Origin of the sequence: Mycolicibacterium neoaurum ATCC 25795, assembly GCF_000691525.1 — a bacterium.
GTDB lineage: Bacteria > Actinomycetota > Actinomycetes > Mycobacteriales > Mycobacteriaceae > Mycobacterium > Mycobacterium neoaurum.
Map to the genome: position 1 here is coordinate 1 of NZ_JMDW01000004.1, position 57,105 is coordinate 57,105.

54 protein-coding genes and 1 pseudogene (1 of these 55 only partly in view) are annotated in these 57,105 nt (G+C 66.3%); 38 read left to right on the forward strand and 17 right to left on the reverse strand.

What is annotated here, in order from left to right:
* The 4 genes from IC40_RS26390 to sepIVA all read left to right on the forward strand — a co-directional run.
* A partial coding sequence (locus tag IC40_RS26390) for a biotin/lipoyl-containing protein (protein ID WP_036469350.1) occupies window positions 1-186 on the forward strand: 186 nt, incomplete at its 5' end.
* On the forward strand, window positions 183-734 hold the full coding sequence (rsmD, locus tag IC40_RS0104100; protein ID WP_030133489.1) for a 16S rRNA (guanine(966)-N(2))-methyltransferase RsmD: 552 nt from the start codon (window positions 183-185) through the stop codon (window positions 732-734). The genes IC40_RS26390 and rsmD, both read left to right, overlap by 4 nt.
* An 11-nt stretch (window positions 735-745) precedes the next feature.
* A complete protein-coding gene (coaD, locus tag IC40_RS0104105) occupies window positions 746-1,222 on the forward strand; it encodes a pantetheine-phosphate adenylyltransferase (RefSeq protein WP_030133490.1) in 477 nt (158 codons plus the stop codon).
* Window positions 1,223-1,311: 89 nt separating this feature from the next.
* Window positions 1,312-2,049 (forward strand): cell division protein SepIVA, encoded by a 738-nt coding sequence (sepIVA, locus tag IC40_RS0104110; RefSeq protein ID WP_030133491.1) that lies wholly within the window; start codon window positions 1,312-1,314, stop codon window positions 2,047-2,049.
* Between the two features lie 16 nt (window positions 2,050-2,065).
* Here the strand turns inward: sepIVA and IC40_RS0104115 are convergent, their stop codons facing one another.
* From IC40_RS0104115 to IC40_RS0104125, 3 genes are all read right to left on the reverse strand, one after another.
* On the reverse strand, window positions 2,066-3,280 hold the full coding sequence (locus tag IC40_RS0104115) for an SfnB family sulfur acquisition oxidoreductase (RefSeq protein ID WP_110783285.1): 1,215 nt from the start codon (window positions 3,278-3,280) through the stop codon (window positions 2,066-2,068).
* A 148-nt stretch (window positions 3,281-3,428) separates the two neighbouring features.
* Window positions 3,429-3,803 (reverse strand): cupin domain-containing protein, encoded by a 375-nt coding sequence (locus IC40_RS0104120; RefSeq protein WP_019514126.1) that lies wholly within the window; start codon window positions 3,801-3,803, stop codon window positions 3,429-3,431.
* A gap of 106 nt (window positions 3,804-3,909) precedes the next feature.
* Window positions 3,910-5,076 carry an LLM class flavin-dependent oxidoreductase gene (locus tag IC40_RS0104125; protein ID WP_030133493.1) on the reverse strand — a complete coding sequence of 389 codons (1,167 nt, stop codon included), beginning with the start codon at window positions 5,074-5,076 and terminating at the stop codon, window positions 3,910-3,912.
* Window positions 5,077-5,272: 196 nt separating this feature from the next.
* Between IC40_RS0104125 and IC40_RS0104130 the strand changes: the two genes are divergently transcribed.
* The 3 genes from IC40_RS0104130 to mutM are packed head-to-tail and all read left to right on the forward strand — an operon-like array spanning window position 5,273 to window position 7,386.
* Complete coding sequence (locus IC40_RS0104130) at window positions 5,273-5,827, forward strand: YceD family protein (protein ID WP_030133494.1); 555 nt, start codon at window positions 5,273-5,275, stop codon at window positions 5,825-5,827.
* Window positions 5,817-6,533, forward strand: coding sequence for a ribonuclease III (gene rnc / locus IC40_RS0104135; protein ID WP_030133495.1), 717 nt, complete (start codon window positions 5,817-5,819; stop codon window positions 6,531-6,533). The genes IC40_RS0104130 and rnc overlap by 11 nt, the downstream gene beginning before the upstream one ends.
* Window positions 6,517-7,386, forward strand: a complete 870-nt coding sequence (gene mutM / locus IC40_RS0104140; RefSeq protein ID WP_030133496.1) for a bifunctional DNA-formamidopyrimidine glycosylase/DNA-(apurinic or apyrimidinic site) lyase — start codon at window positions 6,517-6,519, stop codon at window positions 7,384-7,386. Before rnc ends, mutM begins: the two co-directional genes overlap by 17 nt.
* On the opposite strand, the gene IC40_RS0104145 is transcribed toward mutM, so the two are convergent.
* Window positions 7,373-8,002, reverse strand: a complete 630-nt coding sequence (locus tag IC40_RS0104145; protein WP_051644267.1) for an Rv0361 family membrane protein — start codon at window positions 8,000-8,002, stop codon at window positions 7,373-7,375. The two genes, mutM and IC40_RS0104145, sit on opposite strands and share 14 nt — an antisense overlap.
* Before the next feature lie 112 nt (window positions 8,003-8,114).
* On the opposite strand from IC40_RS0104145, the gene IC40_RS0104150 reads away from it, so the two are divergent.
* The 4 genes from IC40_RS0104150 to IC40_RS0104165 are packed head-to-tail and all read left to right on the forward strand — an operon-like array spanning window position 8,115 to window position 13,187.
* Window positions 8,115-8,531 carry an OsmC family protein gene (locus tag IC40_RS0104150; protein WP_019514132.1) on the forward strand — a complete coding sequence of 139 codons (417 nt, stop codon included), beginning with the start codon at window positions 8,115-8,117 and terminating at the stop codon, window positions 8,529-8,531.
* Entirely contained in the window at window positions 8,515-8,799 is a 285-nt protein-coding gene (locus IC40_RS0104155) for an acylphosphatase (protein ID WP_030133498.1), read from the forward strand. Before IC40_RS0104150 ends, IC40_RS0104155 begins: the two co-directional genes overlap by 17 nt.
* A 26-nt stretch (window positions 8,800-8,825) precedes the next feature.
* Window positions 8,826-12,413, forward strand: coding sequence for a chromosome segregation protein SMC (gene smc, locus IC40_RS0104160; RefSeq protein WP_030133499.1), 3,588 nt, complete (start codon window positions 8,826-8,828; stop codon window positions 12,411-12,413).
* Between the two features lie 60 nt (window positions 12,414-12,473).
* Window positions 12,474-13,187 carry a hypothetical protein gene (locus IC40_RS0104165; RefSeq protein ID WP_042509552.1) on the forward strand — a complete coding sequence of 238 codons (714 nt, stop codon included), beginning with the start codon at window positions 12,474-12,476 and terminating at the stop codon, window positions 13,185-13,187.
* Window positions 13,188-13,273: 86 nt separating this feature from the next.
* Here IC40_RS0104165 and IC40_RS0104170 read toward each other — a convergent pair whose 3' ends face one another.
* Window positions 13,274-14,212 (reverse strand): EspK C-terminal domain-containing protein, encoded by a 939-nt coding sequence (locus tag IC40_RS0104170; protein ID WP_030133501.1) that lies wholly within the window; start codon window positions 14,210-14,212, stop codon window positions 13,274-13,276.
* Between IC40_RS0104170 and IC40_RS28435 the strand changes: the two genes are divergently transcribed.
* The gene (locus IC40_RS28435) at window positions 14,211-14,339 is read left to right on the forward strand and encodes a hypothetical protein (protein ID WP_268817304.1); all 129 of its coding nucleotides are present in this window, start codon (window positions 14,211-14,213) and stop codon (window positions 14,337-14,339) included. The genes IC40_RS0104170 and IC40_RS28435 overlap by 2 nt on opposite strands.
* A 1,247-nt stretch (window positions 14,340-15,586) precedes the next feature.
* On the opposite strand, the gene IC40_RS27745 is transcribed toward IC40_RS28435, so the two are convergent.
* The 3 genes from IC40_RS27745 to IC40_RS28100 form a co-directional block, all read right to left on the reverse strand.
* Complete coding sequence (locus tag IC40_RS27745) at window positions 15,587-16,354, reverse strand: ESX-1 system-associated protein (protein WP_138158143.1); 768 nt, start codon at window positions 16,352-16,354, stop codon at window positions 15,587-15,589.
* A gap of 551 nt (window positions 16,355-16,905) precedes the next feature.
* On the reverse strand, window positions 16,906-17,517 hold the full coding sequence (locus tag IC40_RS28095) for a hypothetical protein (protein WP_157837296.1): 612 nt from the start codon (window positions 17,515-17,517) through the stop codon (window positions 16,906-16,908).
* 304 nt (window positions 17,518-17,821) lie between these two features.
* Entirely contained in the window at window positions 17,822-20,164 is a 2,343-nt protein-coding gene (locus IC40_RS28100) for a TPR repeat domain-containing protein (protein ID WP_191293489.1), read from the reverse strand.
* A gap of 187 nt (window positions 20,165-20,351) precedes the next feature.
* Between IC40_RS28100 and IC40_RS0104190 the strand changes: the two genes are divergently transcribed.
* Genes IC40_RS0104190 through IC40_RS0104200 form a run of 3 tightly spaced genes read left to right on the forward strand, consistent with a single transcriptional unit; the run spans window position 20,352 to window position 21,858 of the window.
* Window positions 20,352-21,011, forward strand: a complete 660-nt coding sequence (locus tag IC40_RS0104190; RefSeq protein WP_030133504.1) for a hypothetical protein — start codon at window positions 20,352-20,354, stop codon at window positions 21,009-21,011.
* Window positions 21,012-21,016: 5 nt separating this feature from the next.
* Window positions 21,017-21,589, forward strand: a complete 573-nt coding sequence (locus IC40_RS0104195; RefSeq protein ID WP_036469365.1) for a cytochrome c oxidase subunit 3 — start codon at window positions 21,017-21,019, stop codon at window positions 21,587-21,589.
* On the forward strand, window positions 21,589-21,858 hold the full coding sequence (locus IC40_RS0104200; RefSeq protein WP_030133506.1) for a cytochrome C oxidase subunit IV family protein: 270 nt from the start codon (window positions 21,589-21,591) through the stop codon (window positions 21,856-21,858). Before IC40_RS0104195 ends, IC40_RS0104200 begins: the two co-directional genes overlap by 1 nt.
* Here the strand turns inward: IC40_RS0104200 and fni are convergent.
* Window positions 21,855-22,853: a type 2 isopentenyl-diphosphate Delta-isomerase gene (gene fni, locus IC40_RS0104205; RefSeq protein WP_042509650.1), complete on the reverse strand. Its 999-nt coding sequence runs from the start codon at window positions 22,851-22,853 to the stop codon at window positions 21,855-21,857. The two genes, IC40_RS0104200 and fni, sit on opposite strands and share 4 nt — an antisense overlap.
* 110 nt (window positions 22,854-22,963) lie before the next feature.
* On the opposite strand from fni, the gene ftsY reads away from it, so the two are divergent.
* The 4 genes from ftsY to IC40_RS0104225 all read left to right on the forward strand — a co-directional run bounded on the left by ftsY (window position 22,964) and on the right by IC40_RS0104225 (window position 28,782).
* Entirely contained in the window at window positions 22,964-24,328 is a 1,365-nt protein-coding gene (gene ftsY, locus IC40_RS0104210) for a signal recognition particle-docking protein FtsY (RefSeq protein WP_030133508.1), read from the forward strand.
* Window positions 24,329-24,500: 172 nt separating this feature from the next.
* Window positions 24,501-25,850: an ammonium transporter gene (locus IC40_RS0104215; protein ID WP_019511303.1), complete on the forward strand. Its 1,350-nt coding sequence runs from the start codon at window positions 24,501-24,503 to the stop codon at window positions 25,848-25,850.
* 39 nt (window positions 25,851-25,889) lie between these two features.
* Complete coding sequence (locus IC40_RS0104220; protein ID WP_030133509.1) at window positions 25,890-26,228, forward strand: P-II family nitrogen regulator; 339 nt, start codon at window positions 25,890-25,892, stop codon at window positions 26,226-26,228.
* A gap of 73 nt (window positions 26,229-26,301) precedes the next feature.
* Window positions 26,302-28,782, forward strand: coding sequence for a [protein-PII] uridylyltransferase (locus IC40_RS0104225; protein WP_030133510.1), 2,481 nt, complete (start codon window positions 26,302-26,304; stop codon window positions 28,780-28,782).
* Here IC40_RS0104225 and IC40_RS0104230 read toward each other — a convergent pair.
* A complete protein-coding gene (locus IC40_RS0104230; RefSeq protein ID WP_042509553.1) occupies window positions 28,779-30,962 on the reverse strand; it encodes a molybdopterin-dependent oxidoreductase in 2,184 nt (727 codons plus the stop codon). The genes IC40_RS0104225 and IC40_RS0104230 overlap by 4 nt on opposite strands.
* Window positions 30,963-31,071: 109 nt before the next feature.
* On the opposite strand from IC40_RS0104230, the gene ffh reads away from it, so the two are divergent.
* The gene (ffh, locus tag IC40_RS0104235; RefSeq protein WP_030133512.1) at window positions 31,072-32,640 is read left to right on the forward strand and encodes a signal recognition particle protein; all 1,569 of its coding nucleotides are present in this window, start codon (window positions 31,072-31,074) and stop codon (window positions 32,638-32,640) included.
* A 3-nt stretch (window positions 32,641-32,643) separates the two neighbouring features.
* The gene (locus IC40_RS0104240; RefSeq protein WP_030133513.1) at window positions 32,644-33,711 is read left to right on the forward strand and encodes an amidohydrolase family protein; all 1,068 of its coding nucleotides are present in this window, start codon (window positions 32,644-32,646) and stop codon (window positions 33,709-33,711) included.
* Between the two features lie 22 nt (window positions 33,712-33,733).
* Here the strand turns inward: IC40_RS0104240 and IC40_RS0104245 are convergent, their stop codons facing one another.
* The 3 genes from IC40_RS0104245 to IC40_RS0104255 form a co-directional block, all read right to left on the reverse strand.
* Window positions 33,734-35,341 carry a diflavin oxidoreductase gene (locus IC40_RS0104245; RefSeq protein WP_030133514.1) on the reverse strand — a complete coding sequence of 536 codons (1,608 nt, stop codon included), beginning with the start codon at window positions 35,339-35,341 and terminating at the stop codon, window positions 33,734-33,736.
* Window positions 35,342-35,434: 93 nt separating this feature from the next.
* Window positions 35,435-36,250, reverse strand: a complete 816-nt coding sequence (locus IC40_RS0104250) for a D-alanyl-D-alanine carboxypeptidase family protein (protein ID WP_030133515.1) — start codon at window positions 36,248-36,250, stop codon at window positions 35,435-35,437.
* Between the two features lie 71 nt (window positions 36,251-36,321).
* Window positions 36,322-37,197 (reverse strand): D-alanyl-D-alanine carboxypeptidase family protein, encoded by an 876-nt coding sequence (locus tag IC40_RS0104255; RefSeq protein WP_030133516.1) that lies wholly within the window; start codon window positions 37,195-37,197, stop codon window positions 36,322-36,324.
* A 113-nt stretch (window positions 37,198-37,310) separates the two neighbouring features.
* Between IC40_RS0104255 and IC40_RS0104260 the strand changes: the two genes are divergently transcribed.
* The 9 genes from IC40_RS0104260 to IC40_RS0104300 all read left to right on the forward strand — a co-directional run bounded on the left by IC40_RS0104260 (window position 37,311) and on the right by IC40_RS0104300 (window position 46,592).
* Entirely contained in the window at window positions 37,311-39,113 is a 1,803-nt protein-coding gene (locus IC40_RS0104260) for an N-acetylglutaminylglutamine amidotransferase (RefSeq protein ID WP_030133517.1), read from the forward strand.
* Window positions 39,110-40,840: an N-acetylglutaminylglutamine synthetase gene (gene ngg, locus IC40_RS0104265; protein WP_030133518.1), complete on the forward strand. Its 1,731-nt coding sequence runs from the start codon at window positions 39,110-39,112 to the stop codon at window positions 40,838-40,840. Before IC40_RS0104260 ends, ngg begins: the two co-directional genes overlap by 4 nt.
* A 59-nt stretch (window positions 40,841-40,899) precedes the next feature.
* Window positions 40,900-42,141, forward strand: coding sequence for an osmoprotectant NAGGN system M42 family peptidase (locus tag IC40_RS0104270; protein WP_191293487.1), 1,242 nt, complete (start codon window positions 40,900-40,902; stop codon window positions 42,139-42,141).
* Window positions 42,142-42,160: 19 nt separating this feature from the next.
* The gene (locus tag IC40_RS0104275; RefSeq protein WP_030133520.1) at window positions 42,161-42,580 is read left to right on the forward strand and encodes a nuclear transport factor 2 family protein; all 420 of its coding nucleotides are present in this window, start codon (window positions 42,161-42,163) and stop codon (window positions 42,578-42,580) included.
* A gap of 236 nt (window positions 42,581-42,816) precedes the next feature.
* A complete protein-coding gene (rpsP, locus tag IC40_RS0104280; protein ID WP_030133521.1) occupies window positions 42,817-43,272 on the forward strand; it encodes a 30S ribosomal protein S16 in 456 nt (151 codons plus the stop codon).
* Complete coding sequence (locus tag IC40_RS0104285; RefSeq protein WP_003928628.1) at window positions 43,269-43,511, forward strand: RNA-binding protein; 243 nt, start codon at window positions 43,269-43,271, stop codon at window positions 43,509-43,511. Before rpsP ends, IC40_RS0104285 begins: the two co-directional genes overlap by 4 nt.
* Before the next feature lie 4 nt (window positions 43,512-43,515).
* The gene (gene rimM / locus IC40_RS0104290; protein WP_030133522.1) at window positions 43,516-44,037 is read left to right on the forward strand and encodes a ribosome maturation factor RimM; all 522 of its coding nucleotides are present in this window, start codon (window positions 43,516-43,518) and stop codon (window positions 44,035-44,037) included.
* A 1-nt stretch (window position 44,038) separates the two neighbouring features.
* On the forward strand, window positions 44,039-44,716 hold the full coding sequence (gene trmD, locus IC40_RS0104295) for a tRNA (guanosine(37)-N1)-methyltransferase TrmD (RefSeq protein ID WP_030133523.1): 678 nt from the start codon (window positions 44,039-44,041) through the stop codon (window positions 44,714-44,716).
* Between the two features lie 223 nt (window positions 44,717-44,939).
* A complete protein-coding gene (locus IC40_RS0104300) occupies window positions 44,940-46,592 on the forward strand; it encodes a hypothetical protein (RefSeq protein ID WP_138158141.1) in 1,653 nt (550 codons plus the stop codon).
* 87 nt (window positions 46,593-46,679) lie between these two features.
* Here the strand turns inward: IC40_RS0104300 and IC40_RS0104305 are convergent, their stop codons facing one another.
* Window positions 46,680-47,621, reverse strand: coding sequence for a serine hydrolase (locus IC40_RS0104305; RefSeq protein WP_036469366.1), 942 nt, complete (start codon window positions 47,619-47,621; stop codon window positions 46,680-46,682).
* Window positions 47,622-47,911: 290 nt separating this feature from the next.
* Between IC40_RS0104305 and rplS the strand changes: the two genes are divergently transcribed.
* From rplS to IC40_RS0104330, 5 genes are all read left to right on the forward strand, one after another.
* On the forward strand, window positions 47,912-48,253 hold the full coding sequence (gene rplS / locus IC40_RS0104310) for a 50S ribosomal protein L19 (protein WP_030133526.1): 342 nt from the start codon (window positions 47,912-47,914) through the stop codon (window positions 48,251-48,253).
* 73 nt (window positions 48,254-48,326) lie between these two features.
* Window positions 48,327-49,136: a signal peptidase I gene (gene lepB / locus IC40_RS0104315; protein ID WP_030133527.1), complete on the forward strand. Its 810-nt coding sequence runs from the start codon at window positions 48,327-48,329 to the stop codon at window positions 49,134-49,136.
* A gap of 11 nt (window positions 49,137-49,147) precedes the next feature.
* Window positions 49,148-49,882, forward strand: a complete 735-nt coding sequence (locus IC40_RS0104320) for a ribonuclease HII (protein ID WP_030133528.1) — start codon at window positions 49,148-49,150, stop codon at window positions 49,880-49,882.
* Window positions 49,879-50,184 (forward strand): DUF2469 domain-containing protein, encoded by a 306-nt coding sequence (locus IC40_RS0104325; protein ID WP_019511324.1) that lies wholly within the window; start codon window positions 49,879-49,881, stop codon window positions 50,182-50,184. The genes IC40_RS0104320 and IC40_RS0104325 overlap by 4 nt, the downstream gene beginning before the upstream one ends.
* 41 nt (window positions 50,185-50,225) lie before the next feature.
* Window positions 50,226-50,645 (forward strand): nitroreductase family deazaflavin-dependent oxidoreductase, encoded by a 420-nt coding sequence (locus IC40_RS0104330; RefSeq protein ID WP_030133529.1) that lies wholly within the window; start codon window positions 50,226-50,228, stop codon window positions 50,643-50,645.
* On the opposite strand, the gene IC40_RS0104335 is transcribed toward IC40_RS0104330, so the two are convergent.
* Entirely contained in the window at window positions 50,642-51,337 is a 696-nt protein-coding gene (locus IC40_RS0104335; RefSeq protein ID WP_030133530.1) for a dienelactone hydrolase family protein, read from the reverse strand. The genes IC40_RS0104330 and IC40_RS0104335 overlap by 4 nt on opposite strands.
* Window positions 51,338-51,370: 33 nt before the next feature.
* Here IC40_RS0104335 and IC40_RS0104340 point away from each other — a divergent pair, with 33 nt between their 5' ends.
* The 3 genes from IC40_RS0104340 to IC40_RS26400 are packed head-to-tail and all read left to right on the forward strand — an operon-like array spanning window position 51,371 to window position 54,045.
* Window positions 51,371-52,045: a hypothetical protein gene (locus tag IC40_RS0104340; RefSeq protein WP_138158140.1), complete on the forward strand. Its 675-nt coding sequence runs from the start codon at window positions 51,371-51,373 to the stop codon at window positions 52,043-52,045.
* A 12-nt stretch (window positions 52,046-52,057) separates the two neighbouring features.
* On the forward strand, window positions 52,058-53,254 hold the full coding sequence (locus IC40_RS0104345) for a CoA transferase (protein WP_030133532.1): 1,197 nt from the start codon (window positions 52,058-52,060) through the stop codon (window positions 53,252-53,254).
* Window positions 53,251-54,045, forward strand: coding sequence for an acyl-CoA thioesterase (locus IC40_RS26400; protein WP_036469356.1), 795 nt, complete (start codon window positions 53,251-53,253; stop codon window positions 54,043-54,045). Before IC40_RS0104345 ends, IC40_RS26400 begins: the two co-directional genes overlap by 4 nt.
* Here IC40_RS26400 and IC40_RS26405 read toward each other — a convergent pair.
* Both IC40_RS26405 and IC40_RS0104355 read right to left on the reverse strand, forming a co-directional pair.
* A pseudogene (locus IC40_RS26405) lies at window positions 53,985-56,444 on the reverse strand (AMP-binding protein); the annotation flags it as partial. The gene IC40_RS26400 and the pseudogene IC40_RS26405 overlap by 61 nt on opposite strands.
* Window positions 56,441-57,105, reverse strand: partial view of an ABC transporter ATP-binding protein gene (locus IC40_RS0104355; RefSeq protein ID WP_030133533.1) — the 3' portion only. The gene runs 388 nt beyond the window's last position; the window shows 665 of its 1,053 coding nt (coding positions 389-1,053); the start codon falls outside the window, past its right edge — the gene reads right to left on this strand; its stop codon occupies window positions 56,441-56,443. The pseudogene IC40_RS26405 and the gene IC40_RS0104355, both read right to left, overlap by 4 nt.

Here is a 57,105-nt window from a genome sequence, read left to right on the forward strand (position 1 = left end):
ACCGTGCAGGCCGGACAAACCATCGCCACCATCGAAGCCATGAAGATGGAGGCCTCCATCACCGCCCCCAAGGCCGGCACCGTCGCCCGCATCGCCGTCACCGGCACCGCCCAAGTCGAAGGCGGTGATCTGCTGGTGGTGGTGGGTTCGGCGGGTAAGGGCGAGGCGACCGGGGGTTCGAACTGACCCGGATCATTGCCGGAGCCTTCGGCGGGCGCCGAATCTCGGTGCCTGCCAGCGGGACTCGGCCGACCACCGACCGGGTGCGCGAATCGTTGTTCAGCGTGCTGACCACTCGGCTGGATTTTGACGGTATCGCGGTGCTGGACCTGTACGCGGGGTCCGGAGCCCTGGGCCTGGAGGCGCTGTCCCGCGGTGCGTCCTCGGCGCTGTTCGTCGAGTCGGATCGGCGGGCCGCTGCGGTGATCGAGGCGAACATCGACGCGCTCGGCGCCCACGGGGCCGCGGTGCGCCGTGCTCCGGTGGACAAGGTCGTCCAATCCAGCGGCCGGCCTGTCGATCTGGTGTTTGCCGACCCGCCCTACGAGGTGAGCACCGCCGCCGTCGAGAAGGTGTTGAGCGCCCTGCGCGCCAACGGCTGGGTGCGTGCCGGTGCCGTCGTGGTGATCGAACGGCCCGCCGGGGCGGCGGCACTGACCTGGCCGAGCGATTGGGAAGCCGATGACGAGCGTCGCTACGGAGACACCCGATTGGAGTTCGGCATCATCGCGTAGCGTCTCGGGTCATGAGTGGCGCCGTATGTCCTGGATCCTTCGACCCCGTCACCCTCGGCCACGTCGACATCTTCGAACGGGCAGCTGCCCAGTTCGACGAGGTCGTGGTGGCGGTGCTGGTCAACCCAAACAAGAAGGGGATGTTCACCGCGGCCGAGCGCATCGAGCTGATCGAGGCCTCGACGACGCACCTACCCAACCTGCGCGTCGAATCCGGGTCCGGACTGGTGGTCGATTTCGTCAAGGAGCGCGGACTGACGGCCATCGTCAAGGGACTGCGTTCGAGCACGGACTTCGAATACGAGTTGCAGATGGCGCAGATGAACAAGCACGTCGCCGGGGTCGACACGTTCTTCGTCGCGACCACTCCCGCGTACGCCTTCGTGTCGTCCTCGCTCGCCAAGGAGGTCGCCGCGCTCGGTGGTGACGTCAGCGAACTGCTGCCCGAACCGGTCAACGTCCGGCTGCGGGACAAGCTGAAGAAGTAGCGTTCCGCGACACACCGGTCGCAAAGCCGAGTCACACGAGTAACACCAGGCACACTGGTCACTAACAACGACGCCTGGAGGGTGCTGCCGTGTACCGAGTTTTTGAGGCCCTTGACGAGCTGAGCGCGATCGTCGAAGAAGCGCGTGGTGTGCCGATGACGGCCGGGTGCATGGTGCCGCGCGGCGACGTGCTGGAACTGCTCGACGACATCAAGGACGCGATCCCCGGTGAGCTCGACGATGCCCAGGACGTACTCGACGCCCGTGACGGGATGCTCAACGAGGCCCGTGAGCACTCGCAGTCGATGGTCGCCACCGCGACGGCCGAGGCCGACTCGCTGGTCAACCACGCCCGCGGTGAGGCCGACCGACTGCTGGCAGATGCCAAGGCCCAGGCCGACCGGATGGTCGCCGAGGCACGTGCGCACAGCGAGCGGATGGTCGGCGAGGCGCGCGAGGAGGCCGCGCGCATCGCGGCCACCGCCAAGCGCGAATACGAGGCCACCACCGGCCGCGCCAAGTCCGAAGCCGACCGCCTGATCGAGAACGGCAACCTGTCCTACGAAAAGGCCGTCCAGGAGGGCATCAAGGAGCAGCAGCGCTTGGTGTCGCAGACCGAGATCGTGCAGACCGCGACCGCCGAGGCGACCCGACTGGTCGACACCGCACACGCCGAGGCCGACCGGCTGCGCGGCGAATGCGATATCTACGTCGACAGCAAGCTTGCCGAGTTCGAGGATTACCTCAACGGCACGCTGCGTTCGGTGAGCCGTGGCCGCCATCAGCTGCGCACCGCGGCCGGCACCCACGACTACGCCACGCGGTAACCACCCCGCCGTTGCGTCAGAGCTGCCCGTGCCGTGGCGGCTTGGTGCCCGACAGGGTGTAGCGGCCGATGTGCTGCACCTTCCAGCGGGTTGCATCGTGCAGGGTGTGGGTGCGCGCATCGCGCCAGTAACGGGACAGGTTGGCCGCACCGGACGCGCTGCGGGTCCCGCCGAGTTCGAACAGCGTGCTCGACGCGTCGAGTGACGCCCTGGTCGCTGCCACCTTCGCGATCGCGACGGCTACCGAGGCCGCCGCGGAGCTGTCCTCGTCGAGATCGGCAGCCGCTGAATCGACCGCTCGAGCGGCCTCGACGAGCAACGCCTGAGCGCCGCGCACCGTCACCGTCAGCTCACCGGCGATCTGCACGACCGTCGGATCACCGGCCGCGCTGTCGACGCCGGCTTCGAAATGTGGTCGGGCCTTGGCGGCCTGCCGAACACCCTCGCCAAGGGCAGCGGTGGCGATGCCGACATCGAGTGCGGCGTGCAGCAGCTGTGCGCGCGCACCATAGGTGGTGGGCCGGGAGAAGATCGGGGTGAACGGCACCACCTGCGATATCGGCACGCGCACCTCGTCGAGGGTGACGGTGCCCGATGCGGTGGTGCGCTGGCCCATTCCGTCCCAGTCGTCGACGACCTGCAGGCCATCGGTGTCGGCGGCGATGAACGCCAACGCCTTCGGGGTCGACGAGGTCGGTGTCTGGCCGGGCCTGTCGGGCAGTGAAGCCCGCACGATCACCCAGTCGGCGAACAGCGCACCGGTCGAGTAGTACTTGCGGCCTCGGAGCACATAGTCCTCGCCATCGCGGATCAGTGTGGTCGCGTCCACGTCGATCGGATGCGGACCCTTTTCGGACTGGGCGTTGGCGAAAAGCGCTCCACCGAGCACCTTCTCGTAGAAGAACGCACGCTGGGCATCGCTGCCCTGTAAGCGCAGCGCTTCAAGGAAGGTGAAGTGCGAGTGCGGGATCTGTGCCAGCGACGGGTCGCCGTGCGCCAGCAGTCGGAACACCTCGGCGAGCACCGTGGCCGGGGCGGCGATCCCGCCGTACTCGATGGGTACCGACAGCGCCAACAGCCCGGAGTCCTTGAGGGCCTGCACCTGAGCGTGCGGCAGCTCCCGGTGGGCGTCCCGGGCCGCGGCGCCCTCGGCGAACGACGCCGACAGTTCGGCGGCCAAGGCCAGCGCATGGGCCGGGTCGGTGATGCGGGCGCCCGGTGCGCCGACAATCGAGTGAAGACGTGGAGTCACCTCGGGATCGTGCCCGCCGCCGCGTCGGTGGTGCACCCGTTCGGCTCAGCCGGATTCTAGCGTTGCAGGAAGCGGGCCAGGCTGTCGTCGACCCGGAAGCATTCGATCATGCTGTCCGGCAACGTGATCAGGGTGCGAAAGACCGGTAGCCGACGTAGAAGGCCAGGGCACGGTCCGGGGTGGAGAACAGGATCCGCGAACCCTTGGGGAAGAAGATGGCGTCCTTGGGTCCAGCGATCTGCACCTGCCCGGTATCCGGGTTCTCCAGTCGGAACTCGCCCTCCAGGACGACCTTCATCTCGTCGTAGGCGTAGTAATAGTCCAGTGGCGCATCGGTATTGCGTAGTTCGAAGTATCCCGAGCACATCGGCACGCCATCGGGATTGGCGTAGACGTCGTCGATGAATCCTTCGGTTCCGGGGTACTGCTCATCCGGCATCTGCGGAAGTGTCTGCCAGAAACCGGATGTCACCTGGAAGATGGGTGGGGCGGTGCTCGTCACTGGACCTCCATCGTGATCTCTCTCATGAAACTCGGTCTGATGAGAGGAAACCATCGGAGAATTTCGGCGAGATTACGCCGACGTTAGGGCTCCCGAACCATGCCCCTCAGCGCGCGCCGACAAACGGAATCGTCACGCTGGGCGCCTCGTCGGAGCCGGAATTGAACAATCCACGCCGACGCAGGATCGGCACCACGCCCTCACCGAACCAGAACAGCTCTTCCAGATGCGGGTAACCGGAGAAGATGAATTCGTCGATGCCGATGGCGGCGTACTCGGCGATGCGTTCGGCCACCTCGGTGTGACTGCCCACCAATGCCGTTCCGGCCCCGCCGCGCACCAGACCGACGCCCGACCAGAGGTTCGGTGCGATCTCCAGACTCCTTGCATCACTCCAGGTTCCGTTGGTCCGGTTGCTCTCGTGCAACGCCAACATCCGCTTCTGGCCCTCGGACTGGCTACGGGCCAAGCCGGCCTGCGCGCTCGCCACCGTCTCCTCGTCGAGTGCGGCGATCAGTTTGTCTGCCTGGGCCCATGCCTCTGCGGAAGTGTCGCGGGAGATCGTGTGCAACCGGATCCCGAAGCGCAGCTTGCGGCCCTCCTTCTCGGCCTCCGTGCGAATCCAGTTGATCTTCTCGGCCACCGCGGCAGGCGGCTCACCCCAGGTCAGGTACACATCGGCATGGCGCGCGGCAACCGGCCCGGCGGCCTGGGAGCTGCCACCGAAGTACAGCGGCGGGATCGGGTTGGGCGGTAATGCCAGGGCCGCCTCCTCGACATCGATATAGGAGCCCTTGCGGGTGACGGTCTCCCCGGCCCACAACCGGCGCACGACATCGAGGAACTCGTCGGCCCGGTGATAGCGCGCGTCCTTGTCCAAGTGGTCGCCGAAGGAGCGCTGCTCATGTGCCTCGCCGCCGACGACGACATTGAGCAGAATTCGTCCGGGCGCGTGCCGTGCGAAGGTCGCCGCCATCTGAGCAGAGAGGGTCGGGCTGACCAGACCCGGCCGGAACGCGACCAGGAAGGCCAGGGATGTCGTTTCGCGGGCCAGCAGGGCCGCGGTGATGAACGCGTCCTCACACCATGCCCCGGTCGGGATGAGCGCGCCGGTGAAATCGAAGCGTTCCGCTGCCCGCACGATCGACGCCAGATAGTCGATCGAGGCGTCCCGGTCGCCGCTCGCGGACCCCGCCGGGGTTCCGTGACCACCCCCGACGATCAGTCGGCTGTCGCCGTAGGTGGGCAGAAACCAGTGCAACTTCACGGTCACAAATCAGTCCTTACGCAGCCGAAGATCTCGTGGCGTCGAGTATCGACGCCGGATCGGGTGGCTGCGCGCGGTCAACCCTGGGGCGCGCCCGCGCGACCGATCTCACCGGGCACGGCGGGGCCAGAGACATAAAAATCTCGGTGATCCGGGATCGGCCCCCGGTCAGCGGTATGGGCCCCACGTAGAATCTAGAGCCATGTCCGCCAAGAGTCCGCTCGCGATCGACATCTCGCGCCTGGGTCGTCGGCCGGGCTCGTTGATGGAGGTTCACGAGACGGTGCCCGCACCGTCACGTATCGGCTTGGACCTGATCCGCATCGAGCAGGGCGCCCCGCTGGAGCTCGATCTGCGTATCGAGTCGGTGTCCGAAGGTGCCCTGGTGACCGGAACGGTCTCGGCGCCCACCAACGGTGAATGCGTGCGGTGCCTGGAGCCCGTCACCGGTGATGTGAGCATCGATCTCACCGAACTCTTCGCCTATCCGGGTAGCGCGACCGAGGAGACCACCGAGGAAGACGAGATGGGGCGCGTCGTCGACGACCGGGTGGACATCGAACAGGCGATCGTCGACGCCATCGGACTGGTCCTGCCGTTCACTCCGCTGTGCCGCGAGGACTGCGCCGGGTTGTGCCCGGACTGCGGGATCGTGCTCGCCGAGGCCGAGCCCGGACATCAGCACGAGAAGATCGATCCGCGCTGGGCAAAGCTCGCCGCACTGCGCGACGAGGTCGGGGACAGCAGTGACGGCTGAGCACGAGGCGCTGAGCGAGGCACTGGGTGTGCGGCTACCTGCCGATCTGCTCACCATCGCGCTCACCCATCGCAGCTACTCCTACGAGAACGGTGGGCTGCCCACCAACGAGCGCCTGGAGTTCCTCGGTGACGCGGTGCTCGGCCTGACCATCACCGAAGAGCTCTACCATCGCCATCCCGATCGCCCCGAGGGTGACCTGGCCAAGCTGCGCGCCAGCATCGTCAACACCCAGGCGCTGGCCGACGTGGGACGCAAGCTCGGGCTGGGCCAACACCTGCTGCTGGGCAAGGGGGAGGAGAGTTCGGGCGGTGCCGACAAGTCGAGCATTCTGGCCGATGGTGTCGAATCACTCTTGGGTGCAATCTATCTCGAATTCGGCACCGTCACCGCACGCGAGGTGATCCTGCGACTGTTCAGCGAACTGCTCGATACCGCCCCGACGCTGGGCGCGGGTCTGGACTGGAAGTCCAGCCTGCAGGAACTCACCGTGGCGCGCGGGCTCGGGCCGCCCACCTACACCGTCACGGCACAGGGTCCCGACCACGACAAGGAATTCACCGCCGTGGTGACACTGGCGGAGCGCGAGTACGGCCGGGGTGTCGGCCGAACCAAGAAGGAAGCCGAGCTCAAAGCGGCTGCGGCGGCGTGGAGCACGCTCGACGCCGCGGGAACCGACGAGACCGACGGTGCCGGAACTCCCTGAGGTCGAGGTGGTGCGGCGCGGACTGGACGCGCACGTGCTTGGTCGCACCATCGCCGATGTCCAGGTGCTGCATCCGCGCGCTGCCCGCCGGCATGTGGCCGGGTCGCTGGACCTGACCGCGCGCCTGCGCGGCACCCAGATCACCGGCACCGGGCGCCGCGGCAAATACCTCTGGTTGACGATGAGCAGTGGCGAGGCCATCGTCGTGCACCTGGGGATGAGCGGGCAGATGCTCATCGGTGAGGTGCCCAACCCCACCCACCTGCGCATCGCGACCACGTTCACCGACGGTAGTTCGATGAACTTCGTCGACCAGCGCACCTTCGGTGGTTGGATGCTGGCCGACCTGGTGACCATCGATGGCACCGAGATCCCGGAGCCGGTGGCACACATCGCCAGGGATCCGCTGGACCCGGCCTTCGACCGCGACGGCGTCGTCACGGTGTTGCGGCGCAAGCATTCCGAGATCAAGCGTCAGCTTCTCGATCAAACGGTGGTCTCCGGTATCGGCAACATCTACGCCGACGAGGCGCTGTGGCGGGCCAAGGTCAACGGCGCGCGACTGGCCTCGGCGCTGACCCGCCGACAGCTCGCCGAAATCCTCGATGCGGCGACCGAGGTGATGACGGGAGCCCTCGGGCAGGGTGGCACATCGTTCGATTCGCTGTATGTCAACGTCAACGGTGAATCCGGATACTTCGACCGGTCACTGGAGGCCTACGGCCGGGTGGACGAACCGTGCCGGCGTTGCGGTGCGCCGATGCAACGTGACAAGTTCATGAATCGGTCGTCGTTCTATTGCCCGAAATGCCAACCCCGGCCGCGGGTCCGGCGTACCGCTAGCGCTGGTTGAACTCCACCGCCGCTGACATGCAGACCTTCCACTGACCGTTCTCCTTGCGGAAATAAGCGGTCTCGAACGAGCCACCGGGCTCCACCGTCGCCGAAGCGACGTCACCCTTGACCTTGATGTCGGTTGCCTTCATATCGGTGGTCGGCGCGGTCTGCGGGAGCTCGATGCCCTCCAGGATCTGACCGAGCTCGCCGAGAGCGCCGAACATGGCCGCTTCGTTGGCGCAGAAGTACTGTCCCAACTCCGAGAACTTCCCGGTGTTGCCTGCCGCGCTGAAATCCTCGACCAGTTGCGTGATCTCGGCTTCATCGCTGGAGACCAGGATGTCGCCACCGCCGCGCACCAGGAACACCCCGCCGATCACCAAGGCGGCAACCAACATGACGCTCAGGACGCCGCCGGCGATCCACCACGCGGTCTTGCTCTTTGCGCGCGGCGGTTGGGGAGGCGAGGGATAGGGAGCCGGGTAGCCCTGCGGCGGAAGGCCATACCCGTAGGGCTGCCCACCGTAGCCCGGATACTCCGGATACTCGAAGGTCGGCGGCTGGGTGTTCGGCGGCCCCGGCGGGCCCCACGGGCCGGGCGGCCCCGGCTGCTGCGGGGGGTATTGCGTCACTGCGATGGCTCCTCAGCTGGTGTCTTTCAACACTAACTCCCGTGGCAACCATGCCGGCGTCCGTACACTCGCCGGCGGACACCAGTCGGATACGAGGAGATGCAGGTAGACGATGACCGAATTGTGGGTTGAGCGGACCGGCGTTCGCCGTTACACCGGACGGAGCAGCCGTGGGGCCGAGGTGCTGGTGGGCTCCGAGGACGTCGAGGGTGTGTTCACCCCGGGCGAGCTGCTCAAAATCGCGCTGGCCGCCTGCAGCGGCATGAGCAGTGATCATCCGCTGCGTACCCGCCTCGGTGACGACTACCAGGCCACCATCAAGGTTTCCGGTGCCGCCGACCGTGAGCGTGAGGTCTACCCGCACCTGGAGGAACGCCTCGAAGTCGACCTCTCCAGCCTGACCGAGGACGAACGCGCCCGACTGCTGACGATCGTGCGGCGCTCCATCGACAAGGTGTGCACCGTCGGGAACACCCTGAAAGCGGGCACCGAGGTCACGCTGGCGGTCACCGATGTCGGCCAGTCCTGACGTCCGACTCAACGCCTGGGTGCATGGTCACGTGCAGGGTGTCGGGTTCCGGTGGTGGACGCGCGCGCGGGCGCTCGAGCTGGGACTGACCGGGTACGCGTCCAACCGCCCCGACGGGCGGGTGCACGTGGTCGCCCAGGGCGCCAGGGCGGACTGTCAGCGTCTGCTGGACCTGCTGCAGTCCGGCGGCACGCCGGGAACCGTCGACAATGTGGTGGCCGACTGGGCCGAGGTGGGCGACCCGATCACGGGCTTCAGCGAACGCTGATCGCCCCGCCGGTAGGGTAACTCGGCATGCATCTCAAGAGTCTGACGCTGAAGGGCTTCAAGTCCTTCGCCGCGTCGACGACTCTTCGCTTCGAACCGGGCATCACCTGCGTGGTCGGCCCCAACGGCTCGGGTAAATCCAATGTCGTCGACGCCCTGACCTGGGTGATGGGCGAGCAGGGCGCCAAAACGCTGCGCGGCGGCAAGATGGAGGACGTCATCTTCGCCGGGACGTCCTCGCGGGCGCCGCTGGGCCGCGCCGAGGTGACGCTGACCATCGACAACTCCGACAACGCGCTGCCCATCGAGTACTCCGAGGTCTCGATCACCCGCCGGATGTTCCGGGACGGCGCCGGCGAGTACGAGATCAACGGCAGCCGCTGCCGGCTCGCCGATGTGCAGGAATTGCTCTCCGACTCCGGTATCGGCCGCGAAATGCACGTCATCGTCGGCCAGGGCAAGCTCTCCGAGATCCTGGAATCGCGGCCCGAGGATCGGCGAGCGTTCATCGAGGAAGCCGCCGGCGTGCTCAAGCACCGCAAACGCAAAGAGAAGGCGGTCCGCAAGCTCGACTCGATGCAGGCCAATCTGGCCCGGTTGACCGACCTGACCACCGAGCTCCGCCGCCAGCTCAAGCCGTTGGGGCGCCAGGCCGAGATGGCGCGTCGCGCCCAGACCATCCAGGCCGATCTGCGCGACGCCCGGCTGCGACTGGCCGCCGATGACCTGCTGCGTCGCCAGACCGAGTTCAACGACACCAACCAAGCCGAGACCACGCTGCGTCGCGAGCACAACGAAGTGACGTCGCGTCTTGAGGTGGCGACCGTCGAACTTGCTGCTCACGAGAGTGCCGTGGCCGAGTTGACCGAGCGGGCCGAGGCCGCCCAGCAGACCTGGTTCCGGTTGTCGGCGCTGGCCGAACGGGTCAGCGCCACGGTGCGTATCGCCACCGAGCGCACCCAGTTGCTCGACGCCGAGCCCGAGGTCGACTCCGGTCGGGACCCCGATGCGCTGGAGGCCGAGGCCGATCAGATCGCCGAGATGGAGCAGGAGCTGCTGGCGGAGCTGGAAGCGGCGCGGGAGACACTGGAGTACGCCCGTGCCGAACTCTCCGAGCGGGAGAATCTGGCCGCCGAGGCCGAACGCGCACATCGGGCGGCGGCGCGCGCCGAGGCCGATCGTCGTGAGGGGTTGGCCCGGCTGGCCGGACAGGTCGACACCTTGCGTGCCCGGGTCGAGTCGACCGATGAGACGATCGCGACGTTGGTGGCCCGCATCGAGGAAGCGGCCGCGCGCGTGCAGAAGGCGCAGGCCGAATTCGAGACGGTTCAGGCCCGCGTCGGTGAGCTCGACGAGGGTGAGGTGGGACTCGACGATCAGCACGATCGGTCGGTTTCCGCATTGCGTGTTGCCGACGAGCGAGTGGCCGAACTGCAGGCGGCCGAACGCAGTGCCGAGCGTTCCGCAGTGTCGCTGCAGGCCCGCATCGACGCCCTGTCGGTGGGCTTGGAGCGTAAGGACGGCGCGGCCTGGTTGCTCGAAAACCACTCGGACGCAGGCCTGTTCGGCTCGGTCGCGAAGTTGCTTCGGGTCCGCGCGGGCTACGAGGTCGCAGTCGCCACGGTGCTGGGGCCGGCCGCGGATGCGCTGGCCGCCGACAACGTCGGCACCGCGCGTGCCGCGGTCGCCGCGCTGAAGGAAGCCGACGGCGGCCGTGCGGCGATCCTGTTGGGGGACTGGCCGGCACATGGTAGCCGTGACGACGAGGTTCTACCGGCCGGTGCACAGTGGGCGGTCGATCTGGTCGAGGCGCCGGAACGGTTGCGGGGCGCCACCGCTGCGCTGTTGTCCGGTGTGGTCGTGGTCGATGAGCTTTCCGCGGCACTGGATCTGGTGGCGGCCCGGCCGCATCTGCAGGTGGTCACACTCGAAGGAGACCTGGTCGGCGCCGGCTGGGTCAGCGGCGGTTCCGATCGCAAGGTGTCCACCCTGGAGATCGCCTCCGAGATCGAGAAGGCCCGCACCGAATTGGAGGCGGCCGAGCGTCAGGCCGGTGAGCTTGCGGCCGCGTTGGCCGGTGCCAAGGAAGAACAGGCGGCCCGCCAGGACGCCGCCGAACAGGCGCTGGCGGCGCTCAACGAGTCGGATGCGGCGATCTCGTCGGTCTATGAGCAGCTGGGCCGCCTGGGGCAGGAATCGCGCAATGCCGACGCCGAGTGGCAGCGGCTGCTCAAGCAACGCGATGAGTTGGAGACCGGCCGCGCCGCCACCGTCGAGGAGCTCACCGAACTGGAATCCCGACTGCACAACGCGCAGCAGACGCCGATGTTCGAGGTCGACGATTCCGATGAGCGCCAGGAGTTCACCATGGCGGCCGAGGCCGCCCGCGCGACCGAGGTGGAGGCGCGGCTTGCCGTGCGCACCGCCGAGGAACGCGCCAATGCCGTCCGGGGCCGGGCAGATTCGTTGCGTCGATCTGCTGCGGCCGAGCGCGAGTCCCGCTTGCGCGCGGCACGGGCCAGGGAGGCGCGCGAGCACGCGGCAACGGTGGCCGCGGCCGTCGCCGATGCCGGTTGTACGGTGGCCGCTCGGCTGGCGTCGGCGGTGGCGTTGGCGTCGAGGACCCGCGATCAGCTTGCCGTCGAACGGAGTGCGCAGGCCGAGGCGTTGAACCGGGTGCGCACCGAGGTCACCGAACTGGGGGCGCGGCTGACCGCGCTGACCGATTCGCTGCACCGCGACGAGGTCGCCAAAGCCCAAGCGGCCCTGCGTATCGAGCAGCTCGAACAGCAGGCGCTGGAGCAGTTCGGTTTGGCCGCAGCGGATTTGATTGCCGAGTACGGACCGGATGTGCCGCTACCGCCGACCGAGCTTGAGATGGCCGAGTACGAGCAGGCACGCGAGCGCGGGGAACAGGTCACCGCGCCGGCGCCGATGCCGTTCGACCGGCCCACTCAGGAGCGCCGGGCGAAGAAAGCCGAACGGGAGCTCTCGGAGCTGGGCCGGGTGAATCCGCTTGCGCTGGAGGAGTTCGCGGCGCTGGAAGAGCGCTACAACTTCCTCTCGACGCAGTTGGAGGACGTGAAGGCGGCCCGCAAGGATCTGATGGATGTCATCGCCGATGTCGATGAGCGCATCTTGACGGTGTTCGCCGATGCCTATGCCGATGTGGAGCGTGAGTTCACCCAGGTGTTCGCATCGCTGTTCCCCGGCGGTGAAGGACGGTTGCTGCTGACCAACCCCGACGACCTGTTGACCACCGGTATCGAGGTGGAGGCTCGTCCGCCCGGCAAGAAGGTCAAGCGGTTGTCGCTGTTGTCCGGTGGTGAGAAGTCACTGACCGCGGTGGCGATGTTGGTCGCGATCTTCCGGGCCAGGCCGTCGCCCTTCTACATCATGGACGAGGTCGAGGCCGCCCTCGACGATGTGAACCTGCGGCGTCTGCTCGGCCTGTTCGAGCAATTGCGGGAAAAGTCGCAGCTGATCGTGATCACGCATCAGAAGCCGACGATGGAGATCGCGGACGCGCTCTACGGGGTCACCATGCAGGGCGACGGCATCACTCAGGTGATCTCGCAGCGGATGCGTGGTCAGGACCTGGTGGGGACCGGCTGATTTTGGTGTGCGCCGGGGGTCGGGGGCTCCGGTAGGGTTTTTGGGGTTGGAGGTGGCCCGATGGATCTCAAAGTTGACGCCGAACTGCTGAACGCTGCGGGTGAGCGGCTACTCGCCGCGGCGCAGAGTTTGCCGGATGCGCCCGAGCCGTTCACTCCCTCCTTGGGGTCCGATGCACTTTCCCAGGCGTTGGCCGCCGATATTCCCAAGGCCGAAGCGCCCATCATCGAGGGATTGCCCCCACTGAAGACGGCGGCGACCGGGACGGCCGAGTCGGTGATCGAGGCGGCCCGCCGGTACGGCCAAGGCGATGCGCACCTCAAGAGCAAGATCGAAGAGGCGATCACGCCGTCTGCTGCCGGTGCGCCGGGTGCCGGTGGCGGCGCCGCAGGTGGCGTTGCAGCTGCCGGGGCCGCTGGTGCGGCTGTCCCGGCGTCTGCGGCCGGTGCTGTAGGAGCCGCTGGTGCTTCTGGCGCCGGCGGGATGGGGCAGATGGGCGGCATGCTCGGGATGCCGATGCAGATGGCCCAGCAGGCCGCACAGATTCCTCAGCAGGTCGGTGGGATGGTGGCGTCGCTGCCGCAGTCGGCCATGCAGGGCGCCCAGCAGGTCGGGGAGCAGGTTCAGCAGATCGTCGAGCAGTTCTCCGACAAGGATTCAAAGGACGGCGAGTCGAAGCCCGAGGAGCGTTCGGAAGCGGGCGAGCGTGGTGAGCGTGCTCCGGTCGACAAGCCGTCGCGTGCCGCTGAAGACAACGCGGCGATCAATCTCTAGGGCGCGCTGTCGGCAGGCCAGGCGACAATGCCTCCGCGAACGTAGTACTACCCGTAGTACTGGTACTGCCTGTAGTACTACGTGTTTCAGCTGACCATTGCCGGTAGGGCTTCGGTGGTGAGCACGCTGATGTGCTGCCAGTAGATCCAGTCGGTGATGGCGGCGCGTTGGAGTTCGGGGTCGAGTGCGGTCTGCGCTTTGTGCAGGGCGACGGCTTGCAGGTGGTCGGCGTAGGTGATCATCGCTTTGAGGTGGGCGCCGGCGCGGTCGGGGTTGGCGCTCAGTAGCGGCTTGCACACTTCGAGCAGCAGGTTGATCCGGTTGTCCGGCGGTGGGGTGGCGTCGGCGGGGGTGGGCGGAAGGAGTTCGGCCAGCCCGGCTGGTCCCACCGTTGCGAGTTTGGTGGCGACAGCTGGAGCGATGACTTCAAGTCGGCTGCGGCCCTGCATCTTTCCGGTGTCAGGCATGTCTTCCGGGGTGAGGATGTCGCGGGCGGCGCCGAGGTCGAAGCCTTTGAGGTTTGCTTCGGTGCCGATGACGGCCTGCAGGGTGAGGTTGTGGTGGCGTGCCCATTCCTGCAGGGCGAGCAGGGGATAGGTGGCCCAGGTGCCTCGGGTGGAGGCGGGGATGGATTCGTCGGCGGAGACCATCTTGACCTGTGGTGGCAGTTGGACGTGCTCAGGGATGTAGGCGAGCCCGTAGTTGTTGGCGACCAGGATCTGACCGTCGCCGGTGACGCCGGTGATCCAGAACAGGCTGGGGTCGGTGATGTCGACGTTGAGTGCGGCGGCAATGTGCCTGGCCAGTTGGCGTGGATTGTTTCCCTTGCGGCGCAGGGCTCCTGCGGTCGCTGCGGCGGCAATGGCATCGCGTTCGGCGCGCGCGGCCGAGATCGGGACCGGGGCGGCCGCCGCGCCCGCGGCGCCTTGGCTGGTCGAGGTCGGTGCGATGGCGGGGCCGACGGATCCGGCCGCGGGTGCGACCGGTGCGGCCGGAGCCGGTGTCGATGGGGGAGCCAGTGGCATGGGCGGGGCTCCGGTCGGGGGCGCGGCGGGTGCCGCGGGTGCGGGAGCGCTGGGTGCTACGGGCCCACCGGTGTGGTTGACCGCGGCGGCCGGCGAGGTTGCACTGGATGTGTCGGGTGCCTGGTAGACCGCGGGTGCCGGTGTTGCGGGTGCCGGGGTCGGCTGGCCTAAAGGTGCTTGGGTCAGCGGAGGTTGCGTCGTGCCTGCGGCCTTGGTGATGTCGCTGAAGCCCTTTTGGAAGTCCTGCTGGGGCGTATTGACTGGCGCGGCACCAGATCCGGTACCGCTGCCGGCCGAGGCTGCGGGAGCTTGGGGGCTGCCGCCGGAAGCGCCTCCAACTCCGCCTGAAGTACCCCCGGCGCCCAAGCCGCCGCCGGATGACGAACCGCTGCCTGTCGAACTAGGCATAGATCCTGAGGTCCCACGAGGACCTGCGACTGGGGTCGTAGTACTGATTCCAGTCGAAGTGCCAGGAGTTCCGCCTATGCCAGTTGGCGTAGGCGGACCCGCGGACGGCGCTGTGATGTTGCCCTGAGCGGAGACAGGTTGCGGTACGGGTGCCGGCGTCGGCGTGTCTTCAGGTGGAGGCGGAGCAGTGAATCCGCTTTGATTCGCTACAGGCTGTGGCTGCCCCGCGGATTGTGACTGTTCGGATGGGGGGGAGCCTTGAGATTGTTCGTTTGGAGGAGAAAGCATGCTGCTAGATTGTTGCCCGGCCTTCTGCGGCGCCGCCGCTGGACCTCCTTGACTCACGAAATTTGATCTAGTGTTGCTAGCGGGCTCGCGTCCGGCAGCCGCATTTGATGACGCCGTGACTGGCGCAGGTCCGTTGTTGCGTGAAAGTCCCTCAAGGCCAGCTCTGATCTGCTCGTCCGTGAGATTCAAACTCGAATATTTAGATTCGGCCGCTGCCGAGGCGACAGCCGCAATGTTTTCTTCGCGTGTTTTATTTACTATCTCATCTATTCTTTTTTGTCGGACTTCAGGTCTTAGATCAGCACCGTCCAGCGCTGCAATCTGGCTCTGGGCGGTAGTAACGCGATCAAAAATGGAGACTTTTGTTGTTAGAACCACGCCGAATATAAAGTTCATCCAGGCTATTGCACGCGCTAGATCATATTGGGTCCGAGTCATTGACCGAATTCGGCCTTGTACAGCATCGGAACCAGCGGAAGCGCCAGCTCCGTACCAAACTACGCCAGCAGATAACTCGCTTCCCTCGCGCGACCATAGATCGGTGCTGTGTGAAAGCCCCTGCAGTATTTCACCGAGAGCCTCCGCGCGGTTCAGGTAATCCTGCTCGTCAACGTCGGGCCAACCGCCATCGCTGGTCATTTGGTCGGCGTAGTTGCCTGTAGGCCTGGCGAAGGTCAACTATTTGCCGTCCGAGTAGGCGCAGGCGTTGTACAAAATGAAGCCAGCCTGAGACGCTGCACTTGATAGATAGCTATCATCAGTCGTATACGAGGGGATGGCTTCCACAAAAGCGCGCCAATATTGTCCCGCGAGATTGGCGAAGTCATCAAATATCGCGCTGCCACTGTCCTTTCCTATGCGTTCCAGATCCTCTGCATACTTGGACATAACTGAAGCAATGTGTTCCATCGAACTTCGCTGCTCGGGTGTCCACTCGCTCGCCGGGATATTGGCATCCAAGCTGAACCAACTGGCTGCGTCGACATCGAACTGATCTAATCTGTCCTTCCAATCGTCGCACTTGCTGTTCGCTTCAGAATCCATGAACATGGTCGGATTCTCAGTCGCAAGTGGTTCGCTCGGAATCGATGGCGGCGCAGCTTGCTTCACGAGTGGGCTGCGCGCGGCTGCAGAGCGGTTGTTTACTGCTGCGCATATTGCAACAATTGCGCTTGATGATGCAGTCGCTACCCTAGCTAGCTCGTTGTCGATTGGCCTGTAAGTAGGAACACTATCCGCGTATGCGCGCCAGTAAGCTATGGATTGCTCATACAGTTCGCGCATAACACGATTCGTCGTCATCTTGGCAAGCGCGACGGACTGATCTGCCGCGCGACGCATGGCGGCGGCTACCGCTTCATGAGTTGCCCGTTCCGTTGCCGTCCAGGATGAAGCTGGGATTGATGGGTCTCGGGTGTGCCATCCCTGGCTTTCCTGCTTCGACAAAGTGTCAAGGATTGGACGCGACGGTGCGCACGACGGATCCTCCGTTATGACTCGAACTGGCCCGGAGTCTCGGATACTCGCGAAGCCGTTGGCGGCAGTATCGGCTCCATTCGGGGTGTGACCAGCGTTGCCGTCGCGGGTGAACAGCAGCGTGGCGCCAACTGAAATGGCGATGACTAGCAGTATTGCGACAGTTATTAGCGACCATTTCAGACCGTTGTTCTTGGCTGGCGCTGGCGGCTGTGGCCACCCAGGTGGTACAGGTGTACGTCCAAACTCATGCTGCGGTTGCCGACCAAAAGGATGTTGAGGACCTTGGTGAGGAGGTTCCCAACCGGGCGGCGGAGGATTCGTCACTGGCGCCACCTCTGAGAATCGCGCGCCGTCACGAATCCACCCCCATCGCCGTCGAGTCTCACCGAACCGATGCTAGCCATCCTGCCCGTTCCTCAGTTTAAGCCGAGGCGCAGTGCGTCACGTGCACTTCTTTCTTGCAGGACGAGCTTCGGTCAGTACCTACCGGATTCGTCGGTGTCTGTGCCATCGCTTTGTCACTTGACCGTGGCCGGCCAACCAGGGATCGCATCGCCGTGGGGCGGCGGCTTCTGGTGAAATCCGTTTGCCATCGCTTCGCGAGTGGCGGCGTCATCAGGCATGGCCGCTGCGCACTGCTTTTGAATCTCTGGTGTGACGACGTCTTCGGTGCTTTCGATCGTTCCCCAAACGCCTGAACTGCGTCCGGTTATGGACCAGTTGCCGAACACGTCACCCATGGGTGCCGGACGGGTGCCGATTTGCGGACCGTCAGGAGCCGAAGACTCAACGGCGACCTGCGGACCTCTGTTCGTTAGTTCGACTACCCAGACATCGACTCCGCCCTCACGTGCCTTGCCGCTGCCGGTGTACATGGCACGGCCAGTGGCCGGATCAGCTAGCGCCGACACGTACCTGTCTTGCGTGTCTCCGACGGTTCGGTAGACGGAGTACAAACCAAGGCAGACGGTTGCTCGGTAACTAGCGCCGTGGGGTTCGAGGCTCAGAACATGCGTTGGTTGATAACCGGCGACACGGCGATTGTCTTCATGCTCGACGTTCGATGTCGGTGGTGACGGCCTCACGTCAACGAGCTGGAAGAGCGGATCCGGATTGCCGGGGCTACCCACATTTGCTGGGGTAGCGCGGTCGAAGCCGGGGTACGTGGCTGTCTCTACGCCTGAGATCTGGACGAGTACGTAGGACTCCACATACGCCCGCAGCGCGACCGATGGGCCGGTCCCCAAGTCGATCGAAGGCGCCGCTGACCAGTGGAACCGAAATTGGTCAACCTGGGGCGGCCAATTAGTAAATTCGGTTTGAGGGGCGGTCATGGACCTGGTTGCGGGTTTTGGCCCTGAATCTCCGTGATTCCCGCAAGCGGTGACAAGCATGGCGGCCAACGAAAACGCTATCGTCCCCTTGAGTGAGAGTTTAGCGAACGACGTCACGATATGCCCTATCGTAGTCGTCCAGCGGATCGCTGATCGAGTCGCTCAGATTGCTGAAGTAGATATTTAAAGCATTTTGATAGCGTCCCGCAGACTCGTCATATACATCGTCGGACGGGATATTCAGTTGCCCGTCACCGTCAGAGTCGAAGGGTGATAGTCGGGCGATATCCGCGGGATCGCCAATCCCATTCATCATGAAAGCCGTTGCCAGCGCCGACTTCACGCCAACGGTACTCTCGATTGGAGTTTCACCTAGGTTGGCAGATTCGGGTCGGGGACCGAGAATCGCATCCTTCATAAGCACCGATTCCACTCCAAGCGCCGGGCCCGCGTGCGGCACGCCGCCTGCCAACGCAGCGAAAGCGTCGTAGTTGCGTGCCATCCGGTCCCAGGCGGCCTGTCGGGCCTTTGTGGCATCGGACTCGATGTCTGAGGTCGACATGAACGCCCCTTCGGCCGTGATGCCTTTCAACCTCCCGGCGGCTTCCATTGCTGATGAATCCGATAACTGTCCGTGGCTGTCGATCACCGAGTTTGCGTATTCATTGATGTAGGCGGCTTGGACCTCAGCAGACCGGCTGTCCAGGATGCGGGCGGCGTCCTCGCCGGTGCCGAGGACGCCCATCACATGGACAGCATGGGGGTAGGAAAGGTCAGAGGAGTTGTCAATGGAGTTCCATCCCGTTGTGCCTTCGGAACTGATGGGTCGACCAGCCATTTCGTCCATGTACGGGCTGATTGCATTTGCCAGACTTGTCGTCAGCTCCGGGTTCATCTGGCCCAAAGACATGTTTGGCTGGGAGCCTGTGCTGTTGTTCATGAGGATGTTCTCGTTCTTCGGGTCGCCAATGTACGAGGCGATGGCACTTGCGGTCTGACCCGCTCTTTCGCGAACATCGGGATCAGGCGAAGTCGATGAGTCGTGGATCCAGTCGGTCAGCGTGCGTGCTGATTGTCCGTCGTCCTGCCACTCATGTGTAAGAACGTCTTGCATGAAGTCCCGATCAGTGGTCAGCATGTCGTGCGAGACCACCGTGTCGCGTCCAGCTGTGTCAAATACTCGTTCGACAACCTCGTCGCCCCAGTGCTCCTGAGTTTGGCCGGTAGGGCCTTCCTGGGCCGCGAGCCACTCTTTCGCGTTGGCCATCATTTCGCGATCGAGCTGGGAACCTTGCTGGAAGCGCGGATCGCCCTCACCAATGATGTCGGCAAGGTTCTTCATATTGTTCGCGGCCGCCTCGCGATGTGGAGCTTCGAGGTCGGTATGACTGCCTGGGTAGCCAACGGACGGATCCGGCGGGCCCAAGAAGTTGCCACGCTCATTCAGCACGGCTTGGACGCCATCCGGCAAGGCGCCAGTATCCCCCGGCAGTACACCGTTGTTGGGCAGAGGGACGCCGGGGCCCGACGGAACAATTTGCGCGCCGTCACCATCGTGGCGAGGGTATGTAACGTCCGGGTCGCTCATCACGTGCATTGCGTTGATGAGAATGTTCTTGTTGTCGCCGAGCCGTTCCCGAGCCGCATTGAGGTCGGCCAAGGACATTGGCTTCATCTGTGCCTGCATCTGGCCTACGAGTTCGGCTTGAACAGGGGTTAGTGGGTTCTCTTTGCTGTGCGGGCCCAACTGATTTTCGTTTATTGAGTCGAGGATCTTGTCGACTTTGGCGGCCGCCTCTGGATTACCTTCTTGCACGGCCTGATGTACAAGCTCCTCCATGTCTTCGGGTTTCAGGTCACCGTCCTCGGCCAACGGCTCCTCGTTGCTCACCAGCTGCACTTCATCATCCCGCTGCTCGGGCTTGTCCTCCTTGCCCGCACCGCCGAACTTCTGGTCCTGCAACGCATCCCACTCGGTGCCCAGCTTGGTGATGTCACCGGCCACCCGGTTCAATTCGGAATTGGATGTGCTGACGATCCCGGACAGCTCGCCGAGGCCCTTCTGCACGATCGGCAGTATCAACTGCTCCCGGTTCTTTCCGGGTGGCACCGATGCCGCGGCGTCGACGACCCACTGGCGCAAGTTGTCGAGATTCTGCCGGCCGGTGGCGACCACGTTGGCCGACTCGTTGACGTGATTGGCCAACCGCCTGTCCAGTACGGCCAGCTCGCCCAGCACCCGGGCGTGTTCCTTGTTCACCTCGCCGTAGGCGTTGGCGGCCGTACCTGACCACGCTGACCCCGGTGCGGCGGTCTGCACCGTGGACTGCAGCTGCTGCAACTGTGCGCTCTGGTCGAACTGCTCACCGGTCTGGGGGACCCCCGCCCCGAACGTCTGGCGAGCCTTGTCCCACGTCGACAAGAATCCCTCGAGCGCACCCACCTGATCTCCGTCCCCCGATCCAGCCCTTTGAGTCTATTTGCCGGACGATGCCAGAAAGTGCACCTGTTTGGGAGAGGCTTGTCGAAACCAAAAAACGGCAAAAGTGACAAAACTTAAGTCGCTACATCGGTACCCTGCCGCTGTGGAGCTGACCTTGCAACGCATCGGCGCCTGGTGCGGAACCGTCATGATCCTGCTCTACGGCGCCAGCTTTTCCGGTATAGCCCAACTGTTCCCGCCGCTGTCGCCGGCCGACTCCGCCGACCAGATCGCCGCCTTCTTCGTCGACCACAAGCTCTGGATCCGGTTCGGTGTGTCGGGCGCACTGCTCAGCGCCGTTCTGGCACTGCCCTTCCTGGCCGCCATCATCCTGCGGATCCGACGTGCCGAGGGCGGCTGGGGCATGCTGTCGATGACCCAGTTGATGGCCGCAACCGTATTCGTGCCCGCCCTGCTGTTCCCGCAGTTCTTCCTCGGCGTCGCAGCCTTCCGTCCCGAGGAACGGTCCGCCGAACTCACCCAAGCCCTCAACGATGTGTTCTGGCTGTGGTTCATCGGCATCGTCGGCACCATCATCATCCAGAACCTCACGCTGGCTGCCGCCGCATTCATCGACAAGGGGGACCCGCCGACCTTTCCGCGCTGGTACGGCTACCTCAACCTCTGGGTCGCCACGCTCTCACTGCCCGGTTGCGTCGTGGTCGTCTTCAACGATGGCCCGCTGGCCTGGGACGGTGTCTTCGCCTTCTACATTCCCGGCCTGGTCTTGGTGGTGTGGCTGTTCAGCACCACGGCAGTGATGCTGAAATCGATCAGCGCCGAACAGGGCGCGCGGGCCCGCGCGTGAGCGCCATGGCCGCGCCAATCGTTAACCGGCGCATCCCCGGTGAAAGCGGCACCTGGGTGTTCCTGTTCGGCGACATGCTCGTGTTCGGCGCTTTCTTCGTCACCTTCCTGGTCGAACGCGCCACGGCGCCGGAGGTGTTCGATGCGGCGCGCACCACCCTGCACATCGGGGTCGGCGTCACCAATACCCTTGTGCTGCTCACCAGTTCGCTCTGCGTGGTACTGACCATCAACGCGATCCGGGCCAACCAGCACGCCCTGGCGACGAGGGCGGCGGCAGCTGCGATGGTGCTGGGCCTGACCTTCATCGCGCTCAAGGTCTACGAGTACGTCTCGCTGGGTGCCGCGGGACACGGGCCCGGCGCCAACGATTTCTACCTGTACTACTTCATCCTCACCGGCCTGCACCTGTTCCACGTGTGCCTGGGTCTGGGTGCGCTGGCTTTCGTGCTGAGCCAGACCCGCCGACACGACCTGAACGACACCCGCACCGCGCTGGTCGAAGGGGCCGCCTGCTTCTGGCACCTGGTCGACCTGCTGTGGATCGTCCTGTTCGCCCTGCTCTATCTGGTCAGCTGATGACGGCACTGAAACTACTCACCAATCGGGCGGGCGCCAGTTGGCTGTTCCTGGTCGCCGCGACCGTGCTGTCCTGGGCGGTCGGTGCCGAGCACGGCACCGGATCACTGGTGGCGGTGCTGGTGCTCGGCATCGCCGCCATCAAGGTGCGCCTGGTCGGGCTGGACTTCATGGAGTTGCGCCACGCACCGATCGCGCTGCGCGCGGCGTTCGAGGCGTACTGCGTGGGGCTGTGGGCCCTGTTGTCGGCGCTCTACCTCTGGCTCTAGACCCTGTCGATCCCGCCGGCGCGCAATGCCGCCAGATCGGGTGCGCCGCATCCGTGCAAACACACCCGCAGCTCAGCGATGAAACGCCCCAGCCAATCCTCGACCGCGGCGGCGGACTCGATCGCCGGCACCAACAACGGCTGCGCCACCGCGACCACATCGGCGCCCAGCGCGATCGCCTTGGCCGCATCCATCCCCGTGCGGATGCCACCGGAGGCGACCAGCGGCATCGACGGCAGCGTAGAACGGACCTCCACCAAGGCCTGAGCGGTCGGAATTCCCCACTCGGCAACATCCGGATCGGTCACCGAGCCGTAGCGCACGAACTGTTCGACGCGTGCCCACGACGTCCCGCCGGCCCCTGCCACGTCGACGGCGGCCACCCCGATATCGGCCAACCCGCGCGCGGCAACCCCACCGATCCCGTGACCCACCTCTTTGACCAGCACCGGATACCCGACCGACGCGATCACCTGCTGCAGTCGGGCCAGCGACCCGGCGAAATCGGTGTCACCCTCGTACTGCATCGCCTCTTGCAGCGGATTGGTATGCACCGCCAGCGCGTCGGCGCCCACCGATGCCAGCGCATCGCGCAACGACGGCACCACGTCCACACCCACCTGCGCCAGCCCGATATTGCCGATCAGCAGCACATCGGGGGCGATATCGCGCACATGAAAACTGGTGACCGACGCGTCACCGAGCATGATGCGCTGCGAGCCGAGCATCATCCCGACACCGAGTGACTGTGCGGCCGCGGCCAGATGGCGATTGATGGTGCCCGACAATTCCGAGCCGCCCGTCATGGCGCCGATGAGCACCGGCGCGGCCAGTCGCTCACCGAGGAACTGCGTGCTCAGGTCGATGCGGGCCAGATCGGTCTGGGTGAGCGCGTTGTAGGGCAGCCGGTAGCGCTCCAACCCCGTGCGCACCGACTGGTACTGGACGGCCTCGGATAGGCAGACGTCGATATGCCGACGCTTGCGCACCTGCATGCGGTCGTCGAAGCCGGGGCCGATGCTCACCGGATCGACATTGCCACATCCGGACCGACCCGGCGGAGTGCGCCAGGAACCCCGCCGTCGGTCCCTGAGACAATGACCGGGTGTCTGATGCCTTGTGGATCGCGCTCGCGGTCATAGCCGTACTGGTCGTCGTCGCACTGGTCGTCGGACTGGTGCGCTACCGGAAGCGTCGGATCAGTCTCTCCGCTCCCGAGACCACCACCGAGATCGACAAGTCGGGTGGTTACAAAGCCTCGACCGGCATCACGTTCAGCTCCTCGACGGCGGCGCCGCCGGTCGAACGGATCGACACCACCGGCCTTCCGGGCGTCGGCGACGACGCGGCCGTGCCGCGGGATGCGCCCAAGCGCACGATCTCCGAGGTCACGCTGCCCGAGCCGGCGGTCGAGACTCCTGCCGAGCCGCCGATCGACGAGCCCGCACCGGCTGACGAGCCCGCAGCCGAGCCCGCACCTGAGCCGGAGCCCGAGCCCGAGCCCGCACCTGAACCTGAGCCGGAGCCGGCCGCGGTCATCGAACCCATCGCACCCAGCGAGGGCCGCCTCGAGCGGTTGCGTGGCCGCCTCGCCAAATCGCAGAGCACCCTTGGCCGCGGCGTCCTGGGGCTGCTCGGCGGCGGCGACCTCGACGAGGACTCCTGGGAGGAGATCGAGGACACCCTGCTGATCGCCGACCTCGGCCCCGTCGTCACCCAGTCGATTCTGGCTTCGCTGCGCGCCAAGATGGCCAGCGCCTCGGTCCGCACCGAGGCCGACGCCCGCGCGATCTTCAAAGAGGTACTGATCTCCGAATTGCGTCCCGACCTGGACCGTTCCATCCGGGCGCTACCGCACCAGGACAAGCCTTCGGTGCTGCTCGTTGTCGGCGTCAATGGCACCGGCAAGACCACCACCGTCGGCAAGCTGGCCCGCGTCCTCGTGGCCGACGGCCGCCGCGTCGTGCTGGGCGCCGCCGACACCTTCCGTGCCGCCGCCGCCGATCAGCTACAGGCCTGGGCCTCGCGGGTCGGTGCCGATGTCGTGCGCGGGCCCGAGGGTGCCGACCCCGCCTCGGTGGCCTTCGACGCCGTCGACAAGGGTATTGCGACCGGCGCCGACGTCGTCGTCGTCGACACCGCGGGCCGGCTGCACACCAAGACCGGTCTGATGGACGAACTCGGCAAGGTCAAGCGTGTGGTGGAGAAGCGGTCCAAGGTCGACGAGGTGCTCCTGGTTCTCGACGCCACGATCGGCCAGAACAGCCTGCCGCAGGCCAAGGTTTTCGCCGAGGTCGTCGACATCACCGGTGTGGTGCTGACCAAACTGGACGGCACGGCCAAGGGCGGCATCGTGTTCCGCGTGCAGCAGGAACTCGGCGTCCCGGTCAAGCTGGTCGGTCTCGGTGAGGGACCCGACGATCTGGCCCCATTCGAGCCCTCGGCTTTCGTCGACGCGCTGCTCGGATAGCGCGTGCGCAACCGGGAAACACAGGTGTAACAGACAACGGGAATCCGTTCACGCACGCGAAACATCGGTGAACCACCGATGAAACGAGGGCAAAAGAGTCTCTTCGGGAGGCCGATTACAGCGGCGCATTTCCCAAGGAGGTTCATACAAAGTGGTTCCTGGCTTGCACGATGTGGCCCTGGCCATACCCGACGAAAATTTCCTGCCGTTCGGCCCCGGAGGCCTGGACTCCGGCAACACGGCATGGGTGCTCGCATCCGCCGCCCTGGTGCTGTTCATGACCCCGGGCCTGGCGTTCTTCTACGGAGGTCTGTCCCGGCAGAAGTCCGTGCTGAACATGATGATGATGTCTTTCGGTTCGCTCGGCTTGGTCAGCGTCATCTACGTGCTGTGGGGCTACTCGATGTCCTTCGCCTCCGCGCACACCGGCGAGACGCCCGGCCTGTTCTTCGATAACCCGTTCTCGCTCTTCGGGGTCAACCAGTTGACCGAGGTGCGCGAGATCAACGGCGCCGAGTCCTACGTTCTCGGTGGCTTCGGCACCGTCCCCGCCATCGTCTGGGTCGCCTTCCAGCTGACCTTCGCCGTCATCACCGTCGCCCTGATCAGCGGAGCGGTCGCCGAGCGCATGAAGTTCGGCACCTGGCTGGCCTTCGGTGGTCTGTGGGTCACCTTCGTGTATTTCCCGCTGTCGCACATGGTCTGGGGTGGCGGTCTGCTCTCCGGTAGCGATCAGGGCCTGGCGGCCAAGCTGTTCGGTGTCGACGAGGAAGGCGCGGCCAACGTCGCACCGATCGACTTCGCCGGTGGCACCGTGGTGCATATCAACGCCGGTATGGCGGCGCTGGTGCTCGCCATCCTGCTGGGCAAGCGGACCGGTTTCGGCAAGACCGCATTCCGTCCGCACAACATCCCGTTCGTGATGCTCGGCGCGGCCATCCTGTGGTTCGGCTGGTTCGGCTTCAACGTCGGTTCCGAGGGTGGTGCCGATATGGTCGCCGGCCTCGTGTGGGTCAACACCACCGCCGCCACCGCGGCCGCGATGCTCGGCTGGTTGCTCGTGGAGCGTCTGCGTGACGGGCATGCCACCAGCGTCGGCGCCGCCTCCGGTGTGGTCGCCGGTCTGGTCGCCATCACCCCGGCCTGCGGCAATCTGACCCCGGTCTGGTCACTGGTCGTCGGTGCGATCGCGGGCATCCTGTCGGCCCTGGCAATCGGGCTGAAGTACAAGTTCGGCTATGACGACTCGCTCGACGTCGTCGGCGTCCACCTGATCGCCGGCCTCTGGGGCACCGTGTCGCTGGGCTTCTTCGCCACCGAAACCGGGCTTTTCGTCGGCGGTGACTACAAGCAGTTGGTGGTCCAGGTCGTGATCGCAGGTGTGGCACTGCTGTTCACCGCGGTGCTGACGACGATCATCGCCTTCGTGGTCAAGCCACTAGGCTGGCGAGTCAGTCAAGAGGAAGAGGCCACCGGCATCGACGAGACCGAGCACGCAGAAACCGCTTATGAACTCGCATGATCGCGAACAATTGACTCCAGTCCTGGAAGGATCGACCATATGAAACTGATCACCGCGATCGTCAAGCCATTCACTCTCGAAGACGTCAAGACCGGTCTGGAGCAGACGGGCATCCTCGGTATGACCGTCAGCGAGGTGCAGGGTTACGGCCGCCAGAAGGGCCACACCGAGGTCTACCGCGGCGCCGAGTACTCGGTGGACTTCGTGCCCAAGGTGCGCGTCGAGGTCGTCGTCGACGACTCGGCCGTGGACAAGGTCGTGGATGTCATCGTCCAGGCCGCCCGCACCGGAAAGATCGGCGACGGCAAGGTGTGGGTGAGCCCGGTGGACACCGTCGTGCGGGTGCGCACGGGAGAGCGCGGAGTCGACGCCCTCTGATCATCCGGTGATGGAGGTCGTTTCCCGGCCATGTACGCAAGACCGTTCAACGTAGGGCCGGGGGAGGACCGAAATGACTGATCAGACACCAGATCCCGCCGCCGGGGCAGCCCGATGGGAAGCCCCGGCGGCGGGATCGCCGCGTCCGGCCACCGATTTGGCAAAGGCCACCGCACAACTTCTCAACACCGGCGGTAAGCAGTTGGATTCGGCGGGTCTGCGCGACGCGCTGCTCGACCTGCACGAGTTCTGGTTGTCCACCAAGGCAACCGAGATCGGTATCACCGCCACCAGCGGTTTCGCGATCGTCGCCACCGGGGGACTGGGTCGTGGCGAATTCTTGCCCTATTCGGATCTCGATCTGACGCTGCTGCACGACAACATGCCCGCCGATGTGGTCAGCCGGGTTGCCGAACTCCTGTGGTACCCGTTGTGGGATGCCAACATTCGCATCGACCACAGCGTCCGGACCGTTCCCGAGGCGCTGAAGGTCGCCGGTGAGGACATCGCGGTCGGCATGGCGATGCTCGACGCCCGCCACATCGCCGGTGATGCAGAGCTGTCCGCGCTGTTGACCGGCGGCGCCCGCCGACAGTGGCGGATCGGCATCGCCGGTCGCTTCGAAGAACTCGTCGAACACACCAAGGCGCGGTGGGAACGCAGCGGCGAGATCGCCCACCGAGCCGAGCCCGATCTGAAGAACGGTCGCGGCGGCATCCGTGACGTCCAGCTGCTCAACGCACTTGCCATCGCCCAGTTGGCCGACGTCTACCCGAGCCGGCTGCTCGCCTCGCCCACCGGAACGCTCGGCGGGGCGCACTTGTCGCTGCTCAACGTCCGCACCGAGCTCCACCGCGTCTCCGGGCGTGGACGCGAGCAGGTGCTGGCCCAGTATGCCGACGAGATCGGCGCGGCCCTGCGCATCGGTGACCGATTCGATCTGGCGCGCGCGATCTCCGATGCCGCCCGCACCATCAGCTACTACGTCGACGCCGGCATCCGCACCGCAGGAAATGCCCTGCCGCGCCGGGGTTTCGCCGCATTGCGACGTCCGACGCGGCGTCCCCTCGACGAGGGGGTCATCGAGTTCGCCGGTGAGGTCATCCTGGCCCGGGACGCCCGGCCCGAACGCGATCCCGGCCTGATCCTGCGGGTGGCCGCCGCCTCGGCGATCACCGGCCTGCCCATCGCGGCTCCCACGCTGAGTCGATTGGCCGGTTCGGCTCCCGAATTGCGTACGCCCTGGCCGCGGGAAGCCCTCAAGGACCTGCTGGTGCTGCTCTCCGCGGGCCCGACCGCGGTGCCCACCGTCGAGGCCCTCGACCGTACCGGGCTGTGGGGTCGGCTCTTCCCGGAATGGGGGGCCGTCCGTGACCTGCCGCCGCGCGATGTCGTGCACATCTGGACCGTCGACCGCCATTTGGTCGAAACCGTTTCCCGCGCAGCGGCATTGACCACCCGCGTGTCGAGACCTGATCTGCTGGTGCTCGGTGCGCTGGTGCACGATATCGGTAAGGGGCGCGGCGGCGACCACAGCATCATCGGTGCCGAGCTGGCCACCCAGATCGGCACCAGGCTGGGCCTGTGGCCCTCCGATGTCGAGGTTCTCTCGAAGATGGTGCGCTACCACCTGCTGCTTCCGGATACCGCAACCCGGCGAGATCTGCAGGATCCCAACACCATCGCCTCGGTGGCCGAGGCGCTCGGCGGCGACTCGCTGTTGCTGGAGCTGCTGCATGCTCTGGCCGAGGCCGATTCGCTGGCGACCGGGCCAGGCGTGTGGGGGGACTGGAAGTCCTCGCTCATCGGCGATCTCGTGCGGCGATGCCGACTCGTCATGGCCGGTGAACCGCTGCCCACCCCCGATCCGGTGGATCCGCGGTATCTGGAGCTGGCAGCCGACGCGGGGGTGCACGTAGAGATGGTCCCTGGCGAAGGACCTCACATCCACAACGTCACGATGATCGCCCCGGACCGGCGCGGTCTGCTGTCCAAGGCCGCCGGCGTGCTGGCCCTCAATGCGCTGCGGGTGCACTCGGCGTCGGTGAACAGCCACGAGGGAGTGGCCATCAACACCTTCGCGGTATCACCGCATTTCGGCACGCCGCCGGCCGCCGAACTGTTGCGCCAACAGTTCATCCTCGCGCTCGACGGTGGTCTGGACGTCGCCGACATGCTGGCCCGCCGGGACCTGGAGGCCGCGGCCGGGCCGGCGCGGGTGGGTGAGACCCCGGCCTCGGTGCCGGCCACCAGTGCCACGGCGCCGCCACGCATCCTGTGGTTCACCGGCGATGCCCCCGCCGAACTGGTGCTGCAGGTCCGCGCCGGTGACCGACCCGGGTTGCTGTCGCGGCTCACCGCGGTCATCGAGCGCCGTGGTCTGGACATCACCTGGGCGAAGGTGACGACGCTGGGTTCGGTGGTCATCGATGTGTTCCACATCGTGGTGCCTGCGCTGGGCGAGACGAAGCTCGACGAGGTGCGCGCCGAGATGGAACGCGAGCTCTACGCGATGCTGCCGACCCCGCCGCGCAAGGTGTCGGAAGCCAGTTAAGTCGCGGGCGAGACGGTCACCCAGGTGTTGTTGACCGCCGCCGTCCCGGTGTAGGTGTCCACCCGTGTCGGGTCGTGCAGTTCGTTGACATTGGCCCCCGGCAAGGTGTTGGCGTGCTGCCATCCCGTGTTGCGATGGCCCCACCCGTGCGGCACGGCAACGGTGCCTGGTCGCATCTCATCGCTGATGTCGACCGGGATCTCGATGCTGCCGACGTCGGAGGCGATGCGCACCAGCGCACCCTGAACCAGTCCCCGCGCACCGGCGTCCTCGGGATGCATGAGCACCGTGCACCTGTTGTTCCCGCCGGTCATGGTCGGCGCGTTGTGCAGCCAGGAGTTGTTGCTGCGCAGGTTGCGTCGGCCGATGAGCTGCAAGCGGCCCGCGTCGGAATCCTCGGCCGCAGCTGCCAATCGGCCCGCCGCGTCGGCGACGAACGCCGCCGGCGCCAGCTGGACCAGGCCGTCCGCGGTGGCGATGACCTCCCGCAGCCGGGGTTGCAGCGGCCCGAGGTCGATACCGCCCGGGCTGTCACGCAGCGCGCGCAGGGTGATGCCTTTGCGGCCGCGGCGCAGTCTGCCGTACGGGCCGGTGGCCAGCACCAGGGCTGCGGTGCGCATCGGGTCGATCGCCCTCATCAGCATGGTCCGCAATGTGGCGGGCATCCGCCGCAACGGTGCCGGCGCCAGCTCGAGGGCGAGTCGGGTGAGAATCTCCCAATCCTCCAACGCCCCGGTCGGCGGCTCGAAGGAGCGGTGCTGATAGCGGACATTGTTGCGCACGCTGTAGACGGTGGTGAGCAGGTTGACGTCCTCGCGCTCCAGCGGCGAGACGGGAGGCAGGATGAAATCGGCGTGCCGACTGGTCTCGGTGACGTACATGTCCACGGCCACATAGAAATCCAGCTGCGCCATCGCGGCGTCGAGGCGTCCCTTCTGCGGGATCGAGGACACCGGGTTACCCGCGTAGGTGACCATCGCGCGGATCCGGCCGGGACCGTCGGAAAGCATCTCGTCGGCCATCACGACGGCCGGCAGTTCGGATCGGAACGAACGATGCCGTCCCGAGCGGTCGGTGTAGGTGCCGTGTTTGATCGGAAGACGCTTGGCCAGACCCGGCACGTCGATGATCGGCGTCGCGAACATGGTGCCGCCGGGGCGGTCCAGATTCCCGGTCACCGTGTTGATCACCATCACCAGCCAACTGACCAACGTGCCGGTTTCCTGGTGGCAGATGCCGATTCGCGCGTAGATGGCCGCCGATTCGGCCGCGGCGTGATCGCGGGCAAGCGCGCGGATCTGTTCTGCAGTGACGCCCGCGCGCGGCGCCATGGACTCCGGGGTGGCCCCCTCGACCAACGCGGTCAGCTCCGTCCAGCCGGATGCGATCCGCGCCAGGGCCGCTGTGTCGCAAAGGTTTTCCGTGACAAGAACGTGCAGCATGCCCAGTAGTAGGAACAGGTCGCCGCCGGGGCGTACCGACACGTGCTGATCGGCCAGGCGGGCGGTCTCGGTGCGTCGCGGGTCGATGACGACGACCGTGCCGCCGCGCTCACGTATCGCCTTGATGCGTCGCTTGGCCCCCGGCATGATCGACAACGATCCGTTGGACACCGCGGGGTTGGCGCCGATGACGACGAGTCGGTGACAGCGGTCGATATCGGTCACCGGCATCAGGAAGTTCGAACCGAAGACCTGCCAGGCCGCGTACTCGTGAGGCATCTGGTCGATCGAGGATGCGGTGAAGAAGTTCGGCGTGCGTAGGGCCATCCGCAACAACAGTCCGTAGCCTGCGCCGGAACTGTGCGCGGCCGGATTGCCCAGATACATGCCCAGCGCGTGGGAGCCATGACGGTCGCGTACCGCGCGGAGTCGTCGGCCGATCTCGGTGAAGGCCTCATCCCAGCCGACCGGTTCGAACCGGTCGCCGACCCGACGCATCGGGGTCCGCAACCGGTCGGGGTCGTCGTGCAGCGCGCCCATCGCGGTCGCCTTCGGGCAGATGTAGCCCTTGGAGAAGACGTCGGCGGGGTTGCCGGCGATGCGGCTGACCCGACCGTCTGTGACGGTGACGTGGATGCCGCAATGCGCCTCGCACAGGGTGCACTGGCTGATGTGGGTGGTGCTGTCCGGCTCGGCCGGCGCGGCGCGCTGGGGGAGGGGGAGGTCAACGGTTGTCATGGGGGCCTCCGGCCGTTTCTGTCAGCGGGCGTTGACAGATTAACGCCCGCTGTCGCCCGAGGCCAGAGTGCGCCGTGAGTTCATCATGGCTGACCGTTACGCTTACCAGGTGTTTGAATCGCTGTCTGACCGGTTGACCGGTGCTCTCCAGGGGCTGCGCGCCCGCGGCCGGCTCACCGACGCCGACATCGACGCCACCGCGCGTGAGATCCGCCTTGCCCTGCTCGAGGCCGACGTCTCGCTGCCGGTGGTGCGCGCCTTCGTCGGCCGCATCAAGGATCGTGCCAAGGGTGCGGAGGTATCCGCCGCGCTGAACCCGGCCCAGCAGGTCGTCAAGATCGTCAACGAGGAGCTCATCGGAATCCTCGGCGGCGAAACCCGCCAGCTCTCCTTCGCCAAGACCCCGCCGACGGTGATCATGCTCGCCGGCCTGCAGGGTTCCGGTAAGACCACGCTGGCCGGAAAGCTCGCCAGATGGCTCAAGGCACAGGGGCATACGCCGTTGCTGGTGGCCTGCGATCTGCAGCGTCCCGGTGCCGTGCACCAGCTCCAGATCGTCGGCGAGCGAGCGGGCGTCTCGGTGTTCGCGCCGCATCCCGGGGTGTCGCCCGACGGCGCGACCATCGATGAGATGACCACCGGTGACCCGGTGTCGGTCGCGGCCGCCGGTCTGGCCGAGGCCAAGGCCAAACACTTCGACGTCGTCATCGTCGACACCGCCGGCCGTCTCGGCATCGACGAGGAACTGATGGGCCAGGCCGCGGCGATCCGCGATGCGGTCAACCCCGACGAGACGTTGTTCGTCCTCGACGCCATGATCGGCCAGGACGCCGTCACCACCGCCGAGGCGTTCGGGTCCGGCGTCGGATTCACCGGCGTCGTGCTGACCAAGCTCGACGGTGACGCCCGCGGTGGTGCCGCGTTGTCGGTCCGTGAGATCACCGGTGTGCCGATCCTGTTCGCCTCCAGCGGCGAGAAGTTGGAGGACTTCGACGTCTTCCACCCCGACCGGATGGCCAGCCGCATCCTCGGGATGGGCGATGTGCTCTCCCTCATCGAGCAGGCCGAGCAGGTGTTCGACGCCGAGCAGGCCGAGGCCACCGCCGCCAAGATCGGCTCCGGCGAGCTGACGCTGGAGGACTTCCTCGAGCAAATGCTGGCCATCCGCAAGATGGGCCCCATCGGCAACCTGCTGGGCATGCTGCCCGGCGCCGGCCAGATGAAGGACGCCCTGGCCGCCGTCGACGACAGCCAGCTCGACCGCGTGCAGGCCATCATCCGCGGGATGACGCCCGCCGAGCGGGCCGACCCGAAGATCATCAACGCCTCCCGCCGACTGCGCATCGCCAACGGATCCGGCGTCAGCGTCTCCGAGGTCAACCAGCTCGTCGACCGCTTCTTCGAGGCTCGCAAGATGATGTCGCAGATGGCAGGCCAGATGGGAATGCCGTTCGGGCGCAAGAACGCCCAGCGTAAAGCGGCCAAGGGCAAGAACAAGCAGGCCGGTAAGAAGAAGGGCCGCGGCGCCAAGGGGCCGACCCAGCCGAAGAACCCGTTGGGTGCCGGTATGCCCGGCGGCTTCCCGGACCTGTCCAACATGCCGAAGGGCCTGGACGAGCTGCCGCCTGGGCTGGCCAACTTCGATCTGTCCAAGCTGAAGTTCCCCGGACAGAAGTAGTCCGTGCAGCCGCTGCATATTCGAGGCCGAGGGTTACCCGACGGCGAGCAGGTGCAGTGGTGGGTGCACGGCGGCGTGCTGTCTGCCGAGCCGATCAGCAACGCGGACACCGTATTTGACGGCGGATGGATCATCCCGGGCCTGGTCGATGCGCACTGTCACGTCGGGCTCGGACCCGGTGGGCCGACGACGGTCGAGGAGGCCGTCGAACAGGCCGAGATCGAACGCGATGCCGGGGCACTGCTGTTGCGTGATGCCGGCTCCCCGGTGGACACCCGCAGCTTCGACGACCGCGAGGACCTGCCACGCATCATCCGGGCCGGCAAGCACCTGGCCCGGCCGAAGCGTTACATGCCCGGTCTGCCGATCGATATCGAGGACGAATCACAGTTACCTGCCTACGTCGCCGAGCAGGCCCGCTGGGGTGACGGCTGGGTCAAGTTGGTCGGGGACTGGATAGACCGAGGAGTCGGGGATCTGGCGCCGCTATGGTCCGACGATGTGCTGGTCGAGGCGATTGCCGCCGCCCACGCCGAGGGCGCCCGGGTCACCGCGCACGTCTTCGGCGAGGAGGCGCTGCCGGGGCTGATCAAGGCGGGCATCGACTGCATCGAGCACGGCACCGGTATCACCGAGGACACCATCGAGCTGATGCTGGAGCACGGCACCGTGCTGGTCCCGACGTTGATCAACATCGAGAACTTCCCGGGCATCGCCGACAAGGCGGCCAAGTACCCGACCTACGAGAAACACATGCGCGATCTGTACGCCTCCTGCCACCGACGGGTGGGTGCCGCGCACGAGGCGGGTGTGCCGATCTTCGCCGGCACCGACGCCGGCGGCATGGTCGCCCACGGTCGCATCGGTGACGAGATCGACGCGCTGCGGCGGGTGGCGATGACCGCGACGGAGGCTCTCGGCGCGGCGTGCTGGGACGCGCGGGCCTGGTTGGGCCGTCCCGCGCTGGCCCATGGCGCGTCGGCGGATCTGCTGTGTTTCCGCGAAGATCCGCGCGAGGTCGGCGTGAGCAACCCCGACCTGGTGTTGCTGCGGGGGCGGATCTGGCGCTGACCGCACAACGACGCCGGCCGGGTCAGTACACGTCGCGCACGTAGCGGTGACTCTTGATCAAGTCGTTGACGTAGGCGTGCGCACCTGCGGCGTCGAGACCGCCGCAGCGGGCGACGATATCGTGCAGGGCCGCATCGACATCCTTGGCCATCCGGTCGGCGTCACCGCATACGTAGACGTATGCGCCTTCGGTCAACCAGCGGTAGAACTCCTCGGCGTTCTCCTGCATCCGCTGCTGCACATAGATCTTGGTCTCCTGATCGCGCGAGAAGGCCAGGTCCAGCCGGGTCAGGACACCGGCGTCGGCGAACTTCTGCAACTCCGCGCCGTAGAGGAAATCGGTGTCGCGGCGCCGGTCACCGAAGAACAACCACGCGGGCCCGCTCGCCTTGGTCGCGCGGCGCTCCTGCAGGAAGGCGCGAAACGGCGCGATGCCGGTGCCCGGGCCGATCATGATGATCGGGACATCGCCGGCGGGCAGCCGGAAATGCGTGTTGGGACGCAGGTGCACCAGGACGTCTTGGCAGCGATCCGCCAAAAATGTCGATGCCACCCCGCCGTGGGCGCGCCCGTCGAGGTCGTAGCGAACGCTGGCGACCGTCAGGTGCACCGCGGCAGGATGCTCCAGTGGGCTGGAGGCAATCGAGTAGTCGCGGAACTGCAGGGGACGCAGGGTGTCGAGCACCTCGTCGACGTTCAGGGCGGCCAGCGTGACGATATCGAGCACATCCTTGCCGTACAGCCACGAGTTCTCGGTACCGCCGTGGGTATCGCCGGACTGCAGGGCCGCGGTCACCTCGGCGTCGGTGGTGCGGGTGGCGGCCAGATTCAGCAGGGCCCGCGACGGCGTGCGGATCTCGAAGTGTTCGGTCAACAGCACACCGAGCGGCTGCTCGTGTCCGGTGACGGCGTAGTCGGCGCCGACGCCGAACGCCGCCAGCAGCGCCTGAACCAGTGCAGGGTCGTTGGTGGCGTGCACTGCCAGCGAATCACCGGCCTGGTAGGTGATTCCGGTCCCGGTCAGGTCGACCTCGTAGTGGCGGACCTCCTTGTCCGACGCGGTCGAGTTGAGCCATCGGTTGACCGAGAGCCGGGCGCGCACCGGAACGTTGCGCTCGCGCGGTTCGGTCCGTTCGGGTGCTGACACCGCGGGCTGCGGTGCCGTTCCGCCCTGCTGTGCCGTCATCACCTTGATGATGTCGGCGGTCCACGCCTTGGCGGGCTCCTCGTAGAAGCCGTCGACGTCGACACGGTCGACCATGCGTTGGGCGCCGAGGGCCTCGAGCCGCTCGTCGAGCAGCTTTCCCGCGTTGCAGAAGAATTCATAGGAGCTGTCACCGAGTGCGAGCACCGAGAAGTGCAGATGCTCCAGCCGGTCGGTGTCGGCGCTGATGGCCTCCCAGAACAGGGTCGCCGAATCGGGAAACTCGCCCTCGCCGAACGTCGAGACCACCACGACGAAATGGGTGGCGTCCTGCAGTTGGCCGAGTTCGACCTGGTTGAGCTCCACGGCCTCGGCCTCGATGCCGATCTCGGCAACGGATTCGGCGAAGGTCATGGCGGCGTCCTCGGCGTTACCCATATCGGTGCCGAACGCGACGATCAACGAGATAAAAGCTTGGCCGGACAAAGAGTCCCCTTCGGTCGTGCGTGGGACGGCTGTCCGACGCTCAAATTAGGGTGACCTTACTTGTTTGTCCGCCGATTGTGCGAGCCACCCCGGTCAGGGTTGGCTGAAACCCCAGTCGAGGAGGCTGATCGCCTGGCCGTACAGATCACCCGAGCCGTACATCTGTACCACCACGAGCCTGCGGTCGCCGCGCTGGGCTGCGCCGACATAGGTTTTGCGGGCCAGGTTGGTGAAACCGGTCTTGCCGCCCAGATCACCGGGATAGCGGGACAGCAATTCGTTCTGATTGGTCAAGGTGCGCCCCGGAAATCCCGCCGATCTCGACCCCATGATCTGGGCGATCAGCGGATAACGCAGCGCGGCCCGGAACATGACCGCCAGATCATGGGGTGTGGTGACCGACTCCCAGCCCGGGCCGTCCAGTCCGGATGGCGAGGACGCTCGGGTATTGCGGGCACCGACGCTGGCGGCCTTGCGATTCATGGCAGCGACAGCATTGCGCTGGCCGCCCAGCATATCGGCCAGCATGTTCGCCGAGTCGTTGCCCGACACCATGAGCAGCGCGCTGAGCAACTGGGCCACCGTGTAGGGCTGGCCGGGAGTCAGTCCCACACACGAGCATTCGACCTTGGTGTGCGACGCGTTGGCCCTGGCGAAATTGTCCGGCCGCAGATTGTCGAGCACCGTCATGGCCAACAGCACCTTGATGGTGCTGGCCGGGGCGTAGGAGCCGTAGGGGTCGTTGGCGGCCAGCACCCGGCCGGTATCCAGATCGGCCAGCAGGTACGCCTTGGCCGGACCGTTGATGAACGTCTGGGCGCCGACAGGTTCCACCGCGGGCGCAGCCTGGGCGGGCGCCGCGATGACCGTGCTGAGGGCGAGCGCGGTCGCCGCGAGCAGATGCCGCACCCGCGTGAGCGTACGGCCGGCAGGACTCGAACCGGTCTCCCTCCGGTCTCGACTCCGACGCCGGTCGTCGATTAGAGCGCGCCGACGCTGACCGTCCGGTCCTGAGCGAACCCCCAGTCCAGTAGGGCCGACGCCTGATCCCAATAGGTCGGACCGCCCTCGCGGACGAGGCCGAACATCATCGCGACCACCAGGCGGCGGCCGTCGCGCTGTGCCGCGCCGACGAAGGTCTTCCTCGCCATATCGGTGAATCCGGTCTTGCCGCCGAGCATGCCGGGGTAGCGGGTCAAGAGCTCGTTCTGATTCACCAGGACCCGGTCACCGTTACGGCCGGGAAAGACAGCCGTCGGCTGCGCGGTGATCGCCGCGAACGCCGGATTGGCCATCGCCGCCCGGAAGATCACCGCGAGGTCGTGCGGCGAGGACCAGATGTCGATACCGGGCCCGTCCAGACCCGAGGGGGAGCCTGCGGTGGTGGCCCGTGCACCGATCGCCGCGGCCTTGGCGTTCATCTTCGCCAGTGCCGCCGGCCTACCACCCAGCATCGTCGCCAGAGTGTTTGCTGCGTCGTTACCCGACACCAGCAGCAGCCCCTCCAAGAGCTGGCGCAGCGTATAGGTCGAGCCGGGGGCCACACCCGCACAGTTGCACTCCACCTTGGTGTCGGCCTCATCGGCGACCACCGTCGCGTCCAGCGGCAATTCGTCGAGCGCGACCAGGGCCAGCAACACCTTGATCGTGCTCGCCGGTGGGTGTCGTGCGTACTCGTCCTTGGCCGCCAAAACCGCGCCCGAATCCAGATCCGCAACCACCCATGCCTGTGCAGGTCCGTCGGGTATCGGTAGCGAACCGACGGGCTGGTTCACCCCGATATCGGCACCCGCGGAACCCGTGCCGATGGTCACCAGGGACAGGGCCGACACGACAGCGGCGACAAGCCTTCGCATGGCTTGTGACCCTAACTACCTTTCGCACCCGGAGGTTTGGAAGGTGCCCTGACCGGTAACGTAAGACCAGCGCGAACCAGAGTGGCCATCGACCATCGAGGGGGACGAAAACAATGTGCGGCATCGCCGGCGAGGTTGCTCGCGGCCGGTCGGCAGATCTCGGAGCCATTGCCCGAATGGCGGAAACCATGGTGCCGCGGGGCCCCGACAGCGGAGGTTTCTGGTCCCAGGGCGGTATCGCCCTCGGGCACCGCCGGCTGGCGATCATCGACCTGTCCAGTCACGGGCAACAGCCGATGCACGACCCCGAACTCGGCCTGACGGTGGCCTTCAACGGGTGTATCTACAACTACCCGCAGTTACGACAGGAGCTGCTGGGCAAGGGGTACCGATTCTTCTCCCACAGCGACACCGAGGTCGTGCTCAAGGGTTACCGCGAGTGGGGTGACAAGGTCGTCGACCACCTGTACGGCATGTTCGCTTTCGCCGTCACCGAGGTCGACAGTGGTCGGGTGCTGTTGGCCCGCGACCGGCTCGGCATCAAGCCCCTGTACTACACCGATACCCCCGACGCCGTGCGGTTCGCCTCCTCGCTACCTGCGTTGCTGGCCGCCGGCGGCGTCGATACCTCGATCGATCCTGTTGCGCTGCACCATTATTTGAGCTTCCACTCGGTGGTTCCCGCACCGCACACCATCGTGGCCGGCGTCAAGAAGCTGCCGCCGGGCACCGTCATGCGGATCGAACCCGACGGCAAGCGGACCGAACACACCTACTGGGAGCCCGTATTCGAGAGATCGGCCGAGCGATCGGGATGGTCGGACACCGAGTGGGAAGAGGCCATCCTCGCCTCGCTGCGAACCGCTGTCGAGCGCCGGCTGGTCGCGGACGTCCCGGTCGGCTGTCTGCTGTCGGGGGGATTGGACTCCAGCCTGATCGTCGGGCTGTTGGCAGAGGCCGGACAGCACGGGCTGGCGACCTTCTCCATCGGTTTCGAAGCCGCCGGCGGCGAAGAGGGCGACGAGTTCAAGTACTCCGACATCATCGCCCGGCACTACGGCACCGACCATCACCAGATCCGTATCGACACCGCCCGCATGCTGCCCGCGCTGTCGGGAACCATCGCGGCGATGAGCGAGCCGATGATGAGCCACGATTGTGTGGCCTTCTACCTGCTCTCCCAAGAGGTCAGCAAGCATGTCAAGGTGGTGCAGTCCGGTCAGGGTGCCGACGAGATCTTCGCCGGCTACCACTGGTACCCACCGATGGCCCATGCTCCCGACGGCGATGTGACGGCCGCACTGGCCAGCTACCGCCAAGCGTTCTTCGACCGCGACCACAGCGCATTGAACGCCCTGCTGCAACCTAATTGGCGCTTGGATGCCGATATCGCCGGTGACTACGTCCGGAGTCATTTCGCCCACCCCGGTGCGGCGACGGCGACCGATCGCGCGTTGCGCCTGGACACCACCGTGATGTTGGTGGACGACCCCGTCAAGCGGGTGGACAACATGACCATGGCGTGGGGTTTGGAAGGGCGGGTGCCCTTCCTCGATCACGAACTGGTCGAACTGGCCGCGACCTGCCCACCGCATCTCAAGACCGCCTACGAAGGCAAGGGCGTGCTGAAAGAGGCGGCCCGCAAGGTCATCCCACACGAGGTGATCGACCGGCCCAAGGGATACTTCCCGGTACCGGCCCTCAAGCACCTCTCCGGGCCCTACCTGGACCTCGTGCGCGATGCGCTGCACAGCGACGGCGCCAAGGCCAGGGGCCTGTTCGACAAGAGCGAAGTCGACCGACTGCTGGCCGATCCGAACGGTTACCACACCCCGCTTCGGGGTAACCCCCTGTGGCAGCTCGGGCTGCTGGAACTCTGGCTGGCGCACCACGTGGATGGGGTAACGACGAGATGACCCTGGAGAAGGCGACTCCAGAGGGCGACGCTCCGCCCAAAGAGGTCATTCAGGATCTCGGTTGGGGCAGGCTGGTCTTCGGACAGACCTTCGACGATCCGGGTGAGCTCGGCACCGCGCTGCGCGCCGAGGCCAGCGGCCGCAGAGACATCGGGATGTACCTCGAGGCGCCGCACGTTTTCGTGGCACTCAACCCGCAAGAGTTCTTCATCGACCCGAGCTTCACCTACCGGTTGGACCTCACGACGCCGCTGGCCTACCGCCCCGAGGACCTACCGGGAGTGACGGTCCGGCCGGTCCGGTCCATGGCCGACTGTGCCGCGATCAACGAGATCTACCTGCAGTGCCGGATGGTGCCTGCCGACGTCGACCTGATGTGGCACAACAGCCAGTCCGAAGAGCACATGATCTACCTGGTCGCCGTCGACGACCAGAGCGGATCGGTGGTGGGCACCGTCACCGGCATCGATCACGCCCAGTTGTTCGACGATCCGGAGAACGGCTCGAGCCTGTGGTGCCTGGCGGTCAGCCCGACATTGTGTCGCCCTGGTGCCGGCGGACTGTTGGTGCGCTCGTTGGTCGAGGAGTTCATCGCCCGCGGACGAAGTCAGATGGACCTGTCGGTACTGCACGACAACGAGGGTGCCATCGCCCTCTACGAGCGAATGGGCTTCCAGCGTGTACCCGAACTCGGTGTCAAGCGGAAAAACGCGATCAACGAAAAGCTTTTTGCGCCCGCACAACCCGAGGAAGAGCTCGATCAACTCAATCCCTACGCGCGCATCATCGCCGACGAGGCCATCCTGCGTGGTATCGCCGTCCAGGTCCTCGATGCCCAGGGCGGGTACCTCCAGCTCACGCACGGGGGCACCACCGTCACCACGCGGGAGTCGCTGTCGGAACTGACCAATGCGGTGGCGATGAGCCGGTGTGACGACAAGCGCATCGCCCGCAAGGTGGTCGGCGAGGCGGGAATCGTTGTCCCCCAAGGTGTCACGGCCACCTTCGGGGAAGAGGATCATCGCTTCCTTGCCAAGGTGGGCTCGGTGGTGGTCAAACCGGCCCGCGGGGAACAAGGTGCCGGTATCACCGTCGGCGTGACTCGCCACGACGAACTGGACCGTGCGCTGCAGCTGGCCAGCAAGCACTGTCCGGACGTGCTGATCGAGGAACGTTGCGCCGGCGAAGATCTGCGCATCGTGGTGATCAACGGCAAGGTGATCGCCGCAGCGGTGCGGCGCCCGCCCGAGATCATCGGCACCGGAAAGCACACCGTGCGGTCGCTCATCGAAGCCCAGAGCCGTCGCCGGGCGGCGGCCACCCAGGGGGAGTCCCGAATCCCGCTGGACTCGGTGACAGAGGACACGGTGCGCGAAGCCGGCTGGGAGATGGACGATGTGCTGCCCGCCAACGAGCGCCTGGTCGTGCGGCGAACTGCAAACCTGCATACCGGCGGCACGATCGTCGACGTCACCGACGACCTGAACCCGTTGCTGGCCAAGGTGGCGGTCGACGCCGCCGATGCGATCGGCATCCCCGTGACAGGTATCGACCTGATGGTGCCGTCGGTCGACGGCGAGGAATATGTGTTCATCGAGGCCAATGAGCGTCCTGGGTTGGCCAACCACGAACCGCGCCCGACGGCGCAGGCCTTCGTGGATCTACTCTTTCCCCGGACCGCGGCGACACCCTGGGCGTGGCAGCCCGATCCTGTCGACCAGGGTTAGCGAATACGGGGACGCCTGGATCGTTCGGGCGTCCCAAATCTGATGCTTGAGAAGGAGGCATGGTGTCCGAACGTGCGGTGATGCCGGAAGAGACCCGAGCGTGGATGATCGACACGCTGTTGGGACTGCTGCAAACGCCCAGTCCGTCGGGTCGCACCGACGCCGTGATGCAGCTCATCGGTGACACACTGAACGAGATCGGCGTGCCGTTCACCCTGACCCGCCGCGGCGCGTTGACGGCGGTGCTGCCCGGTGAATCCAGCACCACCGACCGTGCGGTGGTGGTGCACGCCGACACCATCGGCTGCATGGTGCGTGATCTGAAGGACAACGGGCGCCTGGAGTTGATCCCGGTGGGCACGTTCTCGGCCCGGTTCGCCACCGGCGCGCGGGTGCGGATCTTCACCGATGATGCCGACGAGTTCTTCACCGGAACGGTGATGCCGCTCAAGGCTTCCGGTCATGCGTTCGGCGACGAGATCGACACCCAACCCACCGAATGGGAACACGTCGAGGTCCGCATCGATCGCAAGGTCACCAACCGGGCCGAGCTGGAACGGCTCGGCTTCCGCGTCGGCGACTTCGTTGCCTTGATCGCCGCCCCGGAACTGACCTCGGATGGCTACATCGTTTCCCGGCATCTGGACGGTAAGGCCGGTGTCGCGGTCGCACTCGCGCTCGCCAAGACCGTCGCCGAGCAGAAGATCGTGCTGCCGCACACGACGACGATCATGGTCACCATCACCGAAGAGGTCGGGCACGGCGCCAGCCACGGTCTGGACCCTGACGTCGCCGAACTGGTATCGGTCGACAATGCGGTGTGTGCCCCCGGGCAGCATTCGATCGAAGACGGCGTGACCATCCCGATGGCCGATCTGCACGGACCGTTCGACTACCACCTCACCCGCAAGCTGTGCCGGCTGGCCGAGGAACGGCAGATCCCGCATGCGCGCGATGTCTTCCGCTACTACCGCTCCGACGCGGCGGCGGCCATCGAGGCCGGTGCCAACACCCGCGCCGCGCTGGTCGGGTTCGGGCTCGACGGTAGCCACGGCTGGGAGCGCACCCACATCGACTCTCTTGAGGGGGTCTACAACCTGCTGTTCGCGTGGTTGCAGACGCCGCTGACCTTCGCGAAGTGGGATGCCAAGCCTTCCGGCCAACTGCGGGATTTCCCGTCGTCCAAGCAGCCGGCACCCACCGAACAGTGGGTACCGCTGTCCCGCGGCGACCATGCCGAGCCGGGCGAATGGTCGGGGGAGCACTGGCCACCCGCGGAAGGTCCCGCCGGCCAGCAGTGATGGATGGTTCAATCGAGTTGTGCTGAGCATCGAAGAGATCTCCGACCGTCTCGAAATACAGCAACTGCTCATCGCCTACTCCACCGCGATCGACTCGCGCCGGTTCGATGACCTCGACCAGGTGTTCACCGCGGATGCCTATATCGACTACCGGGCCATGGGCGGTGTCGACGGCCGCTACCCAGAGGTCAAGGCGTGGCTGTCGGAGGTGCTCCCCAACTTCCCGGCGTACGCGCACATGTTGGGCAACTTCGACGTGCGGATCGACGGTGACACCGCGACCTCGCGCACGCTGTGCTTCAACCCGATGGTGTTGGGCGGTGCGGAGGGCCAGGTGCTGTTCTGCGGGCTCTGGTACGACGACGAGTTCGTCCGTACCGCCGAGGGGTGGCGGATGACCAAGCGCGTCGAGGAGAAGTGCTTCGACCGGGTCGTCTGAGTCGGCACCGCCGACGTGTGGTCCGAGTCGGCGCCGCCGACGTGTGGTCCGAGTCGGCGCCGCCGACGTGTCGTCAGAATTTGGGCAGGCCCCGGCTGCTCTGGCACAATGGGCCGCTGTCCGTTCGCGACCCGTTAGATGCGCCGCGCGGCGGTCACACACGTAAGGCAAAACCGGATCCCGGCACCCCGCCGGAGATCGCCGAATTGCAGCGTGGCAATGCACAGGAGTGATTCATGGCTGTCAAAATCAAGCTCACCCGTATGGGCAAGATCCGCAACCCCCAGTACCGCATCTCCGTCGCCGACGCGCGTAATCGCCGCGACGGCCGTTCCATCGAGGTCATCGGCCGTTACCACCCGAAGGAAGAGCCGAGCCTGATCGAGATCGACTCGGAGCGTGCGCAGTACTGGCTGGGCGTCGGCGCGCAGCCGACCGAACCCGTCCTGGCGCTGCTGAAGATCACCGGTGACTGGCAGAAGTTCAAGGGCCTGCCGGGCGCCGAGGGCACGCTGAAGGTCAAGGAGCCCAAGCCCTCCAAGCTCGATCTGTTCAACGCCGCACTGGCCGCCGCCGATGACGCGCCGACCGGTCAGGCCGTGACCCAGAAGAAGAAGAAGGCCCCCAAGGCCGACGACACTGCTGAGGCTCCTGCCGAAGAGGCCGCGGCCGAAGCTCCCGCCGCCGAATGAGTTCCGTCGTCGTCGACGCCGTAGAGCATCTGGTGCGCGGGATCGTCGACAATCCCGACGATGTCCGGGTGGACATGGTCACCAACCGCCGTGGTCGCACGGTCGAGGTGCATGTGCACCCCGACGACCTGGGCAAGGTCATCGGCCGCGGCGGGCGTACCGCCACCGCGCTGCGGACCCTGGTCGCCGGGATCGGCGGGCGCGGGATCCGCGTCGACGTGGTGGACACCGACCAATAGCGTCATGGAGCTGGTCATCGGGCGGGTCGCCAAGGCGCATGGCGTCACCGGCGAGGTCGTCGTGGAGATCCGTACCGACGATCCGGAGCAGCGGTTCGTCCCTGGCGCGCAGTTGCGTGGTCGCGCGGCCAGGGGCGGGCCGGAACGGAGCTTTGTCATAGAGACGGTGCGTGAGCACGCCGGTCGACTGCTGATGCGGTTGACCGGCGTCTCCGACCGCAATGCGGCAGACGCGCTGCGCGGCACCCTGTTCCTCGTCGACACCGAGCAGCTGCCACCCATCGATGATCCCGATGAGTTCTACGATCACCAGCTCGAAGGGCTGGCCGTGCGCACCGTCGACGGCACGGTGATCGGCACCGTCGCCGAGGTGCTGCACACCGCTGCCGGGGAGCTGCTGTCGATAAAGACCCCAGAGGGTCGTGAGGTGCTGGTCCCGTTCGTCAGCGCCATCGTCACCGCCGTGTCGCTGGCCGACGGCACCGTGGATATCGATCCGCCCGACGGCCTGCTCGATATGGACTGATATGCGGCTGGACGTCATCACGATCTTCCCCGCCTATCTCAATCCACTGCATGAAGCCCTGCCTGGCAAGGCAATACAGGCCGGCATCGTCGAGCTCGGGGTACACGACCTGCGACGCTGGACCCACGATGTGCACAGATCGGTCGACGATTCGCCCTATGGTGGTGGTCCCGGCATGGTGATGAAGGCGCCGGTGTGGGGAGCGGCGCTGGACGAAATCTGTACTCCCGAAACATTGTTGGTGGTGCCCACCCCTGCCGGGCGGCCGTTCACGCAGAGCACCGCGCAACGGTGGAGCGCCGAGCGGCATCTCGTGTTCGCGTGTGGACGCTACGAGGGTATCGATCAGCGGGTGGCCGATGATGCCGCCCGGCGGATGCGGGTCGAAGAGGTCTCGATCGGGGACTATGTGCTTGCCGGTGGCGAATCGGCGGCATTGGTGATGATCGAGGCCGTGGTTCGGCTGATTCCGGAAGTGCTTGGCAATCCCGAATCGCACCAACAGGATTCACATTCCGACGGATTGCTCGAGGGGCCCAGCTACACTCGGCCCCCGGTCTGGCGTGAACTGGAGGTTCCGCCTGTCCTGCTGTCGGGTGATCACGCGAAGATCGCGGCGTGGCGCCACGATCAGTCGGTGCAACGCACCAGGGAACGCAGACCCGACCTCCTCGACTGATCCGGGCCGACGGTGTGCCACCACCAGTGGCCCGGCTGGCAACAGGGCAGCCGAACTCGCTTCCCAGCTGTTCTTGTCGGTGCCGGCCGACGGGCAGGAAAGCAGTGCTGAGAAAGCTGAGAGTTCTCTCAACGTAGGTTAGGCATACCTATTGTGTTCTCCGTACAGTGCAGCTAACGTTCCGACGCGTCTAGCTGACACCGCTGTCAAAAAAGGAGAATTCGTGCCAATGTCTCTACCTGCCGACTCATCGGAGCGCAGTTTCGGCTTCCCGGAAGAGTCGGCATCGGCTCCCCGTCCTGGCAAACTTCTTGCAGCCGGTGTGGCGATGGCGACCGCAGGCGCCCTCGTCGCCGCACCGGTGGCGGCGGCGCCGACAGCGCTGGCGGCCAGCACCCAGGTCCGTCACCAGGCCGTCGAACTGGCGGCCTTCGAAAACCCGTTCGTGGTGCTGCAGAACGCATTACAGGCCACCGGCAGCAACCTGAACACCCTCGGCGGCAATATCAACACCCAGTGGACCACGCTCGGTGCAACCCTGGGCACCCCGGCCGTCCAGGCTGAGCTGGCCGATACCGTCCGCAACGTGTTCAACCCCGGTCGCACCATCGGCGCGACCATCGCAGCTCCCGGGAAGTACGGCCCGCGCATCCTGGAGGGCGCGAGCGACATCGGCAGCGCGGCCTTCAATGCGCTGGCAGCGCTGGTGGTCAGTCGCCCGTCGTTCGACACCGCGGGCCGGCCGATCCTGGATCCGGAGACCGGTGAGCAGGTCATCCGCCCGGCGGTGCTGCCGTTGGTCGCGGGTCTGCTGGCGCAGGGCAAGGTCGTCGAGGCCTTCGGTGAACTGAATTACTGGTTCCTGGTGGACGGGTTGGTGCACCTGCGGGCCGCCTCGCTGGACCTGCTCCGCATCCCGGGTGACTTCCTCGACGATCTCGGCCTCGGCACCCTCGGTCGCATTCTCGGCACGTCGTGGATGACCACGGTCAGGCCCGACGGCGAGCTCGACGGCCCCGGCCTGTTGTCGCGTGGTGTGATCGGCAACTTCGGCAGGGCCATGCTGGCGCCGGCGGTGACGGCGACATTCCAGACCGTCGAGATCGTGCAGGCCACCATGTCGGCGGTGCTGAGCGGCAACCTTGTGGATGCTCTCAGCCATCTGGTCAATGCGCCGGTCAAGATCATGAGTGCTTTTGTCAACGGTTACGTGCCGGGCTTCCTCGGTGGCGACGATCCCATCTGGGAGCCGGGCAGCGGCCAGACCTTCCCGGGTCTGCTCTCCCCGCAGGGCACCTTCGACTTCTTCTTCGCGCAGCTGCCGCAGCAGATTGCCCGTGCTCTCAACTTCCCTCGGCCCGAACCTGTGCCCGAGGCAGCGGCAGAGCAGGCAGCCGATCCGGCCGCCGGCTTGGTGCTGCAGACGGGCCTGCGGTCCGATGCCGAGGGCGAGTCGCCCGAATCCGCCGAAGAGGTGACCGATCCTGTTGCGGGCGAGCCGACTTCCGAGGAGGCCACCGTCGACGAGGGCATCGACAGCATCGAGGTCATCGATGAGGTGACCGATGCGACCGACGGTGATGCTGCCGATCTCACCGATGCCGACGGCGGTGCGCAGGCTGGCGACCTGACCGATGGCCTGAAGGGCGACGAGGGTTCCGAGGATTCCAACGATGACCTGAAGGACGATCTGAAGGACGCGCTCAAGAACGACGTCAAGAACGAGAAGGCCGCGAGCGAGACCAAGGAGTCGAGCGAGACCAGTGAGTCCAGGGGTGCCAACGACTCCGGCGAGACCAAGGGCGCCAAGGATCCCAGTGACACCGATCGCGGCGACAACAAGTCGAGCGGATCCGGATCCGACAGCGGAGAGTGATCTCCGGCGACATGAGGTGAGAGGCCTGCTCTGAAGGTCTCATCCGTGGGGGTGACCGACAGGTCATCCCCACGGCTCGTTTCGACCCTAGAGGTGTCCGCCGGGGAAGATCGTGCGGACGGCATCGGTGATGGTTTCGCGCGCCGCGTCGTCGCCGGTGGCCTGCATGGAGCTGATGGCCATCACGAACCGGCGATCGGGGCCGATGACACCGGTGGACAGGTGCATCCAGTCAGCACCCACGCAGCACATCCAGCCCTGCTTGACCGCGACCGGCTCGCCGGGAATGCCTTCCGGGATGCCGAAGCGCTGCGGATAGACACCACCGGGCACCATGCCGTCGGGCGCGGTCGGGGTGGACTGGGACAGGTTGGCCATGATGATGCTGGCCCGCTCCGGCGGCAGCCCGCCCGTGCCGGCGAGCAGCTTGTCGTAGTAGCGGACCAGATCGGTCACCGTGCTCGTCGTGTTGAACCACCGCCCGTTGCCCGGCGCGCTGGTCGTCGACAGGCCATACCGCGCGACGACGCGATCGATGATGTCCGTGCCCCCGCTGCGATTCCAAAACACCTCGGCGGCACTGTCATCGGAGGATCGCAACATCACGTCGAGCATCACCCGGTCCTCGGGACTGAGTTCGGCACGCCCCTCGGACTCCTGCAGCAGCAGATCGTCGGCGATGAACAATTTCACCACCGAGGCGATCGCGACAGGGTTCGGAGCCCCGTTGGTCACCATCTGGCCGGTATCGCGGTCCAGGATCGCGACCGTCAGATCGGCGCCGGCCGCGGCGGCATCGGCGCTGGCCTTGTTGACCCTCGCCTGTAGCCCGTCGAAGGTTGCGGCCGGCTGATCGGGTGGAGCCTGGGGAAGTGGTGCCGCCGTCGCCAGGGGAGCGATCACGGTGAGCTGAGGTGCCTCCGGGGATGCCGCGGGTGCGCCGTACCCCTTCGCCTCACACCCGGCCATCAGAGCCGTCGTACACGCCGCTGCCAAGACCAGGTGGAAGGCGGTCACCGGCCGCGGCATGGAGTCCTCCAGATGGTCGAAGGGGTGGGGATCAGCGGCCACGGTGGCTCAGGCTCGTCATCTACCCCGGTGACCAGTAGCCTAATCACCGTCGAACACCACTGCAGCCCGGGCCGACCGATGTGCGATTTCGCCTGTCGCGCCTCGTCTGGCACAATTGAGCAGTTGCCTGCGCAGGGTCAGTCCCTGCTGCCTGGCACATCCAGTCAGATCCGCCCGAATACGTCGGCTCGGCTGCGCGAACGTTGCGCCGCCCGCGAAGAGCCGCCCACAGCAAGGAAGAGTCACCGATGAACACGCTTGACTTCGTCGACCAGGCGTCGCTGCGCGACGACATCCCGGTATTCGGCCCCGGCGACACCGTCAACGTGCACGTCAAGGTCATCGAGGGTTCCAAGGAACGTATCCAGGTCTTCAAGGGTGTCGTGATCCGGCGCCAGGGCGGCGGTTCCCGCGAGACCTTCACCGTGCGCAAGGAAAGCTACGGCGTCGGCGTCGAGCGGACCTTCCCGGTCCACTCGCCCAACATCGACCACATCGATGTCGCCACCCGCGGTGACGTCCGGCGCGCCAAGCTGTACTACCTGCGCGAGCTGCGCGGCAAGAAGGCCAAGATCAAGGAAAAGCGCTGACGCTGACCGGTCAGGTCATGACGACACGCCCGCCGGTCCGGCTGCTTTCAGCCATGCTGGCTACCCTGATGCCGTGACCGACGACGCCGAGGAAACCGCCAATCCGGAATCGGGTACCGATACCGACGGCGACCAGCAGCACAAGCCGAAGAAGAAGGGCGGCGCCCTGCGTGAGGGCGCCATCCTGGTCACCATCGCGCTTGTCCTCTACTACGTGATGCTGACCTTCGTAGCGCGTCCGTATCTGATTCCCTCGGAGTCCATGCAACCGACTCTGCACGGCTGCCCCGGTTGCGTGGGTGACCGGATCATGGTGGACAAGCTCACCTTCCGGTTCACCGAACCCGAGCCCGGCGATGTCGTCGTCTTCAAAGGCCCGCCGAACTGGAACATCGGCTACAAGTCGATCCGCTCGGACAACACGGCGATCCGCTGGATGCAGAACGCGCTCTCGTTCATCGGCTTCGTCCCCCCCGACGAGAACGATCTGGTGAAGCGAGTGATCGCGGTCGGCGGACAGACCGTCCAGTGCCGCGCGGCCACCGGTCTCACGGTCGACGGCAAGAAACTCAACGAGCCCTATCTCGACCCCACCACGATGAACGCCGACCCGGCGGTCTACCCGTGCCTGGGCAACGAGTTCGGGCCGGTCACCGTGCCCGAGGGCAAGTTGTGGGTGATGGGTGACAACCGCACGCACTCGGCGGACTCGCGCTCCCGGTGCGCGAACCTGCCCCAGGACGCACAGCGCGGGCTGATCTGCACCGGTGATCCGGAGGCCGGTACGGTCCCGGTCGCCAATGTCATCGGCAAGGCCCGGTTCATCGCCTGGCCGCCGGGGCGGTGGGGCGGCGTGGACAGCGTGAACCCGCAGGCCGACTAGGAGTCGGTGTCTTGCCGGCAAGCTGGCCGCCCAGAACCGTGATCCGCAGGTCCGGCCTGCGCACGCTGGAATCGGCGCTCTACCGCAGCGGTCTCGGCCCCGTCGCCGGTGTCGACGAGGTCGGCCGCGGTGCGTGCGCCGGACCGCTGGTGGTCGCGGCCTGCGTGCTCGGCCCCAACAAGTTCAAAAGCCTTGCTGCCCTTGACGACTCGAAGAAGCTGAACGAGGCCGAACGCGAGCGGCTGTTCCCGCTGATCCGTCGGTATGCGCTGGCCTATCACGTCGTGTTCATCCCGTCGGTCGATGTCGACCGGCGCGGGGTCCATCACGCCAACATCGAGGGCATGCGCCGTGCGGTGGCGGGGCTGCCGCTGCGCCCGGGCTATGTGCTCTCCGACGGCTTTCGGGTACCCGGGCTGCCAATGCCCTCACTGCCGGTGATCGGCGGCGACGCCGCGGCAGCCTGCATCGCCGCGGCTTCGGTGCTGGCCAAGGTCAGCCGGGACCGCTTGATGGTGGCGATGGATCGCGAACACCCGGGCTATGGCTTTGCCGAACATAAGGGCTACAGCACGCCGGTCCACACCGCCGCCCTGGAAACGCTCGGGCCGTGCGCCGAACACCGGTACTCGTTTGCGAACGTCCGGCGAGTCGCGGGCCAGGGCGCCTCGGTGCGCAGCTTTGATGGTGGCGCCGGGTGGGGAATGATGGATGCCAACCTAGACGAAGGACAGCAGAGCAGATGAGTGCCGAGGATCTCGAGAAGTACGAAACCGAGATGGAGCTCTCGCTGTACCGCGAGTACAAGGACATCGTCGGGCAGTTCAGCTATGTGGTGGAGACCGAACGACGGTTCTACCTCGCCAACAGCGTCGAGATGGTGCCCCGCAATGCCGACGGTGAGGTCTACTTCGAGCTGCGGCTCGCCGACGCCTGGGTCTGGGACATGTACCGCCCGGCGCGCTTCGTCAAGCAGGTCCGGGTGATCACGTTCAAGGACGTCAACATCGAAGAGGTCGAAAAGCCCGAGCTGCGGCTGCCCGACTGAGCCCGGGAATATGCGTCCGGCCGGTCGGGTATGTACCTGACATGGAAAAAGCAGACTTCGACGCGATGAATCAGGCCGTGATCGAGGAGTTCCGCACCACCGGCGGCAAGGCCGGCGGCGTCTTCACCGGTAAGCCATTGGTGCTCGTGCACCATATCGGCGCGAAGTCGGGCACCGAGCGGATCGCGCCGTTGGTGCCGTTGCTCGACGACGGCAAGGTGTACATCTTCGCCAGCAAGGGCGGCGCGGACAGCGATCCGGACTGGTATCGCAACCTGGTGGCCCACCCGCAGATCACCGTGGAGCTGGGCACCGAGACGTATCAGGCGTCGGCCCGGGTGCTCGAAGGGGCCGAACGGGATGAGATCTACGCCAAGCAGGTCGAGGTCGAGCCGCAGTTCGGTGACTATCAGCGCAAGACCAGCCGGGTGATCCCGGTGGTGGAGCTGGTGCGCTCCTAACCGCGTAGATGCGCGTCGAAGAAGGTGAACACCCGCTTCCACGCATCCTCGGCGACGGCGTCGTTGTAGCCGAAGCCGGTCACCCGCAAAAGCGCCTGGGCGGGCAGTTGATTGGCGAAACTGTGCCCCGCGTCCGGATAGACCTTGATATCGGCGTCGATCTGCTCGTCGGCCACCGCCCTGTTCAGTGCGGCAGGCGCGCCGCGGCCCAGCGGATCCTTGGCACCGAAGCTCGCCACGATGGGACAGGCGCCGCGCAGGGTATCCGCCAGATTCTTCGGCAGCGGCGTCCCATAGAACGGGGCCGCCGCGGCGAAACCCCTCGGCGACAGGATCAGTGCGAACTGCCCACCCATGCAGAATCCCGCGATCCCCACCGTGCCGGTGCAGTCCGTCCGGTCGACCAGGTACCGACGGGCGGCCATGATGTCGTCGATGGGCGGACCCTGCCGGGTCAATGCTGCCCGCATCACCGAGGTGATGCAGCGCGCGCGGCCGCCGCGGGAGTACAGATTCGGGGTGACGGCCAGGTAACCGGCCGCTGCGACCCGTTCGGAGACGGCCTCCTTGTCGGGACCGTAACCGATGGCGTCGTGCACGATCACCACGCCTGGCCACGGTCCGGTACCCGCGGGGGTGCCGACCAGTGCGTCGATGGTGCCCTCGGGAGTTTCCAGGGTGATGGTGCTCATCACCCAAACCTAGAGGCCGTAATGTCGCTTGTCGTGTCTGACTCCGTTGACCTGGCACCGGAGGTCGTCGTCGCGCTGCAGCGGATGCGTGAGCGTGATGACGTGCCGCTGCGCTGTAACAAGGGCCCGATCCGAGCGGCGGTCGCGGCCGCGGTGCACGCGCTGGCCGCCGACGAACTCGGCGCCCGGGTGCGGCCGTGGGATCTATCGGCGTTGCGACGGGCTGCGGCCGGGCTCGGGCCGGTGGATGGTGCGACCGTGCTGTTCGTCGACGACGACGTCCTTGTCGCGGAGTTGCGCCCGGACGGTAGGCGTATCGCCCTGCGCGGTGACGACGACAGCTGGCGCCTTGTCCGTTTCCTGACGACATCCGAGCGCCCCGATGCGGTGCGGTTGTCCGTCGAGATCTGCCGCGAGGTCGCATTGGATGGTTTCTCCGTCGAGGGTGTCCTGGCGGTGTTGGGCATCGACAAACCCGATGACGTCGAATTGGATGTCGAATCCGAGAAACTCGGCCACGGCGGAACCGAGATCCGCTACCGCTATCTGTTCACCGACCAGGGTCGTTCGGTGCTGGCCGAAGAGGTCACGTGTGAGTTCGACGACGCGCCGCCGAGCTCACGCCGGGTGCGGGGTGTGGTGATCGACAACGGTCGTGGCGCACTGCTCACCGGTAGCCGGGACCGGGCTGTGCTGATCCAGGGTTGATAGCTTGACCGCATGACTGGCGTGGCGCACGGACCTCTGGCCGGGGTGCGCATCATCGAGATATCGAGTTTCGTGGCGGTCCCGCTGGCGGGTATGACGCTCGCGCAGCTGGGCGCGGAGGTGATCCGCGTCGATCCCGTCGGAGGTGCCGCCGACTACCGACGCTGGCCCGTCACCGAGGCCGGTGACAGCATCTACTGGGCCGGACTGAACAAGGGCAAGCAGTCCGTCGCGGTGGACATGCGCTCCGCCGACGGCCGTCAGATCGTCCGCAGGTTGATCGCCGATGCCGGCATCCTCATCACCAACGTCGCTGGGCGGCAATGGCATTCCTATGACGAGTTGGTTTCGCTGCGTCGCGACCTGATCCACGTCGAGATCTCCGGTCGTGCCGACGGAGGAACCGGTGTCGACTACACGGTCAATGCCGCCGTCGGCTTCCCGCTTGTCACCGGGCCCGCCGAGTTGGATACGCCGGTCAATCACGTGCTGCCGGCCTGGGATGTGTCCTGCGGGCTCTACACCGCGCTGGCCGTGGTCTCGGCACTGCGCGCACGTGATGCCGGTGCGGGCGGACAGCGCATCTCGATACCGCTGGAGAACGTCGCGCTCGCCACGGCGGGCAACCTGAGCTTTCTCACCGAGGTGCTGCTCGGGGCGGGCGAACGTCCCCGCCTCGGGAACTCCCTGTACGGGCAGTACGGTCAGAACTTCACCAGCGGCGACGGTGCGGTCTTCATGGTGGTCGCGTTGACCGGCAGGCATTTTCGGGATCTCGCCGACGTCACCGGGACCACCGCGGCGGTCGACGCGCTCGGCGTCGCGTTGGGGGCGGATTTCACCGACGAGGGGCAGCGTTATCTCCATCGTGATGCCCTGACGGGTTTGTTCACCCTGTGGTTCGCCCAGCACAGCGCCGCGGAGATCACCGACGCCCTGACACCCACCTCGGTGCTCTGGGAGCGTTACCGCAGCTTCGCCGAGATCGCCGCCGATCCGCGCGTCACGGACAATCCGCTGTTTGCCAGCGTGGATCAGCCCCGGATCGGCCGATATCTGGCACCAGGGCTACCTATCGCCACCCACGGCAGCTATCCACCGGCGGTACCTGCACCGACGCTCGGTGACCACACGGCCCAGGTGCTCGCGACATTGGGTCTTTCGGCCACCGAGATCGAGGCGCTCGTCGGGTCGGGAGTCGTGGCGTGAGCGCCTTGTTGGACCTGCTGACCGTGCGGGAGACCGGGGTCGACCGCTGGCGTGGACCTGGTGCGGGACCCGAGGGTAAACGATCCTTCGGTGGGTTGTTCGCCGCGCAGAGCCTGGCGGCGGCGATCGCCACGGTGCCCGCCGAGAAGCGGGTGACCAATATGCACCTGCAGTTCCTGCGCGGCGGGGAGGCAGGTGACGGCGCGGACTACCGCGTCGAACGGGTCTACGACGGCAGGACCGCCGCGGCGCGCCGGGTCGAGGGCCGTCAACACGACCGCCTGCTCAACACGGCGACGGTGTCGTTCTCGGCCGAGATGGCCGGGCCCGAGCATGGCACGCACCTGATGCCAACGCCCCCGGAGGCATTGGACCCGGACCGATCCCTGGGCCCGTCGCCGTCGGTGCCGCTGCACGAGTTCGACATCCGGGTCGACGATCAGGGTGACGGAACGGACTTCGTGCGGCGCTTCTGGTGGCGCACGACGGTTCCGTTACCGGCAGATCCGGTGCTGCACAACCTGGTCGCGGTCTACATCACCGACCTCTACGGCGTCGACCCGATCTTCGCGGTGCATGGGCATTCGATGCGCGATCGCACCTACCGCGGCGGCACGACCGACACGTCGATGTGGTTTCACCGGCCCGTCTACGCCGATCAGTGGAATCTGTTGGAATCCCGATCCCCGGCGGCGGCCCGAGGGCGCGGCGTCGTCACCGCATCGCTGGTGCGTGCCGACGGTGTCGTTGCCGCCACGATGGTCCAGGAGGGGCTGGCCGCCAACCGCTGACGTAGTCGGCGGATCGCCTGGGCTACCCCGACTCCGACCGCCAGTGCGGCCAGCACACCCGCCAACCGGTGCTCACCGAACAGCGGGTAGATCTGGAAGTGCGTCAGATAGATGTAGAGCGAGGCATCGGCCAGCACCGCGAGCACGCCCGCGGCCGGTATGGGGCACCGCAGTGACGGCAACCAGATCAGCAGTGCCAGACCACCGAGAACCAATGTCTCCCGGACCGGGTCGGCGAAGTAGCCGTACACACCGACGGCGGTCACCACGGTGACCGCGGCACGTTGCCATACCGTGGTCGCCTTCGAGACCGCCCACCCGACGGCGAAGAACCAGAAGGCGGCCATGCTGAACCAGGCGGCCTCCCCGGTCACCAGGTAGCGCAGGATCAATCCGGCGACCAGGAACACCGCGGCAAAGCCGAAAGCGTGCGCTCGTTCGATCCGGTCGACCGCCGGCAGCGCCAGCGCCAGCGTCAGCAGCACCAGGATCCAGACGAGCACTTCGATGAACCACAACCGGCCCGCGGTCATACTGTCGAACGGGCCGACGATCTTGTTGGCCAGCAACAGATTCGTCCAGCCGTAGTCGTCGCTGAACGACATGGTGATCGCGATCCACAGGATGGTCGGCACCGCGATCCAGCCGATCGTGTTGCGGAGCCGGCGGATCCGCTCGGTGCGGGGGACGCCGGTCAGGCAGAACCGCCCGAAGTTGTATCCGGCGACACCGAGCAGGATGTGCGCACCACCCCACATCTCGAAGAGTTCGGCATGTGATCCGACGATGAGCACGATCGCCACGGCGCGCAGCGCCACGCTGGTCTCCATGGTGGCCGTCCACCGGCGGCGTCGCGGTTGCAGCGCTTCCAGTTCGGCCAGCGGCAGCTGCGCCCACTGCCGGGGCAGCCTGCCCAGCGCCCGTTCGATGCGCACCGACATGGCCACGTAGCTCAGCGAGTTGCCGCCGAGGTCGACGAAACTGGCGCGCGGATCGATGCCCGCAGGATCGAGATGCAGGACGTCGGCGTAGATGGCGCGTAACGGGGTGGGAGCGGCGGTCTGCTCGGTGTGCAGTCCTTGTACCGCCGGATAGTCGGGTTTTCCGGAGGCCAGCATGGGCAACTGCTCGACGGTGACGACATCGACCGACCCGGCGGGCAGACCCGCGATCTCGGTGACCGCGCTGCGCACCACAGATGTCGGGGCGGTGGTCGCGACCACCAACATCTCGCCCACCGCGGCGCACAGCGCGGGTAGTTCACGCTCGCGCAGCGCCATTTCGACCCGTTGCAGGTCGATCCGCAGGCCGAAAAGTTTGGCGATCCGATTGGCTCTGCCGACGACCTCGAAGAGACCGTCGGGACCGACACGCGCCAGGTCGCCGGTGCGTAGTTCGGTGATGACGCGGCCGGTCGCCAGGTCGGCGCGGTCGTGGGCGTAGCCCATCATCACGTTGGGTCCGGTGTAGACGAGCTCACCGATGCGCCCCGTATCGCCGTCGGCTATGTCTCCATCGACGCGCAGGTGCCCACCGGGAATCGCGCGCCCGATCGCCTCGGGGCGCTCGACGGCGAATTCAGGTGGCAGGTAGGCCATTCGGGCGGTGGCCTCCGTGGCGCCGTACATGACGAACAGGGCCCAGCCCTTGCGGCGTCCCAGTTCGGCGAAGGCACGCACCCGCTGCGGTGTCATGGCCCCGCCGGCTTGGGTGACGTAACGCAGGTGCGGTAGTTCCATCGACTCGAACCCGATGCGGTTCAACAGGTCGAAGGTGTAGGGCACCCCGGCGAACGTCGTGGCCCGGCGGGTGCGGAACAGATCCCAGAACTGTCCGTCGATCACCGAGAGCTCGGTCAGCAGCAGGGCCGCGCCGCGTAGCAGATGGCTGTGCACCACCGAAAGTCCATAGCAGTAAGACATCGGTAAAGTCGTTGCCGCACAATCGGTGTCGCGAATATCGAGGTACTCGGCTATGGAATGGGCGTTGGCGATGAGATTCTCGGCCGACAATCTGACCAATTTGGGCGAGCCCGTACTGCCCGATGTGGACATCAGCAGTGCAAGGTCGGGGTGCAGCTCACGCTCGGGCGCCCGGCGGGAGTGTGCGCCGCGCGCGTCGATGACGATATCGGGCCCATAGGTGTCCAGCAGATCGGTGTGGTCTGCGCCGGGCGGCACCGGGAGAACCACATGTCCCGCGGCGAGTGCACCGAGATACCAGGTGAGCGTGTCGATATCGTTGCGGGTCTCCAGCAGCACCAGCTTTCGGGGGCCGCCGAGTTCGGTGGCCGCGGTCTCGACGAGATCGGCCAGGGTCTGATAACTCACCGTGGTCTCGGCGGTGTGCACTGCCGGTCGCGCACCGTGCCGACGCAGATGGGGGATGAGATTCCTCATGGCAGCATCAGGGCGGTACCCATGACGGTGATGCGGACCTTGGTGTCCACCATCGGCGGGTCGATGCTGTGTTGACGCACCGTGATCGGAGCGGCCTCGCCGGTGTCGACGGTGAGCAGCACATCGTGACCGAGGAATTCGGTGGCCAGCACCGTGCCGATCCCGGGCTGAGGGTGCGGCCCGGCATCGGCGATCGCGGCAGCCACCAGCTGCTCGGGACGCAGTAGCACGGTGCCCGAATCTGCGGCGGGCGTCCCCGACACCGGTATCCGACCGAGCGCACAGTCGGCGGCTCCGTCGCGGACGGTCGCCTGCAGGAAGATGCAGTCGCCGAGGAACTCGGCGGTGAACCGATCGGCCGGGGCGCGATAGACCTGTTCTGGAGTGCCGACCCCGGTGAACCGGCCGGCCCGCATGACGGCGACCTGATCGGCGACCGACAACGCCTCGCCCTGGTCGTGCGTGACCAACAGGGTGGTGATCCCGGCCTCGGTGAGGACCTTCGTGACCGCACGCCGGGTGGCGGCACGCAGTCCCGTGTCCAACGCGGAGAACGGCTCGTCGAGCAGCATCAGGGCAGGCTTGCGTGCCAGGGCGCGCGCCAGCGCGACGCGCTGCTGCTGGCCACCCGACAGCTCATGGGGCCGACGCTGCGCGAAAG

What these genes read in the sequence shown, in the direction of transcription:
- coaD (WP_030133490.1), top strand. Translation starts at nt 746, where the DNA reads ATGAGTGGCGCCGTATGTCCTGGATCCTTCGACCCCGTCACCCTCGGC.
- IC40_RS0104130 (WP_030133494.1), top strand. Translation starts at nt 5,273, where the DNA reads ATGTCCGCCAAGAGTCCGCTCGCGATCGACATCTCGCGCCTGGGTCGT.
- IC40_RS0104150 (WP_019514132.1), top strand. Translation starts at nt 8,115, where the DNA reads ATGACCGAATTGTGGGTTGAGCGGACCGGCGTTCGCCGTTACACCGGA.
- IC40_RS0104155 (WP_030133498.1), top strand. Translation starts at nt 8,515, where the DNA reads ATGTCGGCCAGTCCTGACGTCCGACTCAACGCCTGGGTGCATGGTCAC.
- smc (WP_030133499.1), top strand. Translation starts at nt 8,826, where the DNA reads ATGCATCTCAAGAGTCTGACGCTGAAGGGCTTCAAGTCCTTCGCCGCG.
- IC40_RS0104165 (WP_042509552.1), top strand. Translation starts at nt 12,474, where the DNA reads ATGGATCTCAAAGTTGACGCCGAACTGCTGAACGCTGCGGGTGAGCGG.
- IC40_RS28435 (WP_268817304.1), top strand. Translation starts at nt 14,211, where the DNA reads ATGGGCGGGGCTCCGGTCGGGGGCGCGGCGGGTGCCGCGGGTGCGGGA.
- IC40_RS0104170 (WP_030133501.1), bottom strand. Translation starts at nt 14,212, where the DNA reads ATGCCACTGGCTCCCCCATCGACACCGGCTCCGGCCGCACCGGTCGCA.
- IC40_RS0104190 (WP_030133504.1), top strand. Translation starts at nt 20,352, where the DNA reads ATGATCCTGCTCTACGGCGCCAGCTTTTCCGGTATAGCCCAACTGTTC.
- IC40_RS0104195 (WP_036469365.1), top strand. Translation starts at nt 21,017, where the DNA reads ATGGCCGCGCCAATCGTTAACCGGCGCATCCCCGGTGAAAGCGGCACC.
- IC40_RS0104200 (WP_030133506.1), top strand. Translation starts at nt 21,589, where the DNA reads ATGACGGCACTGAAACTACTCACCAATCGGGCGGGCGCCAGTTGGCTG.
- fni (WP_042509650.1), bottom strand. Translation starts at nt 22,853, where the DNA reads ATGCAGGTGCGCAAGCGTCGGCATATCGACGTCTGCCTATCCGAGGCC.
- IC40_RS0104220 (WP_030133509.1), top strand. Translation starts at nt 25,890, where the DNA reads ATGAAACTGATCACCGCGATCGTCAAGCCATTCACTCTCGAAGACGTC.
- IC40_RS0104225 (WP_030133510.1), top strand. Translation starts at nt 26,302, where the DNA reads ATGACTGATCAGACACCAGATCCCGCCGCCGGGGCAGCCCGATGGGAA.
- IC40_RS0104230 (WP_042509553.1), bottom strand. Translation starts at nt 30,962, where the DNA reads ATGACAACCGTTGACCTCCCCCTCCCCCAGCGCGCCGCGCCGGCCGAG.
- IC40_RS0104255 (WP_030133516.1), bottom strand. Translation starts at nt 37,197, where the DNA reads ATGCGAAGGCTTGTCGCCGCTGTCGTGTCGGCCCTGTCCCTGGTGACC.
- IC40_RS0104260 (WP_030133517.1), top strand. Translation starts at nt 37,311, where the DNA reads ATGTGCGGCATCGCCGGCGAGGTTGCTCGCGGCCGGTCGGCAGATCTC.
- ngg (WP_030133518.1), top strand. Translation starts at nt 39,110, where the DNA reads ATGACCCTGGAGAAGGCGACTCCAGAGGGCGACGCTCCGCCCAAAGAG.
- IC40_RS0104270 (WP_191293487.1), top strand. Translation starts at nt 40,900, where the DNA reads ATGGTGTCCGAACGTGCGGTGATGCCGGAAGAGACCCGAGCGTGGATG.
- rpsP (WP_030133521.1), top strand. Translation starts at nt 42,817, where the DNA reads ATGGCTGTCAAAATCAAGCTCACCCGTATGGGCAAGATCCGCAACCCC.
- IC40_RS0104285 (WP_003928628.1), top strand. Translation starts at nt 43,269, where the DNA reads ATGAGTTCCGTCGTCGTCGACGCCGTAGAGCATCTGGTGCGCGGGATC.
- rimM (WP_030133522.1), top strand. Translation starts at nt 43,516, where the DNA reads ATGGAGCTGGTCATCGGGCGGGTCGCCAAGGCGCATGGCGTCACCGGC.
- trmD (WP_030133523.1), top strand. Translation starts at nt 44,039, where the DNA reads ATGCGGCTGGACGTCATCACGATCTTCCCCGCCTATCTCAATCCACTG.
- IC40_RS0104305 (WP_036469366.1), bottom strand. Translation starts at nt 47,621, where the DNA reads ATGCCGCGGCCGGTGACCGCCTTCCACCTGGTCTTGGCAGCGGCGTGT.
- rplS (WP_030133526.1), top strand. Translation starts at nt 47,912, where the DNA reads ATGAACACGCTTGACTTCGTCGACCAGGCGTCGCTGCGCGACGACATC.
- IC40_RS0104325 (WP_019511324.1), top strand. Translation starts at nt 49,879, where the DNA reads ATGAGTGCCGAGGATCTCGAGAAGTACGAAACCGAGATGGAGCTCTCG.
- IC40_RS0104330 (WP_030133529.1), top strand. Translation starts at nt 50,226, where the DNA reads ATGGAAAAAGCAGACTTCGACGCGATGAATCAGGCCGTGATCGAGGAG.
- IC40_RS0104335 (WP_030133530.1), bottom strand. Translation starts at nt 51,337, where the DNA reads ATGAGCACCATCACCCTGGAAACTCCCGAGGGCACCATCGACGCACTG.
- IC40_RS0104345 (WP_030133532.1), top strand. Translation starts at nt 52,058, where the DNA reads ATGACTGGCGTGGCGCACGGACCTCTGGCCGGGGTGCGCATCATCGAG.